The sequence below is a fragment of the Streptomyces sp. NPDC034084 genome, assembly GCF_055575535.1.
Genome location: NZ_JBVISK010000002.1, coordinates 226,751 through 284,421 on the forward strand (window position 1 = coordinate 226,751; position 57,671 = coordinate 284,421).

The 57,671-nt window shown below is 72.5% G+C and carries 34 protein-coding genes (2 of these 34 running past the window's edge); 11 read left to right on the plus strand and 23 right to left on the minus strand.

Going from position 1 to position 57,671, the window contains the following annotated elements; all coding sequences use genetic code 11:
• Window positions 1-1,313 carry the 3' portion of a glutamate-1-semialdehyde 2,1-aminomutase gene (locus ACZ51I_RS06520; protein WP_468871968.1) on the plus strand. It extends 13 nt beyond the left edge of the window, so only the last 1,313 of its 1,326 coding nucleotides appear in the window; the start codon falls outside the window, past its left edge; its stop codon occupies window positions 1,311-1,313.
• A gap of 44 nt (window positions 1,314-1,357) precedes the next feature.
• On the opposite strand, the gene ACZ51I_RS06525 is transcribed toward ACZ51I_RS06520, so the two are convergent.
• Entirely contained in the window at window positions 1,358-2,017 is a 660-nt protein-coding gene (locus tag ACZ51I_RS06525) for a phosphatase PAP2 family protein (RefSeq protein ID WP_468871969.1), read from the minus strand.
• A gap of 196 nt (window positions 2,018-2,213) precedes the next feature.
• Between ACZ51I_RS06525 and ACZ51I_RS06530 the strand changes: the two genes are divergently transcribed.
• Entirely contained in the window at window positions 2,214-2,465 is a 252-nt protein-coding gene (locus tag ACZ51I_RS06530; protein ID WP_468871970.1) for an EF-hand domain-containing protein, read from the plus strand.
• 9 nt (window positions 2,466-2,474) lie between these two features.
• On the opposite strand, the gene ACZ51I_RS06535 is transcribed toward ACZ51I_RS06530, so the two are convergent.
• From ACZ51I_RS06535 to ACZ51I_RS06565, 7 genes are all read right to left on the minus strand, one after another.
• The gene (locus ACZ51I_RS06535) at window positions 2,475-4,079 is read right to left on the minus strand and encodes a glycoside hydrolase family 13 protein (RefSeq protein WP_468871972.1); all 1,605 of its coding nucleotides are present in this window, start codon (window positions 4,077-4,079) and stop codon (window positions 2,475-2,477) included.
• A 44-nt stretch (window positions 4,080-4,123) separates the two neighbouring features.
• Complete coding sequence (locus tag ACZ51I_RS06540) at window positions 4,124-4,999, minus strand: carbohydrate ABC transporter permease (RefSeq protein ID WP_468871974.1); 876 nt, start codon at window positions 4,997-4,999, stop codon at window positions 4,124-4,126.
• A gap of 16 nt (window positions 5,000-5,015) precedes the next feature.
• The gene (locus tag ACZ51I_RS06545; protein WP_468871976.1) at window positions 5,016-5,978 is read right to left on the minus strand and encodes a carbohydrate ABC transporter permease; all 963 of its coding nucleotides are present in this window, start codon (window positions 5,976-5,978) and stop codon (window positions 5,016-5,018) included.
• Window positions 5,979-6,055: 77 nt separating this feature from the next.
• Window positions 6,056-7,471, minus strand: a complete 1,416-nt coding sequence (locus ACZ51I_RS06550; RefSeq protein ID WP_468871978.1) for an ABC transporter substrate-binding protein — start codon at window positions 7,469-7,471, stop codon at window positions 6,056-6,058.
• Window positions 7,472-7,679: 208 nt separating this feature from the next.
• Window positions 7,680-11,966, minus strand: a complete 4,287-nt coding sequence (locus tag ACZ51I_RS06555) for a discoidin domain-containing protein (RefSeq protein ID WP_468871980.1) — start codon at window positions 11,964-11,966, stop codon at window positions 7,680-7,682.
• Window positions 11,967-12,167: 201 nt separating this feature from the next.
• Window positions 12,168-15,494 carry a CARDB domain-containing protein gene (locus tag ACZ51I_RS06560; RefSeq protein WP_468871982.1) on the minus strand — a complete coding sequence of 1,109 codons (3,327 nt, stop codon included), beginning with the start codon at window positions 15,492-15,494 and terminating at the stop codon, window positions 12,168-12,170.
• 225 nt (window positions 15,495-15,719) lie between these two features.
• Window positions 15,720-16,730 (minus strand): LacI family DNA-binding transcriptional regulator, encoded by a 1,011-nt coding sequence (locus ACZ51I_RS06565; RefSeq protein WP_468871983.1) that lies wholly within the window; start codon window positions 16,728-16,730, stop codon window positions 15,720-15,722.
• Between the two features lie 288 nt (window positions 16,731-17,018).
• Here ACZ51I_RS06565 and ACZ51I_RS06570 point away from each other — a divergent pair, with 288 nt between their 5' ends.
• On the plus strand, window positions 17,019-18,737 hold the full coding sequence (locus ACZ51I_RS06570; protein WP_468871984.1) for a PP2C family protein-serine/threonine phosphatase: 1,719 nt from the start codon (window positions 17,019-17,021) through the stop codon (window positions 18,735-18,737).
• 61 nt (window positions 18,738-18,798) lie between these two features.
• Here ACZ51I_RS06570 and ACZ51I_RS06575 read toward each other — a convergent pair whose 3' ends face one another.
• Window positions 18,799-19,023 carry a DUF6458 family protein gene (locus tag ACZ51I_RS06575; RefSeq protein WP_468871985.1) on the minus strand — a complete coding sequence of 75 codons (225 nt, stop codon included), beginning with the start codon at window positions 19,021-19,023 and terminating at the stop codon, window positions 18,799-18,801.
• 179 nt (window positions 19,024-19,202) lie between these two features.
• Here ACZ51I_RS06575 and ACZ51I_RS06580 point away from each other — a divergent pair, with 179 nt between their 5' ends.
• Window positions 19,203-20,252 carry a mechanosensitive ion channel family protein gene (locus ACZ51I_RS06580; protein ID WP_468871987.1) on the plus strand — a complete coding sequence of 350 codons (1,050 nt, stop codon included), beginning with the start codon at window positions 19,203-19,205 and terminating at the stop codon, window positions 20,250-20,252.
• A 21-nt stretch (window positions 20,253-20,273) separates the two neighbouring features.
• On the opposite strand, the gene ACZ51I_RS06585 is transcribed toward ACZ51I_RS06580, so the two are convergent.
• Window positions 20,274-21,155 (minus strand): diacylglycerol/lipid kinase family protein, encoded by an 882-nt coding sequence (locus ACZ51I_RS06585; RefSeq protein WP_468871988.1) that lies wholly within the window; start codon window positions 21,153-21,155, stop codon window positions 20,274-20,276.
• A 32-nt stretch (window positions 21,156-21,187) separates the two neighbouring features.
• Window positions 21,188-22,783: an FAD-binding oxidoreductase gene (locus ACZ51I_RS06590; protein ID WP_468871990.1), complete on the minus strand. Its 1,596-nt coding sequence runs from the start codon at window positions 22,781-22,783 to the stop codon at window positions 21,188-21,190.
• 75 nt (window positions 22,784-22,858) lie between these two features.
• On the opposite strand from ACZ51I_RS06590, the gene ACZ51I_RS06595 reads away from it, so the two are divergent.
• The 5 genes from ACZ51I_RS06595 to ACZ51I_RS06615 all read left to right on the plus strand — a co-directional run bounded on the left by ACZ51I_RS06595 (window position 22,859) and on the right by ACZ51I_RS06615 (window position 28,328).
• On the plus strand, window positions 22,859-23,458 hold the full coding sequence (locus ACZ51I_RS06595; RefSeq protein WP_468871991.1) for a TetR/AcrR family transcriptional regulator: 600 nt from the start codon (window positions 22,859-22,861) through the stop codon (window positions 23,456-23,458).
• Window positions 23,455-25,035 (plus strand): glycerol-3-phosphate dehydrogenase/oxidase, encoded by a 1,581-nt coding sequence (locus tag ACZ51I_RS06600; protein ID WP_468871992.1) that lies wholly within the window; start codon window positions 23,455-23,457, stop codon window positions 25,033-25,035. The genes ACZ51I_RS06595 and ACZ51I_RS06600 overlap by 4 nt, the downstream gene beginning before the upstream one ends.
• A 78-nt stretch (window positions 25,036-25,113) precedes the next feature.
• On the plus strand, window positions 25,114-25,917 hold the full coding sequence (locus ACZ51I_RS06605; protein ID WP_468871993.1) for a TIGR01458 family HAD-type hydrolase: 804 nt from the start codon (window positions 25,114-25,116) through the stop codon (window positions 25,915-25,917).
• A gap of 28 nt (window positions 25,918-25,945) precedes the next feature.
• Window positions 25,946-26,566, plus strand: coding sequence for a TetR/AcrR family transcriptional regulator (locus ACZ51I_RS06610; RefSeq protein WP_468871994.1), 621 nt, complete (start codon window positions 25,946-25,948; stop codon window positions 26,564-26,566).
• Between the two features lie 85 nt (window positions 26,567-26,651).
• Complete coding sequence (locus tag ACZ51I_RS06615; protein ID WP_468871996.1) at window positions 26,652-28,328, plus strand: acyl-CoA dehydrogenase family protein; 1,677 nt, start codon at window positions 26,652-26,654, stop codon at window positions 28,326-28,328.
• A gap of 76 nt (window positions 28,329-28,404) precedes the next feature.
• Here ACZ51I_RS06615 and ACZ51I_RS06620 read toward each other — a convergent pair whose 3' ends face one another.
• Window positions 28,405-30,519 (minus strand): SpoIIE family protein phosphatase, encoded by a 2,115-nt coding sequence (locus ACZ51I_RS06620; RefSeq protein WP_468871998.1) that lies wholly within the window; start codon window positions 30,517-30,519, stop codon window positions 28,405-28,407.
• A 224-nt stretch (window positions 30,520-30,743) separates the two neighbouring features.
• Between ACZ51I_RS06620 and ACZ51I_RS06625 the strand changes: the two genes are divergently transcribed.
• A complete protein-coding gene (locus ACZ51I_RS06625; RefSeq protein WP_468871999.1) occupies window positions 30,744-31,607 on the plus strand; it encodes an SCO6745 family protein in 864 nt (287 codons plus the stop codon).
• Window positions 31,608-31,727: 120 nt separating this feature from the next.
• Here the strand turns inward: ACZ51I_RS06625 and ACZ51I_RS06630 are convergent, their stop codons facing one another.
• From ACZ51I_RS06630 to ACZ51I_RS06680, 11 genes are all read right to left on the minus strand, one after another.
• Window positions 31,728-32,267 carry an NADPH-dependent FMN reductase gene (locus ACZ51I_RS06630; RefSeq protein WP_468872000.1) on the minus strand — a complete coding sequence of 180 codons (540 nt, stop codon included), beginning with the start codon at window positions 32,265-32,267 and terminating at the stop codon, window positions 31,728-31,730.
• Between the two features lie 34 nt (window positions 32,268-32,301).
• Window positions 32,302-33,150, minus strand: coding sequence for a thioesterase II family protein (locus tag ACZ51I_RS06635; protein WP_468872002.1), 849 nt, complete (start codon window positions 33,148-33,150; stop codon window positions 32,302-32,304).
• Window positions 33,144-33,779: an NADPH-dependent FMN reductase gene (locus ACZ51I_RS06640; RefSeq protein ID WP_468872003.1), complete on the minus strand. Its 636-nt coding sequence runs from the start codon at window positions 33,777-33,779 to the stop codon at window positions 33,144-33,146. The genes ACZ51I_RS06635 and ACZ51I_RS06640 overlap by 7 nt, the downstream gene beginning before the upstream one ends.
• Window positions 33,780-33,838: 59 nt before the next feature.
• Window positions 33,839-35,440 carry an MFS transporter gene (locus tag ACZ51I_RS06645; RefSeq protein ID WP_468872005.1) on the minus strand — a complete coding sequence of 534 codons (1,602 nt, stop codon included), beginning with the start codon at window positions 35,438-35,440 and terminating at the stop codon, window positions 33,839-33,841.
• A gap of 68 nt (window positions 35,441-35,508) precedes the next feature.
• Window positions 35,509-40,878: an SDR family NAD(P)-dependent oxidoreductase gene (locus ACZ51I_RS06650; protein ID WP_468872006.1), complete on the minus strand. Its 5,370-nt coding sequence runs from the start codon at window positions 40,876-40,878 to the stop codon at window positions 35,509-35,511.
• Window positions 40,879-40,899: 21 nt separating this feature from the next.
• Window positions 40,900-42,405 carry an ACP S-malonyltransferase gene (locus ACZ51I_RS06655; RefSeq protein ID WP_468872007.1) on the minus strand — a complete coding sequence of 502 codons (1,506 nt, stop codon included), beginning with the start codon at window positions 42,403-42,405 and terminating at the stop codon, window positions 40,900-40,902.
• A gap of 54 nt (window positions 42,406-42,459) precedes the next feature.
• Window positions 42,460-43,653 (minus strand): cytochrome P450, encoded by a 1,194-nt coding sequence (locus ACZ51I_RS06660; protein WP_468872008.1) that lies wholly within the window; start codon window positions 43,651-43,653, stop codon window positions 42,460-42,462.
• Window positions 43,650-45,371 (minus strand): thioester reductase domain-containing protein, encoded by a 1,722-nt coding sequence (locus ACZ51I_RS06665; protein WP_468872010.1) that lies wholly within the window; start codon window positions 45,369-45,371, stop codon window positions 43,650-43,652. The genes ACZ51I_RS06660 and ACZ51I_RS06665 overlap by 4 nt, the downstream gene beginning before the upstream one ends.
• On the minus strand, window positions 45,368-53,488 hold the full coding sequence (locus tag ACZ51I_RS06670; protein ID WP_468872011.1) for an amino acid adenylation domain-containing protein: 8,121 nt from the start codon (window positions 53,486-53,488) through the stop codon (window positions 45,368-45,370). Before ACZ51I_RS06670 ends, ACZ51I_RS06665 begins: the two co-directional genes overlap by 4 nt.
• Before the next feature lie 686 nt (window positions 53,489-54,174).
• Window positions 54,175-55,776: a M4 family metallopeptidase gene (locus tag ACZ51I_RS06675; RefSeq protein ID WP_468872012.1), complete on the minus strand. Its 1,602-nt coding sequence runs from the start codon at window positions 55,774-55,776 to the stop codon at window positions 54,175-54,177.
• A gap of 280 nt (window positions 55,777-56,056) precedes the next feature.
• Window positions 56,057-57,037 carry a LysR family transcriptional regulator gene (locus tag ACZ51I_RS06680; protein ID WP_468872014.1) on the minus strand — a complete coding sequence of 327 codons (981 nt, stop codon included), beginning with the start codon at window positions 57,035-57,037 and terminating at the stop codon, window positions 56,057-56,059.
• A gap of 602 nt (window positions 57,038-57,639) precedes the next feature.
• Between ACZ51I_RS06680 and ACZ51I_RS06685 the strand changes: the two genes are divergently transcribed.
• Window positions 57,640-57,671, plus strand: partial view of a cellulase family glycosylhydrolase gene (locus tag ACZ51I_RS06685; RefSeq protein ID WP_468872015.1) — the start only. 1,120 nt of this gene lie beyond the right edge of the window; 32 of the gene's 1,152 nt are visible here — the first part of the coding sequence; its start codon is at window positions 57,640-57,642; its stop codon lies beyond the right edge, outside the window.

Below are 57,671 nucleotides of genomic sequence, written 5' to 3' on the forward strand. Positions count from 1 at the left end.
AGTTCCGGCTGCCCAGGTCGCGGGCGGCGAACGAGCGCCTGCACGCCCTGGTCCCCGGGGGCGCGCACACCTACGCCAAGGGCGACGACCAGTACCCCGAGGACCTGGCCCCGGTCATCAGTCACGGCCGCGGCGCCCATGTCTGGGACGTCGACGGCAACCGCTACGTCGAGTACGGCTCCGGTCTGCGGTCGGTCAGCCTCGGCCACGCCCACCCCCGCGTGAACGAGGCGGTGCGGCGGGAGATCGACCGCGGCGGCAACTTCGTCCGGCCGTCCGTCGTGGAGGTCGAGGCCGCGGAACGCTTCCTGGCCACCGTGCCGACCGCCGAGATGGTGAAGTTCGCGAAGAACGGATCCGACGTCACCACCGCCGCGGTGCGTCTCGCCCGCGCGGTCACCGGGCGCCCGCGGGTGGCCGTCTGCGGCGACCAGCCGTTCTTCTCCGTCGACGACTGGTTCATCGGCACCACGCCGATGCCCGCGGGCATTCCCGCGTCGACCACCGAACTCACCGTGACCTTCCCGTACGGGGACCTCGCCGCCACGGAGGAATTGCTCACCCGGTACGAGGGCGAGGTCGCCTGCCTGATCCTCGAACCCGCCGGGCACTCCGAGCCTCCGCCCGGCTACCTCAGGGGCCTGCGCGAGCTGGCCGACCGCCACGGCTGCGTCCTGGTCTTCGACGAGATGATCACCGGCCTCCGCTGGTCGGAGGCCGGCGCCCAGGGGCTGTACGGGGTGGTGCCCGACCTCTCCACGTTCGGCAAGGCACTGGGCAACGGTTTCGCCGTCTCCGCGCTGGCCGGACGCCGCGAACTGATGGAGCGGGGCGGGCTGCGGCACTCCGGCGACCGGGTGTTCCTGCTGTCCACCACGCACGGTGCGGAGACGCACGCGCTGGCCGCGGCGATGGCGGTGCAGTCCACGTACGTCGAGGAGGGCATCACGGCCCGGCTGCACGCCCTGGGCGAGCGGCTGGCCGCCGGTGTCCGGGACGCCGCGGCCGGTATGGGCGTCGGCGACCACGTCGTGGTCCGGGGCCGGGCCAGCAACCTGGTGTTCGCGACCCTCGACGAGAACGGCCGGCCGTCGCAGGAGTACCGCACCCTGTTCCTGCGCCGGCTGCTCGCGGGCGGGGTGCTCGCGCCGTCGTTCGTGGTGAGCAGCGCGCTCGACGACGCCGACGTCGACCACACGGTGGACGTGGTGGCCCAGGCCTGCGCGGTGTACCGGAAGGCCCTGGACGCGGGCGACCCGACGCCGTGGCTGGGCGGGCGACCGGTGAAGCCGGTGTTCCGGCGCTTGGCGTGACGGCACAGCCCGTGGGGCTGGGCTGGGAGTGACGTGACGCGTGGTCAGCGTCGCCCGGGGCGAACCGCGTCGGCGATCCGGTCGACCAGCCACGCGGTCGCCGGTACCACCGCGAGCGCGGTGCACCACCCGCCGATCGCGTCCGTCGGGTAGTGCGCGCCCAGGACGACCTGTGCCCAGCCCATGACGGCGCCTGCGACCAGCGCCGCGGCCAGGACGCACGCGGTGCCGTCCGCCCTGCCCAGGCCGAGCCGGCCGGTCGCGAGCAGGGCCACCACGAGGGCGAGGGCGGTGAGGAAGGCGGTGTGTCCGCTCGGAAAGGACAGGTTGCCCTCGCCGTGGATGGTGCGTCCCACCAGGGGCTTGAGCAGCTTGGTCGTCCCCACGGCCAGGCCGACGCCGACGACGGCGAGCACCGCCGCGCGGGGACTCCGGAGCAGCAGGCAGAGCGTCACGGTGGCCAGGACCAGCGTCGCCGCGCCGAGGGGCTCCCCGAGGAAGTCCGTGGCCAGGGCGGCGGACCGCCACGGCGGCGCCGCACCGTCCGGCGCCGTCCAGATCCGGGCGTCCACCGCGCCAGGCTCGCCGTCGCCGGCGTACAGCACGCCGAGGACGAGGACCGTCAGCGCGGCGAGGAGGGCGATCGGCCCGAGCGAGGCGCGCAGCGACGCGTGGAGCACCGCGGGCGCCGGCCGGCCGGTCACCGGTCCCCCGGGCGCGCCACCCGCCCCGCCTGTGCGCAGATCGTCCGGCAGATACGCTCCACCTCCCCCTCCACCCGCCACCCTAGCCAACCGTCCGGCCGCGTCGAGCCGCCGTGGCAACCCCGGGGGCGGGCGGCGCGTCCTTCCCCGTACGACGCCGGCGACGCGCGCCCGGCCCCACCGGACAGGACACCTGATGAGCGACAAGGCCCGCATCCTCTTCGAGGCGCTCGACCTCGACCACGACGGCACACTGACCCGTACCGAGGTCATCCGTGCGCTGCGGGAGAAGGGGCCCACCCTGGCGGCGCGGGGGGTGATCCCGGTCTGGGGCGTCGGGGACGTCGACGACTCCGCGGCCCTCTTCGACGCGGCCGACCAGAACGGCGACCGCGTCCTCAGCCTCGAGGAGTTCGCCGCGGTGGTGGACCGCCGCTTCGGCTGGTGACCGGCCTGATCAGGCGCGGAGCCAGGCCGCCGTGTCCGGGGGGAGGGCGCCCCCGGGGCCGAGCGGGCCGCTGGCGAGAAGGAGTTCGTCGTGGGCGGGGAGGGCGACGGAGCCGCCGGAGAGGTTGACGACGCAGATCAGGCCGTGGGCGCGGGCGAAGGCGAGGACGCCGTCCTCGGCGGGGAGCCAGGTGAGGGGTCCGTCGCCGAAGCCGGGCACGGCGCGGCGCAGGGCGAGCGCCGTCCGGTAGAGGGTGAGCATGGAGTCGGGGTCTCCGCTCTGCCGGTCGACGGCGTAGCGGGCCCAGTCGGCGGGCTGCGGCAGCCACGGTTCCGTACCGGCGCCGAAGCCGTACGAAGGTGCCTCGGCCTCCCACGGGAGGGGGACCCGGCAGCCGTCGCGGCCCGGGTCGGTGCCGCCGGAGCGGAAGTACATGGGGTCCTGGACGCGGTCGAGGGGGATGTCGGCCTCGGGCAGGCCCAGCTCCTCGCCCTGGTAGAGGTAGACGGAGCCGGGCAGGGCGAGGGTGAGGAGGGCGGCGGCGCGGGCGCGCCGGGTGCCGAGCTCCAGGTCGGTGGGGGTGCCGAACCGCTTGGTGGCGAAGTCGAAGGCGGTGTCGGAGCGCCCGTAGCGGGTGGCGGTGCGGGTGACGTCGTGGTTGCAGAGGACCCAGGTGGCGGGGGCGTGGACGGGGGCGTGCTCGGCGAGGGTGTCGTCGATGGTGCGGCGGAGCCGCCCGGGCTCCCAGGGGCAGGCGAGGAAGTTGAAGTTGAAGGCGGTGTGGAGCTCGTCGGGGCGGAGGTAGCGGGCGAAGCGCTCGGCGTCGGGGAGCCAGACCTCGCCGACGAAGACACCTCCGTAGGCGTCGGCGATCGCACGCCAGGAGCGGTAGACGTCGTGGATGTCGTCCTGGTCGATGTACGGGTGGGGGTCGACGCCCTCCGTGAAGTCCCGGAGTTCCGGGTCCTTGGTGAGGAGGGCGGCGGAGTCGATGCGGACGCCGGCGACGCCGCGCTCGAACCAGAAGCGGAGGACGTCCTCGTGCTCGCGGTGGACGTCGGGGTGGGACCAGTTGAGGTCGGGTTGTTCGGGGGTGAAGAGGTGCAGGTACCACTCGCCGTCGGGGACGCGGGTCCAGGTGTCGCCGGAGAACTGGGAGGGCCAGTCGTTGGGCGGGAGTTCGCCGTTCTCGCCGCGGCCGGGGCGGAAGTGGAAGCGGGCCCGCTCGGGGCTGCCGGGGCCCGCGGCGAGTGCGGCCCTGAACCAGGCGTGCTGGTCGGATACGTGGTTGGGGACGATGTCGACGATGACGCGCAGCCCGAGTTCCGCCGCTTCGGCGATGAGCTTCTCGGCCTCGTCGAGGGTGCCGAAGGCGGGGTCGATGGCGCGGTAATCGGCGACGTCGTATCCGCCGTCGACCATCGGTGAGGCGTACCAGGGGGTGAACCAGACGGCGTCGACGCCGAGTTCGGCGAGGTGGGGCAGTCGTGCCCGGACGCCCGCGAGGTCCCCGGTGCCGTCCCCGTCCCCGTCGGCGAAACTGCGGGGGTATACCTGGTAGATGACGGCGTCGCGCCACCAGTCGGTGGTGCGGGTCGGGTCGGTGGCTGCCACGTGACGGTCCTTTCGGGCAGGGGTGTGCGGTCGGGTGAGGGGGGTCAGCCCTTGAGGCCGCCGGCGGTGAGGCCGCTCATGATGTTCCGCTGGAAGATCAGGAAGACGATGAGCGTGGGCAGCGAGGCGATGGTGAGGGCGGCGATGAGCACGTTGACCGGGACCCCGTTGGAGAGCGAGTAGATGCCCACGTTGAGGGTCTGCTTGGTCGGGTCGGGGAGCGTCAGCATCGGCCAGAGGAAGTCCTTCCAGACGCCGACCACGGCGAAGATCGACACGACGCCGAGGATGGGCCGGGAGATCGGCAGGACGATCGACCGGAGGATCCGCAGGGGGCCGGCGCCGTCCATGGAGGCGGCGTCGAGGAGTTCCCCGGGGATGGAGTCGAAGAACCGCTTCAGCAGGAAGATGTTGAAGGCGTTGGTGACGGAGGGCAGCCAGATCGCCCAGGGGCTGTTGAGCAGGTTGCGTTCCACGAGCGGCACGTCGAGCACGGTGAGGTACTGGGGCACGACGAGGACGGTCGCCGGGATCATCAGGGTGGCGAGCATCATGCCGAGGACGGCCCTGCCGAGCACGGGGCGCAGTTTGGAGAGCGAGTAGGCGGCGGCGACGTCCAGGACGAGCTGGAAGGCGAGGGCGCCGAAGGCGTAGTAGAGGGTGTTGAGGAGGAGGGTGGCGAGGTCCATGACCTCCCAGGCCCGGGTGTAGTTGTCCGGGGCGAAGGTGCCGGGGACGAGCGTGGGCGGGGTCCGGATGACCTCCTGGGCGTCCTTGAAGCCGCTGGAGGCCAGCCAGTAGAGAGGGCCGAGGAAGACCAGGGTGAAGAGGACGAGGACGAGGGCGAGGACGATCCGGTAGGCGGTCCTGCCGCCGGGCCGGGTGAGCCGTGCCGGTGCGATGAGCGTGCGTGTGGACATGTGTGTCTCCCCGGTCCTACTCGTCCTCGGCGCGGCTGAGCTTCACGTACGCCGCCGAGAACCCGGCGAGGAGTACGAGCAGGAGCAGGCCGAGGGCGGCCGCGGCGCCGTAGTCGTTGAAGCTGAAGGCGTACTGGTAGATGAGGTACACGACGGTGGTGGTGGACCCTTCGGGTCCGGCGCCGCCGGTGAGCAGGAACGGCTCGACGAAGACCTGCATGGTCGCGATGACCTGCATGAGCAGCATGAGCGAGAGGACGAGCCGGGTCTGCGGGATGGTGACGTGCCAGATCTTGCGGAGGAGGCCGGCGCCGTCGAGTTCGGCCGCCTCGTACAGCTCGCCGGGGACGGACTGGAGGGCGGCGAGGTAGATCAGGGTCGCGCCGCCCATGTTCATCCAGGTGGAGGCGATGACGACGGCGAGCATGGAGATGTCCGGGTCCTGGAGCCACTGCTGTTCGGGCAGGCCCAGGAAGCGGAAGAGTTCGTTGAGGAGGCCGTAGCCGGGGTCGTACAGGTACTTGAAGAGGAGGACGGCGGCGACCGGGGGCAGCATCACCGGCAGGTAGACGAGGAGCCGGAGGTAGCCCTGGCCGTGCCGGAACTCGTTGATGACGAGGGCGGCGGCGAAGGGGACGGCGAAGCCGAGGACGAGCGCCAGGACGGTGAAGAGGAGGGTGTTGCCCCATGCCTGCCAGAAGGCCGGGTCGTCCGCGATCGTCCGGAAGTTGTCCAGGCCGACCCAGGTGGTGTGGCCCCTCTCGGTCTTCTGGAAGGCGAGGAGGAACTCGCGGACCATCGGGTACCAGGAGAAGACCGCGAAGCAGAGGACGGCGCCGATGAGGAAGCCGTGGGCGGTCAGGTTGCGCCGCAGGGCCCTGACGAAGTGGCCGGTCGGCGGGCCGGGCGCCGCTGGGCCGGGCGGAGAGGGGCGGTGGTCCGTCGCCGCCGTGTGCGCGATCGTGGGGGTGGCCGGCATCGTCGCTCCTTGGTGCTGGGGTGCCGCTGCTGAGGGTGCCGGCGGCGGGGCGGGCCCGGCCGCCCCGGCCGGTGGGGTCACTGGTGGGCGAGGACCTGGTTGACCTGGGTCTCGGCGGTGGCGAGGAGCTTGTCGATGTCGGCGTCCTCGTTGGTGAGGAGGCCGGACATCACGTTGTCCAGGACCTTGTAGACCTCCTGGGCCTTCGGCGGCTCGGCCTTGCCGGGGACCGGGTTGTCCATGAAGGACTTGAAGTTGGCGACGGGCATCGTCGCGTTCCGGACGCGGAGGGCGTCGTCCTCGGCCTTCGACTCGTTCAGCCAGAAGTTGGGCTGCGGGACACCGACGGGGAGGCCGTCGGCCTTGGAGCGGGCCCAGTCGAACTGGCCCTTGCCGACGGTGAGGTTCTTGAAGTTGAGCCAGGCGACGGCGGCCTTGATCTTGTCGGGTGAGCTGCCCTTCTTGATCATGTAGTTGTTGCCGCCGGCGAGGGTGTTCCTGCCGCCGGGGATAGGTCCCATGCCGAAGTTCTCGTACTTCGCGCCGAGTTGCTGGACCATGTACGCGATGTCGTCGGGGGCGGCGAGGAACATGCCGAGCTTGTCGGTGGCGATCTGCTTCTGGAGGTCGCCCCACTTCAGCAGTTGGGTCTTGCCCATGCTGTCGTCCTCCCAGCGCATGGCGTGGAGGTTCATGGCGACCTGCCTGCCGAGCTCGGTGTTGAAGGCGGCCTTCCGGCCGCTCGCGTCGACGACGTCCCCGCCGAGGCTGTACATCTGGGCGGTGAAGTGCCAGCCGCCGGTGTTACCGGCGCTGTACTCGCCGAAGCCCGCGACGCCGTTGCCGAGGGCCGCTATCTTCTTGGCGGCCGCGCGGACCTCCTCCCAGGTGCGCGGCGGCCTGTCGGGGTCGAGGCCGGCGTCCTTGAAGAGCTTGCGGTTGACGAGCAGGCCCATCGTGTAGTTGCTGGTGGGCAGGCCGTACAGCTTGCCGTCGTGCCGCAGCGAGCCGAGGACGTCGGGGTCGATGTCCTTGAGGAGCGGCACGGACGTGTCGTTGACGTAGGCGCTGATGTCGGCGGCGCCGTCCTCGGAGAGGACCTGCGGCAGGTCGGTGAAGTAGGTGTAGAAGACGTCCGGTTGCGACTTGGCCTTGAGCATCGCGGTGAAGCGCGGGGGCTCCAGGCACTGCCCGGGGGTGGAGCGGCCCTCGATGGTGACGTTCGGGTACGTCTTGTTGAACTCGGCGACGTCCGCCTTCCACTCCCTGAGCTCGGCGGCCTTCGCGGTCGGCGGCATGCAGTCGATGGTGAGCGTGACCTTGGTCGCGGGATCGAGCGGTGCGGCGGGGTCAGAGGACCCGTTCGTCTCGGCTCCGCCGGTGCCGTTGTCGCTGCTGCTGGTGCCGCAGGCGGCGAGGGCGGTCAGCGTCAGGGCGGAGACGAGGGCGACTGCGGCGGGGCGGCGGGTACGGCGGAGCCGGGCACTTCTCATGAGTGGTCCCCTTCGGGCATCGGCGTGGAGGTCACCCCAACTCGGGTGCGTGGGTGGGGTGCGCCACACTCAACCACCCCCTACAAGTGAACGCAAGATATCGCGCTGATTTCGTAAATGCTCGACAGTCAAGCGCAACCAAGCATGCACAGGAGGCCGGCGCAAACCGTCCGAAGCGGTTCGCGCCGGCCTCGCCCGGCCGGTGCTGCTAGGGGTTGATGTTGATCTTGAAGGTGGAGGTGGTGTTGCGGATGTCCACGGCGTTTCCGCTCATCCGCAGCCCGTTGAAGGTGACTTCGCCCACGGCCGGACCCTGGCCCGACTCCGGCTGCTCGTTGGCCCACAGGCCGAAGCCGGACTTCGCGTCGAAGGCGTCACCACTCCTGCGTGCCCCCGTGACGGAGACGTCGCTGAAGACGGTGTCCTTGATCGGGAACTGCGGCTGCCCGCCGACGTAGTTCGTCTGGAACATCACCCCGCTGTACGTGGGGTCGACGATGTCGACGTGATGGACCCTGATCCCCTGGAAGACCTTCGAGGCGGAGAAGACCCAGATGCCGGGGAAGGTCTGGGAACCCCAGAAGTGCCCGCCGGCCCGCACGATCGAGACGTTCTCGAAGGTCGTCGGCCCGGTTCCGAATCCGTTCATCGGATAGCCGAAGTCCAGCGAGGAGATGGTGATGCCGGAGTAGACCAGGGTGTCGGCGATGTGGATGTTCCGGAAGGTGTTGTCGTAACCGCCGTAGACGGCCACGCCCGCCGCCCGCCAGGTGAGCGTACTGGTCAGGTTCTCGTAGACGTTGTTCTTCATGTCCGCGCCGCCCGCGTCGATCGCCGAGAACAGCGCGAAGCTGTCGTCGCCGGTCGCGCGTGCGTCGTTGTTGGTCACCCGGTTGTCCGTCGACCCGTTGGTCATGTTGACGCCGTCGGCGAAGAGGTTCCGGATCCGCGAGTTCCTGATCGTCATCCGGTCGGTGTTGGCACCCCAGTAGAGGCAGACCATGTGCTCGTTCCAGATGTCGTCGATGACGATGTCCGACACGTTCGAGAAGTCGAAGACCTTGCCCGGTCCGTCGATCCGCGAGGTGTAGTTGCCGAAGTACGCGAAGCCCTTGAAGAGCGAGCCCTTCGCGGAGGCTTCGGCCCGGAAGCCGACGTCGGTGTTGTCCTGCGTCGAGGGCGCGTGGAACGTGGTGTACCAGGGCCCAGCGCCGACCACCTTCACCGCCTTGCCGTACACCTGGAACTTGCTCGACGTCTGGTAGTCCCCCGGCGGCAGGTACACGCCCACCAGGGTGCCCGTGGTGTCCATCCGGACCCGGTCGAGCGCGTTCTGCACGTCCTGGTGGGTGAAGCCCGCCGGGACCGCGTACGCGGCCGGGTCGGGGTTCGCCACCGCGGCGACCTGCTCCAGGTTCACGAAGTCGATCGCGTACGTGGAGGTGTTCGCGGCGTCCTTCTGGAGCCGGATCCGGCTGCCGGCCGGCACGGTCTCGCCGAGCATCAGGCGTGCCTCGTCGTAGATGTGCCGCGGGGCGCCGTCCCCGGGCGAGTTCCCGGGCGCCGTCTCGTTGCCGTACAGCCAGGCGTACTTCGACGTGAGCGGCAGGGCCTTCTTGAGGACCCCGTCGACATAGACGTCGATCGTCGAGCTGATGCCCCCGCCGCCCGGGGCGTCCGGCAGGGAGAAGCGGGTGACCAGGGTGTTGGTGGGGGCCCTGGTGGTGAACTCGACGTACTCCCCCGTCGCGTCCAGGTTCACCGCCCTGCGGCCGGACGCCTCGCCCGCGATGTCGCCGACCGTGCGGTTGGGCCCGACGACGGTCGCGCCGCCGCCTGCGGTGCCGTCCTCCGCCTCGTACATGTCGTACGGCATGTCCGCGCCGCGCCCGACGAAGAGGGGCTGGGCGGCGGTGTTGTTCCGCCGCTTCACCGGCAGCTCGTTGGTGTCGTCGGCGAGGACCGTGCGGACGGTGTACGAGCCGTCGGCCGCCGTCCACGGCCCGAGGCTCACCACCGTCTGCGCCCCGGCCGCGAGGGCCCCGCTGTACGAGCCGCTGAGGGTCTTCACCGTGCCGCCCTGCTCGTTCAGCAGGGTGAGCGTCACCTCGTGGGTGCCGGCGGCGGTGGCGACCGTGCCCTGGTTGCGGACCGCGACCTTGAAGGTGACGGTGTCGCCCGCCGAAGGGCTGGAGGGCGAGGTGGTCACCGAGGCGGCGACCTGGTCCGAGCTGTCCACCGGGCGCACCACGAGCGCGGTGGGACTGGTGTAGGTGTTGTCGGTCTCGTTCTGCTCGACGACCGCGTCCGCCTCGTCGGCAACGGCGCTCAGTTCGTACGAGCCGGCGTCACGGGCCCCGATCGCGGCCGTGACCGTGGTCTGGGCCCCGGCGGCGAGCACGCCCACCGCGGCCGTGGCGACCTTGGTGCCGCCGAGGCGCACCGCGAGGCCGCTGGCCGGGGCGGCTGCGGTGCCGTCGTTGCGGACGGTGGCGCTGACGCTGATCGGGTCCGACTCGACGGGCGAGACGGGCGAGACGGTCAGCCCGGTGACCCGCAGGTCCGGGTTGGGTGCCGGGACGCCGATCACCTGGAACTCGGCGATCTGGCCGGCCGGGGCGCCGGTGTTGGCGGTGATGCGGAGCTGGACGTCGGCCACCCGGGCCGTGACCGGGATCGTCACCTGGTTGCCGCTGCCGGGGTCGAAGGCGTAACTCCTGGCGGCGACGAGGCTCGTGAAGCCGGTGGCGTCCTGTGCGCGGCCGAGGACCTCGATCGTCTGGGAGCGGGCTCCCCAGGCGGTGTCGGGGTTCAGCTTCAGGACGAGCCGGTCGAGGTCGGCGCCGGCGCCGAGCTTCACGGTGAGGGTGTTCGGGTAGCTGCCGCCGGCGCCCTCCCAGTAGGTCGCCGTGCTGTTGTCGTTGGCGTTGGCGGCGGCGAAGGTGTGGACCGTGGAGGAGGCGCTGATCGCCTTGCCGACGGCGAGGTTGGAGCCGGTGCCGCCGCTGCCGTCGCGGGTGACGCTGTTGCTGCTACCGGACTGGTTGCCGGCCGCGTCCTTGGCCCGTACGTGGTAGGTGACGGTCGCGGAGGCGGGCTGGGTGTCGGTGAAGGTGGTGACGTTTCCGGCGACGGTTCCGCGCGGGGTGTTGTTCGCGAAGATCTCGTAGCCGGTGACGCCCGTGTTGTCGGCGGAGGCCGTCCAGGTGAGGCGGATCTGGCCGGAGACGGGCTCGGTGTAGGCCAGGTTCGCCGGTGTGGTCGGCGCCTGGGTGTCGCCGGCGTCGCCGAGCCGGGTGACGGTGTTGGAGTCCGCGGACTGGTTGCCGGCCGCGTCCCGGGCCCTGATCTTGTAGGACACCGTCTGGTTCGCCGGCCGGGTGTCGGTGAAGGTGGTGACGTTCCCCGCGACGCCGGTGAGCAGCGTGCCGTTGGCGTAGACGTCGTAGCCGGTGACGCCGGTGTCGTCGGTGGCCGCGGTCCAGGTGAGGCGGATCTGGCCGGAGGCCGGCTCGGTGTAGGCCAGGTTCGCCGGTGCGGTCGGCGCCCGGGTGTCGCCGCTCGTCGGTCCGTACACCTCCAGCTCGGAGACCTGGGCCGCGTCCTGGACGCTGTTGGCGGTGACGAGGACGCGGACGTAGCGGGTGGTGGTGGCTCCGAAGGTGAGCGTCGCGCTGCGCCCGCTCGCCGCGTCGAAGGTGTGGGCCTGGGCGGCGGTCAGGTCGGTGAAGGACGTGCCGTCGGTGCTGCCCTGGATCTTGAGGGTCTGGCTGCGGCTCTCCCAGCCCTCGGGCAGGCGCAGCACGACCCGGTCGACGCGCAGGGCGGCCCCGAGGTCGGCCTGGAGCCACTGCGGGAAGGAACCGCCCGCGCTCTCCCAGTAGGTGGCGCGGTTGCCGTCGCCCGCGTTGGCCGCCGTGTAGGTCTGGGTGTGGCTGCCGGCGGTGAAGGTCTTGCCGGCGGCGAGGTTCGGGGAGGTGCCGTCGGCGCCGTGCACTTCCAGCTCGGAGAGCTGGGCGGCCTGCCAGCCGGTGTTGGCGGTGATGTCGATCCGTATGAAACGGGCCTGGGCGGCGGGGAAGGAGATGGTGACGGTGTTCCCGGCGCCGGGGGTGAAGGCGTAGGTCGCCGAGGACTTCAGGGTGGTGAAGCCGGTGGCGTCGGCGCTGCCCTGCACGGAGAGCGTCTGGTTGCGGCTCTCCCAGGCCGCGGGGAGCTTGAGCACGACCTCGTCGACGCGGGTGGCGGTGCCGAGGTCGGCCTGCACCCACTGCGGGAAGGCGGAGCCGGAACTCTGCCAGTACGTTCCCTGGTTGCCGTCGGTGATGTTCGCGGCCCCGTACTCGGCGTGCGCGGTGCTCGCCGCGGCGGCGTCGCCCAGGGCCAGGTTGGGGCCTCCTGCCGCTTCGGCGGTCATCAGGGGACCGCCCAGCGCCAGGAGGCTCGTCGCGATCAGGGCGCTCAGGCACCGTGATCTCCAGTTGCGGATGCTCATCTCTCCTCGTCTCACTCACATGGATGCGTCCAGAAAACGCGCTCGAATGTTGATTCTTTGCGCGGGATGCTCAGAGAGTTCCAGAGGAACGTCGGACCGTCTACTGCTGGAGCGGGGCGGGTTGAGGAGGCGTCAGGAGCGGTGCGCGGGCATGCCGGAGCGGCGGTCCGCCGGCTGCGGACCGCCGCTCCCCGGGCCGTGTCAGCCGCGGTTCACCACGAACTGCGAGCCGGGTTCGACGAGGACGTCCCCCTCTGCCGTGTTCGCGAAGGTCACCCGGGTCAGGGTGGCACTGCCGCGGGCCCCGCCCATCGCGAGGATCCCGGAGCCGTTGACCGTTCCGTCGATGCGGACATCGCTGATCCGCACGTCCGGCAGCGCCCCGCCGCCCGTCTTGAACTGGATGCCGTCATAGGTCGAGTCGAGGATCTCGGTGTCCCGGATGGTGACCGCCGGGATGTCCTGGCCCTGTGCGAAGAGGGTGATGGCTCCGAACTCCTGGTCCTCGTTCCAGAAGGCTCCGCCCGTGCGGTGCAGGGCGTTGCCGGCGATCAGGGTCTGCCCGGAGAAGGGCAGCGGGTCGTGGTCGGTGGCCAGCATGATCCCCGGGTAGTTCATGGTGTCGGCGATCACGTTGTTCTCGATGGTGTTGCCGTACCCGCCGTAGACCGCGATGCCGTTGGCCCGCCAGGGCAGCTGGATGGTGTTGTTGCGGAAGTGGTTGTCGTGGCCGATGTCGACCGAGGTGTCCTTGACGTACTTGCTGGACCAGACGGCCAGGGCGTCGTCTCCGGTGTTGCGGAAGGAGGAGTCGTAGACGGTGGAGTTGCGGGTGCCGTTGGCGAAGTTGATGCCGTCGGCGTAGGTGTTCCGGATGCGCATGCCGCTGAACTCCACGCCGTCGCCCGGCCCCCACAGTTCGGGGATGTTGGAGTAGTCGCGGCCGACCCAGACGCCCACGTTGGCGTGCTCGATCCAGACGTTGGTGATCTTCGTGCCCCGGCCGAAGCGGCCGTTGAGTCCGACCCCGCCCTCGGCGTTGCCGTCGCCGCCCCGGATGGTGCCGGAGCCGAAGATGGCGATGTCCGAGATCTGGGTGTTGTGGTCGATGTCGAAGCCGAAGTTCCCCTCGTGCGGGTGGTTGATGCCGCCTGCCTGGTGCGGCGGGGTCAGGGTGTAGAGCTGCGAGTGCCACATGCCCGCGCCGCGGATGGTGACGTCCCGGATGCCCACCTGGTTGTACTGCCCCCGGTTCAGCGGGTCGTCGGTGAGGATCTTCTGCTCCTGGCGCCACTGTCCGGCGGGGATCCAGACGCAGCCGATCTCGCCCTTCTGGTCGGCGGTGACGGCTCGCTGGAGGGCGTCGGTGTCGTCGAGGCCGTCGTTGGGCACCGCCCCGTACGCGGTGATGGAGACGCAGCCGTCCGGCTGGGCGGAGGGCGGGGCCACCTGCTCCAGGTCGATCAGGTCGAGCACGTAGAAGGATGCCCGGTCGTCGCTGTCGCGCTGGAGCCGGAAGCGGGTGCCCGGCGGGTAGGACCGGGTGAGCAGGGTGTGCGACTCGTCGAAGAGCCGGCGGGCGTCACCGCCGGGCCGGTTGGTCAGCCCCTCCGGGTCGTCGGTGGTGCCGTACAGCCAGGAGTGCCGGGAGGAGAGGGCCAGCTTCCGGACGAAGACGCCGTTCGCGTAGAGGCTGAGGGTGGCCTCCGCTCCCCCGCCGGTCGCCGCGTCCGGGATCGCGTTGCGGACGGTGAGGGCGTTGGCCTGGTTGACCGAGGTGAACTCGACGTACTGCCCGTCCGCGTCGAGCCGGACGGATCGGCGGCCCGAGGACTCGGTGGCGAAGTTGGTGTGGCCGAAGGTGCGCAGCCGGTCGGCGGTGAGCAGGGTGCCCTGGTAGCGGGCGTCCTCCGCCTCGTACTCCGTGTACGGGACGGCGGCGCCGCGCCCGACGACGAGGGAGCGGCCGAAGACGTTGTTGTTCTCGTCGGTCTCGGTGAGCGTGCCGGTGGCGTCGGCGGTGGCGGTGAGGGTGACGCCGCCGCTGGTGGCGGTCCAGGTGCCGGAGACCGGGACGGACACGGTCTGGCCCGCGGCCACGGTGCCGGTCGTGCCGTCGAGGGTGGTGGCGCCGGCGGTCAGCCGGGTGACCGTGCCGGCGGGCACGGCGGTGGTGCCGCGGTTGTGGACGGCGACGGTGAAGGAGACGGGCGCGCCGACCGCCGGGGCCGAGGGGTTGGCGGTGATGCCGGTGACCATGAGGTCGGGGCCGGGGCTCTGCCCCACGGTCAGCTTCGAGGCCGCGGTCCGGCTGTTGTTGGAGTCGTCGAGTTCGGCGACCGCGTTCGCCGGATCGGCGGCGGCGGAGACGGTGTACGCGCCCACGGAGCGGCGCCCGACGGGTACGGCGACCGTGGTGGAGGCTCCGGCCGGGAGGGAGGCGACCGGGGCGGTGCCGGCGACGGCGCCCTCGACGCTGACGTTCACCGAGGAGGCGGGGGCCGTGGCGGTTCCGGTGTTGCGGACGGTCGCCCGGACGGTGACCTCGTCGGTCTCGCTGGGCGCGGCCGGGGTCCAGGTGAGGTCGGTGACGACGAGGTCGGGGGCGGGGGCGGGGGTGCCGAGGACCTGGAGCTCGGCGACCTGGGCGCCGGGGGCCCCGGTGTTGGAGTGGAAGGTGAGCCGGACGTCGGCGTAGCGGCCGGTGACCGGGACGGTCACGGTGTTCTGCCCGGAGGACGGGCTGAAGGCGTGGTCGGCGCGCGGGGCGAGCGGGGTGAAGGCGGTGGCGCCGGAGGGACGGCCCTGGATCTCGAAGGACTGGGTGCGCGGCCCCCAGGCCTGGTCGGGGTTGAGCTTGACGACGACGCCCGCGAGGTCGGCGTCCGCTCCGAGCTTCACGGTGAGGCTCGCGGGGAAGCCGGCGGACTCCCAGTAGGTGGCGGTGGAGCCGTCGTTGGCGTGGGCTGCCTGGTAGTTCTGGGTGACGGAGGTCGCCTCGACGGCCTTGCCCCGGGCCAGGTCGGTGCCGCCGGCCGGCGGCTCGGGGGTGCCCGGATCGCCGTAGACCTCGACGGCGGAGAGCTGGGCGGCGTTCCAGCCGGTGTTGGCGGTGATCTGGACGCGTACGTACCGGACCTGGCTGCCGTTCAGGACGAGGGAGACCGCGTTCGCGGCGGCCGGGTCGAAGCGGCGGGCCTGGGCGCCGGCCAGGGTCGTGAAGGCGCTGCCGTCGGTGGAGCCGAGGACCGCGAGGGTCTGGTCGCGGGCCTCCCAGCCGGTCGGCAGCTTGAGGACGACGCGGTCGACGCGGGCGGTCGCTCCGAGGTCGATCTGCGCCCACTGCGGGAAGGCGCCCGCCGGGCCCTCCCAGTAGCTGGCCTGACTGCCGTCGGTGAGGTGGCCCGCCGGGTAGCCGCCGAGGGCGCCGGAGGCCGTGGCCGGTCTCCCGCGCGCGAGGTCGGTGTCCGCCGCCGCGGCGGCCTGCGCGGGGGCGGGCAGCAGCCCGAGGGCGAACAGGGCTGTCATCAGCAGCCCTGTCACCAGTCGTCGTCCGTACACAGCGACTCGCAATCTTTTGAGTGATTCAGTCAATGTTTTGCGGATTCTGGTGGCACAGGTTTCTACTTGATGACGGCCGTGTCAACGGAACGGACAGAGAAACGACAAAGGCACCGCTTCCGGAGCCGTCGGAGCGACGGCGGGAAACGGTGCCTTTGTCCTGCGCGGAGGAAGCGGTACGGGCGCTTCGCGCTAGCGGGCCGTCGGCGGGGCGGTGGAGCCGCGCACGACGAGCTCGGGCTCGAAGAGCAGCTCGCCCGGGTGCGAGTGGACCCCCTGGATCTGGGAGCAGAGGAGCTCGACTGCGGCCCGCCCCATGGCCTCGATGGGCTGGCGGACGGTCGACAGCGGCGGCTCGGTGCAGTTCATGAAGGCCGAGTCGTCGAAGCCGACGACCGACACGTCGTCGGGGACCACGAGCCCGCGGCGGCGCGCGGCCCGGATGGCCCCGAGGGCGAGTGGGTCGCTGGCGCAGATGATGCCCGTGACACCGCGCTCCAGCAGGCCGTTGGCGGCGGCCTGGCCGCCTTCGAGGGAGAAGATCGAGCGGACCACGTGCGCGTCGGGCAGCGGGGTGCCGGCCGCCTCGGCCGCGACGCGCGCGGCCCGGAGCTTGCGGCCGGAGGGCACGTGGTCGGCGGGGCCGAGGAGCAGGCCGATCTTCTCGTGTCCGAGGGAGGCCAGGTGGCGCCAGGCCTGCTCGACGGCGACGGCGTCGTCGCACGAGACGCAGGGGAAGTCGAGCCCCTCGATGGAGGCGTTGATGAGGACGACTGGGATGTTGCGCTCGGCGAGCTGGTGGTAATGGTCATGCGGGGCGTCGGCCTGTGCGAAGAGCCCGCCGGCGAAGACGACGCCGGACACCTGCTGCTGGAGCAGCAGGTCCACGTAGTCGGCCTCGGAGACGCCGCCCTTGGTCTGGGTGCAGAGCACGGGAGTGAGCCCCTGCTGGGCGAGGGCGCCTCCGATGACCTCGGCGAAGGCCGGGAAAATGGGGTTCTGCAGTTCGGGCAGGACGAGTCCGACGAGGCGGGCGCGCTCGCCCCGGAGCTGGGTGGGCCGCTCGTAGCCGAGCACGTCCAGGGCGGTGAGCACCGACTGGCGTGTGGCCTCGGAGACCCCCGGCTTGCCGTTGAGGACGCGGCTGACCGTCGCCTCGCTGACCCCCACCTTTTTCGCCACCTGAGCAAGTCGTCGCGTCATACACGCAAGGCTAGCGCAAACAACGCAAGAGAATGACAGTCTGTTGCAGTTCCTGCGCAAGCTCACTATGCGACCTCCGGATGGACCGGTGCGCGGGGGCGGCGGCTCACTCCCCCGGTTCCACGCCGGAGCGAAAGGGCCCGAAGCCGGACCGGACCCTCCTCCGTCCGCGTGACGGCGCGCCGGGTGCCGCATGAACGGTTCGGGGGTGGGCAGCGGCCACCATGGCTGCCCGGGGAGGGCCACCGCGGCGTCGGCACGAGCCGTTCGACGAATGGAGAGGCGACCATGGGTTTCCCGCTGCCGGACAACATCGACGCGCTCAAGGACATGATCGGCCGGGAGATCTCGTCCCTGCGTGCCGCGGTGCGCCGGACGGCGGCGGGCCCGACGACCGCTCCCATGGGCACGGAGGTCACCGCCCCGGTGCAGAGCCTCGCCTCGGACGCCCCGGGCACGCGCGAGGCCCCCGCCCCCTGCGAGTGCGGGACGCACGATCCCGGCGCCGTGGGGCTGTGCGCGGCGCTCCCGGCGATCCCCGCCTCCGCCGCGCTGCTCGAGCCGGTCCGCGACGAGACCGGCGCCGTTCGGGACTTCCGGCTTGTCGCCGGCAACCGGGTGCAATCGGCCGACTGGCTGGAGACGCCCGACCAGCAGGTCGGGCAACGGCTCCTCGAAGCACGCCCGGGAGCCGCGCAGAGCGGTCTGCTCGCCTCGCTCGTCGACCTCGCGGAGAACGGGGGCTCTCTGCGGGGACGGGTCGTCGACTACACCGAGCAGCGCCTCGGCCGGCTCCACCGCGCCTCGCTGCTGTACTCGGCGGCCCCCTGCGGGGAGCAGCTGCTCCTGACCTGGCGCCCCGTGCGCAGCCAGACGGAGCTGCTGACGATCGACGCGCAGTACCTGGCGTCGCTCGGCTGGGGCAACTGGGACCTGCTTTCCGGGAAGGTGACCTGGTCGGAGGGGTTGAGCCGGATCTTCCACGCGGAGATCGGGATGCCGTGGACCCTTGAGCAGCTGTGCGACGCCCTGCTGCCGGACGACCTGACCGCGTTCTCGGAGTTCCTCACCTCGGTACTCGCGGGCGAGGAGCCCGCGTGGACCCGGATCCGGTTCGTCGTGGTCGGTGAGCTGCGCACGCTCGACCTCCTCGGCCGCCCGGTCGCCGGTACGGACGGCCGGCCCTGGGCCGTGAACCTGGTGGCGCGTGACCTCACGCCGCAGATCCGCAGCCGCCGCCGGCTGGCCGAGACGGAGCGCGAGACGGACCGGCTGCGGCGGCAGGCGGAAGCGGAGCGCCGGGTCGCGGACGCCTTGCGCGAGGCGCTGCTCCCGACGCACTCGGAGGCGCTGGCCGCCGTCGGCCTGACGGTGGCCGCGTCGTACCGGCCGGCCGAACCGGACGCGGCGGTGGGCGGCGACTGGTACAAGTGCCGGCTGCTGCCGGACGGCCGGGTGCTGATCGCGATGGGTGACGCCTCAGGGCACGGCCTGGAGGCGGTGGCGCGCATGGCCCAGCAGCGGCACGCTCTGGCCGGTCTGGCGCAGACGGGGGCGTCGGCGGGTGAGATCACGACCTGGCTGAACGAGCTGGTGTGCAGCGACCCGGCCGGCCAGACGGCGACCGTCGTCGCCGGCCACCTCGACGACGCCCATGTCCTGCACTGGGCCGACGCGGGCCACCCCGCTCCGCTGCTGCTGCGGGACGGACGCGCCGAACCCCTGGTCACCACTCACCGGGGTCCGCTGCTCGGGGCCCTCCCCGGGTACGCGTACGAGACCTCCTCGACTCCGCTGCGGCAGGGTGACCTGCTCCTGCTGTACACCGACGGCATGGTGGAGCGGCGTGGCGAGGACGTGACCAAGGGCATCGAGCGTCTCGCCGACGCGATGACCCGTGCCCCCGACCCCACCCCCGAGCCGCTCGTCGAGTTCCTCCTGGCCGACCCCGAACTGGCCGGGCAGGGGGAGGACGACGCCTGCATGCTCGCGATCCGCGTGGACTGACGTGGCGGTCTCCCGGGACCGCCAGCCGCGCGGGAGCGCCGCCGTCGCCTCGGGCGGGACCTCAGAGCAGGTCCCGGCGGTCGTCCTCGGTCACCGTCGGGGCGACCGGGGGGACGACCATCCGGCGGCGGCGCAGGATGCTCGTGTACACGGCGGTGCCGATGATGCCCACGGCCATCAGGATGAGCCCCACCAGGTCGAGGTTGACCCCGTCGAGCTCCCAGTCGGTCGCGAAGGTGAAGATGGCTCCTACGGCGATCAGGATGATGCAGACTCCGAGACCCATGTTTCCTCCCTTGTCGGGTCGGACGGGCCTCGGGTACCCCGCTCCGGCGTTCTCATCCCCCCGAGGACGACAGCGCGTCGGCGGGGGGCCGCCCGCGCTCCGGTGGCGGCCGTGTTTGCCGGGCGGGCCGGCGGTGAGGCGAGAGGGACGATCACGTTCCGTTCGTCGACTGGGGAGTCATGGAAAGCGTTGTTCGACTGGCGATCGTCCTCGGCGGCTCGGTGGTGGTGGCTCTGGCCGCCGGCCGGGCGGCGGACATGCTCGCGCGGTACGCGGACGCCCGCCGCCCCGGCACACCGCTGTGGGGACTGCTGAGGCGGTGCCGTACGCCGCTGCACGTCGTCCTGCTGAGCGCGCTGTTCCGGTGGTCGTACCGCGCGACGGAGTGGCCGCCGCTCCTGGACCGCTCCGCGGCGCTCGACCACATACTTCTGCTGTGCCTGATCGGCGGCGGTGCCTGGCTGGCCGTGCGCTTCGTCTCGGCCGTCGTGGAGTCCTCGTACGCGCGGTACGCGGGGCGGACGCGTGACGCGGCACGGCTGCGTCGCGTCCGTACCCAGGTCACGCTGCTGACCCGGGTGGTGTCGGTGGCCGTGGGCGTCATCGCCGCCGCCTTCGCGCTCGTCACGTTCCCCTCGTTCCGGGGGCTCGGGACGTCGCTGCTCGCCTCGGCGGGCATCATCGGCATCGTGGCCGGTGTCGCGGCGCAGTCGACCCTCGGGAACCTCTTCGCCGGCTTCCAGATCGCCTTCGGCGACATGGTCCGCATCGGCGACACGGTGGTCGTCGACGGGGAGTGGGGCACCGTGGAGGAGGTGACCCTCACCTTCCTCACCGTCCGGACCTGGGACGAGCGCCGGGTCACCCTGCCCGTCTCGTACTTCACCTCCCGCCCGTTCGAGAACTGGTCGCGCGGCGGCAACGAGCTGACCGGGACGGTGTTCGTGCACTGTGACCACTCCACGCCCGTCGAGCTGATGCGCGCCCATCTGCGCGCGTTTCTCGACACCTGCCCCGGCTGGGACGGCCGGGCCTGGGACCTCGCCGTCACCGACACCTCGCCGACCGGCATCACCGTGCGCGCCCTGGTGACCGCGAAGGACGCCGACGACCTGTGGTCCACCCGGGTCGCCGTCCGGGAGGAGCTCGTCGCCTGGCTGACGCGGGAGCACCCCGAGGCGCTCCCCCGCATCGTCACGGCCCAGATGGACGAGGCGACACGGTCCTGAACGGCGGCCGTCCTCGACCGGTCAGGCGAGGACGCGCAGAGCGGCGGGCCGCACCCTGAGGGTCACCGGGAGGGTGGCGTCGACCTCGCCGTCCGCGCCGTACGGCAGGGGGCGGTCCGCTTCGATGCGGATCTCCCTGCCGCGCAGGATCTCGACCTCGGGGCGCCGCACGTGCGCGCCCGTCTTCAGCTCGTTCATCATGGCGAAGAAGAGGCGTTTCGGCGCCTCCTTGATGACGACGACGTCGAGCAGTCCGTCGTCGACGCGCGCGTCCGGCGCGACCTTCCTCCCGAAGCCGTAGAAGCCGGAGTTGGCCACGACGACCGTGTAACCGGTGCGCTCGTGGCGCACCCCGTCGATCGTCAGCCGGTACGCCGCGGGCCTCCAGGCGAGCACCGCGCGCAGACCGCCCGCGTAGTACGACGCCGCGCCCCGCAGCACCCGGGAGGCGTTGGCGTGGCGGTTGGCCACGGCGTCCACGCCCGCGTACACGCTTCCGAGGACGCGGACCCGCGCGTGGACGGCGGATTCCACCTCGATCGTGTCGACGGCGCGCGGCTCGCCGTGGAGCAGGGTCTCGGCGAGCCGCGAGGGCTCGGTGGGCAGCCCCAGGGCGCGGGCGAAGTCGTTTCCCCGGCCCGCGGGGACCAGGCCGAAGACCGTGTCGGTGCCGCTGAGCGCGCCGCCGACGCAGCCGGCCATGCCGTCACCGCCGACGGCGAGCACGACGTGCCCCCGGGCGCCGGCGTCCCGGGCGAGCTCGCGCGCGTGGTCCAGGCTGCGGCTGTAGACGGTGTCGAGTTCCGCCCCCGCCTCCCGGAGCAGCCGGGCCAGCGGGAGCAGGCCCGCCGTGCCGCTGGAGCCCCCGGCGGTGGGGTTGACGACGGCGGTGAACTGTCGCATGGATCTGGCCTCCGGGCGGCGGGAGTAAGGGTTCAGCGGACGGGGACGAGAACACCGGGGCTGAGCACCCCGGCCGGGTCGACCTCGGCCTTGACGGCCTGGAGCATGCGGATGCCGAGGGGGCCGATCTCGCGGGCGTACCAGTCGCGGTGGTCGGTGCCGACGCCGTGGTGGTGGCTGATGGTGCCACCCGCCGCCAGGATCGCGTCGTTGGCCGCCCGCTTCACCGGCGCCCAGTGCGCGACCGGGTCCTCGCCCTGCGCGGAGACGACGGTGAAGTAGAGGGAGGCGCCGTTCTCGTAGGTGTGCGAGATGTGGCACATGACGAGCGGTGGCGTGCCGGCCTCGGTGAGGGTGCCGGTCAGCGCGTCACGTACCGCCGCGTACAGGCCGGGGATCGCGGACCAGAAGGCCGCCGTCTCCAGCGTCTCGGCGAAGGCTCCGGCGTCGAGCAGCGCGTCCCGCAGATAGGGCGCGTCGTACCGGCCGTGCTCCCAGCGGTCGCCGGGCTCCTCGCCGAGGAACTCGCCGTCGCAGGCGAGCAGGACCTCGCGGGCGGCGGCCCGCCGGGCGGCCGTCTCCTCCTCGGTGCCCTCGAAGCCGACGACGGCCATGCAGCCCGGGTTCTGCGGGAGTTCGCTGCCGCCGATGGCGTCCGGCTGCGCGAGGCCGATGAAGGTCTCCGTCTCGTCCGAGAGGCGCAGCACGGTGGGCCGCGGGCCGTCCTGGGCGAGGCGGCGCAGCGCCGCCGTACCGGCCTCGAAGGAGGTGAAGCGCCAGCCCTCGTAGATCCGCTTCGCGGGCAGCGGGCGGATGCGTACGGTCACCGCCGTGATCACGCCGAGGGTGCCTTCGGAGCCGAGGACGAGCTGGCGCAGGTCGGGGCCGGCCGCCGAGCGGGGGGCCCGGCCCGTCTCCAGGGTGCCTTCGGGGGTGGCGACGGTCAGGCCGAGGACCATCTCGTCGAAGCGGCCGTATCCGGCCGATGCCTGGCCGCTGGAGCGGGCCGCGGCGAAGCCGCCGACGGTGGCCCATTCGAAGGACTGCGGGAAGTGTCCGAGGGTCCAGCCCCGCTCGTTGAGCAGGGCCTCGCACCGGGGGCCGCGCAGACCCGGCTGGAGGGTCGCGGTGCGGGACACCTCGTCGACGGCGAGCAGCTGGTCGAGGCGGCGCAGGTCGAGTGCGACGAACGGCCGCTTCGTGGTGGGCGCGAGGCCGCCGACGACGGAGGTCCCGCCGCCGAAGGGCACGGCGGCGACGCCGTGCTCGGCGCAGGCGCGCAGCACGGCGAGGACCTCGTCGTGGTCGGCCGGGAGGAGGACGGCGGCGGGGATGTCGTCGACCTCGCCGGCGCGGATGCGCAGGAGGTCGGGGGTCGACTTGCCGCGGGTGTGCCGGATGCGGCTCTCGGCGTCATCGCGCAGGCCGTCGGGCGCGGCGAGGGCCGTGCGCAGGGCGGTGCGGGCCTCGTCGGTCAGGGCGGGGGCGGGCGGTTCGATGTCGGCGAGGTCGGCGGGGCCGCTCTCGCGCGGGGTGACGCCGAGCAGGTCCCGCAGCAGACCGGTCACCGACTCGGGCAGGGGCGACGCCTTGGCCGGGTCGCCCCAGCCGCTCCACAACATGTCCACTTCGAAGGGGTTCCTTACGGTCTGTTTCACGGACGACGCTGCCACTCGGCCTGCGCTGGCATTACACTGTGACAGATGACGCCCATTCGTCACAACCATGTGGACGCAGATCCCGTGCTCGACGCCGCCCGCGACTGCGTGCTCGCCGTCGGCGTACGCCGAACCACCCTCACCGACGTCGCCCGGCGCGCGGGCGTGTCCCGGATGACGCTCTACCGGCGCTGGCCCGACGTGCGCAGCCTGGTGGGCGACCTGATGACCCGTGAGTGGATCGCCGTCGCCGCCGGCGCCATGCCGGGCCCCGACGACGACCGGCCCGAACGGGAGCGGATCGTCGACGGACTCGTCGGGGGCGCCGCGGCCTTCCGGGCCCATCCGCTGTTCCACAAGATCCTCGACGTCGACCCCGAACTGCTGCTGCCGTACATCCTCGACCGCCGGGGCGCCAGCCAGGACGCCCTCCTCGGGCTCCTCCACACGGCGCTCGAGGACGGCCACGAGGACGGCTCCGTACGCCGCGTCCGGCCGGACCTGCAGGCCAGGTCACTGCTGCTCGTCGTCCAGTCATTCACGCTCTCGCTGCGCACCATGACCGACGAGACCGATCCCGAACTGAGCGAAGCCGCCTTCCTCGGCGAGCTGCGCACCCTGCTGGAGAGGACCCTCACCCCGTGACCCCCAGGAGCAGCACCACCGACGGCCCCGCCCTGCCCGGCTCCTCGCTCGACGCCCGGCGGCGCCTGCGCGAACTGGAGCGGCTCGCCGAAGCGGACACTGTCGACGTATTGGTCGTCGGGCTCGGTGCCACCGGAGCCGGAGCCGCGCTCGACGCCGCCACCCGCGGGCTCACCGTCGCCGCGATCGACGCCCACGACCTCGCCTTCGGCACCTCCCGGTGGAGTTCCAAGCTGGTCCACGGCGGCCTGCGCTACCTCGCCTCCGGACAGCTCGACGTCGCCCACGAGAGCGCCGTCGAGCGCGGCATCCTCATGGAGCGCACCGCCCCCCACCTCGTCCGCGCCCAGCCCTTCGTCCTCCCCCTCACCCCGCTCGTCAGCCGCGGGCAGGCCGCCCTCGCCCGCGCCGGATTCCTCGCGGGCGACCTGCTGCGCCTCGGCGCGCGCACCTCGCGCGGCACGCTGCCGCGGCCCCGCACGCTGTCCACGGTCGAAACCCGGCACCTCGCGCCGGCGCTCCGGTCGACCGGCCTGCGCGGCGGACTGCTCTCCTGGGACGGCAGGCTCTCCGACGACGCCCGTCTGGTGACCGCGATCGCCCGCACCGCGGCCGCCTACGGGGCCCGCGTCCTCACCCGCGTCCGGGCCCTGGAACTCCACGGCGACGGCGCGCTGGTCCGCGACGAGCTCACCGGCCAGGAGCTGCGCGTCCGCGCCCGTACCGTCATCAACGCGACCGGCGTCTGGGCGGGCGGTCTCGTCCACGACGTACGGCTCCGGCCCTCGCGCGGCACCCACCTCGTGCTGCGCTCCGAGGACCTGGGCAGGCTCGCCGCCGGGCTGCACATCCCGATCCCCGGCGAGACGAACCGCTTCGTCCTGGTCCTGCCGCAGGGCGACGGACGCGTGTACGTCGGCCTCACCGACGAACCCGTCGACGGCGACGTCCCCGACGTGCCGGAAGTCCCCGAGACCGACATCGGCTTCCTCCTGGACGTGCTGGGCTCCGCGCTCGACGTCGCCGTCCACCGAGCCGACGTGATCGGGGCGTTCGCGGGCCTGCGGCCGCTGCTGGACACCCGGGACGCGGAGGGCCGCACCGCCGACATCTCGCGCAAGCACGCCGTTCTCACCTCTCCCGAGGGCGTCGTCACCGTGGTCGGCGGCAAGCTGACCACCTACCGCCGCATGGCCCAGGACGCCGTCGACGCCGCCGCGTCCGCGAGCGGCCTGACCGCCGGACCGTGCCGGACGGCCTCCGTGCCCCTGGTCGGCGCGGCCCGGCCGCGGTCCCTCGCCGGGCCGGCCGTCCCGGCCCGGCTCGTCCACCGCTACGGCTCGGAGGCTCCGGCCGTACACGCCCTCGGGGCCGAGGACCCCTCCCTCGCCGCGCCCGTCGTGCCGGGCCACCCCGTCACGGGCGCCGAACTGGTGTGGGCCGTCCGCCACGAGGGCGCCCTCGACGTCTCCGATCTCCTCGACCGGCGCACCCGCATCGGCCTGGTCCCGGAGGACCGCTCTGCGGCCGAGGGCGCGGCCCGCGAGGCCCTCGCCCGTATCCACCAGAGGCGGTGACGAGCGGCGCCGTCGGCGTGCCTGTCCGCCCGCGTCGCACCGGCCGTTCGCCGGGATCCCTGGGTTACGGTCGGCCCCATGGAGCGAATCCGAGCGGTCCTGGTGGACATCGACGGCGTCCTCACCGTCTCCTGGAAGGCCCTGCCGGGAGCGGTGGCGGCCATGGAGCAGCTGCGCGACGCGGGTCTCCGCGTCGCGCTGGTCACCAACAACACCTCCCGCACCAGGGCCGCCATCGCGTCACGTCTGGCGGACCTCGGCTTCCCCGTCGACGCCGGGGACGTCCTGACCGCCCCCGCGGCCACGGCGGCACATCTGCGCGAGCGGTACCCCGGCGCGCGCTGTCTCCTGCTGAACAGCGGTGACGTGCGGGAGGACCTCCAGGGCGTCACCCTCGTGGACGAGGGAGACGCGGATGTGGTCGTACTCGGCGGCGCGGGCCCCGAGTTCGGCTACGAGGCCCTCAACCGGGTCTTCCGGCAACTCCGGCGCGGGGCCCGGCTGGTGGCCATGCACCGCAACCTGTACTGGCGCACCGAGGACGGCCTCGACCTGGACACCGGAGCCTTCATCGAAGGGCTCGAGAAGGCCGCCCGAACGGAGGCGGAGGTGACGGGCAAGCCGTCACCCGCCTTCTTCACGAGCGCCCTCGCCCACCTCCGCGCCGACGCCCCTGAGGCTCTGATGGTCGGCGACGACATCGAGTCCGACGTGCTGGCCGCACAGCGGTCCGGCATCACCGGCGTGCTGGTGAAGACGGGCAAGTACCTCCCCGAGACGCACCACGCCGCCTCCGGCACGCCCGACCACGTCCTCGACTCCTTCGCGGACCTTCCCGGCCTGCTCTCCCTCGGCGCGACAGGTCGCACAGGTCTGGAATGAAGAACTGAATGGTGGTTCACTTCTTCGTATGGCCTATCGCAAGACTCCCGCGGAGCTCGAGCGTCTCCGCGCCGCCCGTGAGCGCCTGATCGACCAGGCCACCCATGTGGTGGCGGAGGTGGGGTGGGCCAACGCCTCCGTGACCGCGGTCGCCGCCGCGGCGGGCATCTCGGCCGGCTCCGTCTACCAGCACTTCCCCTCCAAGGCGGCGCTCGCCGTGGAGGTCTTCCGGCGCGCCTCGGGGCGGGAGGTGGAGGTACTGGGCGAGGTGCTCCGGGGCCCCGGCGACCCGGTGGAGCGACTGGCCCACGGGGTGCGGGTCTTCGCCCGGCGCGCCCTGGAGGGCGGCGGTCTGGCGTACGCGCTGCTCGCGGCACCCGCCGAGCCCGCGCTCGGGGCCGAGCGGCTGGAGTTCCGTCGCCGCTACCGCGAGCTGTTCGCCGAGGTGGTCCGCGAGGGCATGGCGGCCGGGCTGCTGCCCGCCCAGGACGCGGACATCACCGCCGCCGCACTGACCGGCGCCGTCGGCGAGGTGCTCGTCGACCCCCTGGGCACGCCCCCTTCCGGCTCCGCCGACGCGCTGCTCACCGAACTGACCGCCGTGGCGCTGCGCTGCGCGGGCGCGGGCGTCGCCGAACCGCCCCACTGAAGCGGCGGCATCCCGCCCACCGAAGCGTCGCCGACCCGCCCCACCGAAGCGCCGCCGCCCCGCCCCACGACCTGGAGGACCGTCCATGACCGCCACCACCGGCGTCCCGCCGCTGCGCAGCAACCCCACCGCGCAGACCCACGAGGTGACCAACCAGGTCCCGCCGCTCGTCGGCCACGACGTCGCCGACGACTCCGTCCTGCTCGAAGGCGTACGCCGCGAGGGCGCCGCCTGGTACGTCGACGACCTGCACCGCATCGGCCGCCTCGCCGGCAGCGAGGAGGTCCAGCGGTGGGCCGACGAGGCCAACCGCCACGAACCCGAGCTCCGTACCCACGACCGCTACGGCAACCGTGTCGACGAGGTCGACTTCCACCCCTCGTACCACGCCCTGATGGACGTGGCGATCGGCGAAGGCCTCGGCGGCGCGCCCTGGGCGGACAGCAGGCCCGGCGCCCATGTCGCGCGCGCGGCCGGCTTCATGGTGTGGAGCACGGCGGAGGCGGGCCACGGCTGCCCGGTCTCCATGACGTACGCCGTCGTTCCTGCCCTGCGCAGCGCCCCCGACCTGGCCGGGGAGTACGAGCCGCTGCTCACCAGCCGCGTCTACGACCCCGGGCTGCGCGCCCCGGCCGGCAAGCGCGGGCTGCTCGCCGGGATGGGCATGACGGAGAAGCAGGGCGGTACCGACGTCCGCGCCAACACCACCGCCGCGGTCGCCGCCGCGGACGGCACCTGGCGGCTGCGCGGCCACAAGTGGTTCACCAGCGCCCCGATGAACGACCTCTTCCTCGTCCTGGCCCAGGCGCCCGGCGGTCTCTCCTGTTTCCTGGTGCCGCGGGTGCTCCCCGACGGCAGCCGCAACACCTTCCGTATCCAGCGGCTGAAGGACAAGCTCGGCAACCGCAGCAACGCCAGCAGCGAACCGGAGTTCGACGACACCGTGGCCTGGCTCGTCGGCCCCGAGGGGCACGGCGTGCGGACCATCATCGAGATGGTCACCATGACCCGTCTCGACTGCGTCCTCGGGTCCGCCTCCGGGACCCGGGCCGCGCTCGCGCAGGCCGCGCACCACATCCGCCACCGCTCGGTGCTCGGCGCCAAGCTCATCGACCAGCCGCTCATGCGGAACGTCATCGCCGACCTCGGTCTCGAGTCGGAGGCCGCGACCACGCTGGCCCTCCGGCTCGCCGGCGCGGCCGACCGCGCCCAGCGGGGCGACGGCGGCGAGCGGGCGTTCCTGCGGCTGGCCACGGCCGTCGGCAAGTACTGGGTCTGCAAGCGCCAGCCCGCCGCCGTCGCCGAAGCCCTGGAGTGCCTGGGCGGCAACGGGTACGACGAGGCGTCGGGCATGCCGCGCCTGTACCGCGAGGCCCCCCTGAACGGCATCTGGGAGGGCTCGGGCAACGTCAACGCCCTTGACGTCCTCCGTGCGCTGGCCCGCGAACCGGAGTCGCTCCACGCGTTCCGTACGGAGGTGGAGGCCGCCGCGGGCGCCGACGCGCGACTGGACGCCGCCTGGCGGGAGCTGCGCGGCGAACTGCTCCTCACGGAGGACGCGCAGCTGCGCGCCCGCCGTCTGGTCGAGCGCATGGCCCTCGTCCTGCAGGGCTCCCTGCTCGTACGGCACGCGCCTCACGCGGTGGCCGACGCGTTCTGCGGCTCCCGGCTGGCCGGCGACCAGGGCCTCGCCTTCGGCACCCTGCCCTCCCGGACCGATCTCGGCGGGATCATCGACCGCCTCCCGGGCGCCGGGGGCTGAGGCCGCCCCGGGGGCGCCGCACCGGCGGGCCCTCGGGAGGGCCGACTCGTCCCGTCCGCCCTCCCGAGGCCCCGCCTCATCCGCCCAGGGCCACTTCGACCCACACCGTCTTGCCGTCCCCGACATAGCGCACGCCCCAGTTCTCGGCGAGCGTCGCGCAGATGTACAGACCGCGTCCGCCCTCGTCCACGGCCTTGGCGTGACGCAGGTGCGGGGCGCTCTGGGCGCTGTCCTGGACTTCGCAGGTCAGCGTCGTGGCGCCCCTGATGAGCCGCAGGGTGATCGGCCCCGCACCGTACCGGATCGCGTTGGTGACCAGCTCGCTGACGATCAGCTCGACGGTGAACGGATCGACGGGCAGCGCCCAGGTCCGGAGGCGTTCCGCCGCCTTCCCGCGGGCGGCGCCGACGGCGGACAGTTCCGCCGGGACGTCCCACTGCGCCACGTCCTCCGCCGGCAGACGGCGGGTCCGGGCGATGAGGAGGACGTGGTCCGGGGCGAGGAGCCGCCGCACGTCGTCCGCCATCTCCTCCGGGTCACGCTCGGGGCGGGCCAGTGCCGCGGCCAGGCTGCCGGTCTCCGGGAGTCTCTCGCCCTCGGCCGAGGAGGCGAGGCAGATCGTGCTGCCGGCGGGCAGAACGAGTTCGGCGCTGGCGAACGGCGGTCCGTCCGCACCGAGCAGCGGCCCCTCGCCGACGAATTCGTGCACCAGGGACCCGTCCTGACGGACCACCGCACAGAGGGAGCCGCCGGCGCGTGCGAGGTCCAGTCTGCCGCTGACGGGGTCGTACACGGCGAACGTGCAGCTCGCGGTGGGCTCGTCGGTCTCGTCCCCGTCCCCCTGTTCCCGGGCCAGCCGTACGGTGACGGAGTGCAGCCGTGCGAGGAGCTCGTGCGGATCGAGGTCGAGCGTCGCCAGGCTGTACACGGCGGTCCGCAGCCGACCCATCGTGGCCACCGCGCTGAGTCCCGGATCCTCGACCCGGCCGACGACCAGGGCCACGCGTGCGCTCGGCAGCGGGAAGAAGTCGAACCACGCCCCCGCTCCCGCGCCGCCGGAGCGGGGGCGCTGCACGATCTCGGCGGCGCGCTGCGTCTGCCGACCCTGCCGGCGGGGCCGGCTCTCCAGGGCGGTCATGACGATGTGTTCACGGGTGAACCGGAACGCGTTCTCCAGGCAGGTCGCCGTGTGCGTGGCGATCCCCTGGGCCGGCTCCAGGTCCTCGTCCGTGTACGCGTCCGCCCCGGCCGCCCGCTGGAACTCCACGGCCCCGAGCAGCCGGCCGTGCGCGAGGAGCGGCGCCACCAGCCGGACCGCGCCCTCGGATCCCCGGCCGCCGACCAGCACGGGCGCGTTCGGCATCGGCTCGCCGAACAGACCCGGCAGCAGCACCGATCCGACCGCGGGCAGCCCTCGGCCCATGCCCGCGGTGGCGGCGCACCGCAGGAGCGCGGCCCCCTCGTCGCCCTGAGCGCCGGGCACGGTGCCAGGCAGAAGCGAGTCCGTCAGGGCCACCAGGACGCGGTCCGCGAAGGCCGGCACGGTGACGTCGATGAGTTCCTGGGCCGTACGCTCCACGTCGAGGGTGCGCCCGATCCTCGCGCGGGCGTCGTTCAGCAGGCGGAGGCGTTCCCGGGTCCGCTCGCGGTCCGTCACGTCCATGGCGGTGCCGACGAGGCCGAGCGGGCCTCCCTCACCCCCGCCGAGGCGGTATACGGACACGGAGAAGACCCGTTCCCGGTCCGGGGCGGCGGGCACACGGCCCCGCACCAGGCGGTTGCGCATCGGCCGCCCCGAGACGAGGACCTCGCGCAGCTCGCTCTCCACGAGGGCGACACCGGTCTGCGCGTACGCCTCCGTCGCCGTCCTGCCGAGGATGTCCTCTTCGCGAACCCCGCGGAGACCGACCGCCGCACGGTTGACCCGCACCACACGGAGGTCGGAGTCGAGGACGTGCAGGCCCACTTCGGACTGGCTGAAGACGGCTTCGAGCACGGCTTCCTCCAGGTCGCCACCCCCGGGCCGGTCCTCCCATACGCCCCAGAGCGTTTCGGAGGAGCCGTGGCTCGATGGGCCGGCACGCCAGGAGTGGTCAGCGGGTGCGGCGCCGGCGATGTCGAAGACGTTCCGGCCGACCGCCTGCGTCGCCGACTGCCCGAAGAGCTCCGAGGCGCGCTCGCTCCAGCTCACGACCTGTCCTCGACGGTCCAGCGTGAACAAGGGGGGAAGTCCTCGGGACATGGGTACCTGCCTGTCATGGCTGTGCGGTCCACCCTCCACCCCGCGCTGCCGCGGCACGATCGGGCTTGCTCCGAACGGGGGACGCCCGGCCCGGTGACGAGCGCCGCGGCGAGCCGGAACGGGTCGGCCTTTGTGGCCTCCTGCCGGGTCGTGCGACGCGTAGCGTGGGGGGCATGACGGCGATATCCCCCCGCGAGGCCCGGCGCTGCTTCAACGCTCACCACCCCCTCCACGCGGCGTACTACTTCTCGTCCGAGCACGACGCGACCTACGCGGAACTCGGCCTGGAGAACGGTCCGATGGCGTATCTGGCCGGGCGGGCCGCTCCCTTCGGGGCGGTCGGCTCCGGCGTGGTCACGGCCGCCTTCTACAACTTCCACCCGGCGCTCGTCGCACGGCACGTTCCCCGTGTCTGGGACGTCGCCTCCCCGGCCGCCGTCCTGGAGGCCCGGCTGCGGATCACGGACGCGTACCTCGCACGGCTCCTCGGACGGGAGGCACTGCACTCCCCCGAGATGGCGGAGGCCGCCGAGCTGGCCCTCCGGGCGGCCGGGGGCTGCCGTCGGCCCGGCCGTCCGCTGTACTCGGCCAACGCCGACCTGCCGGTCCCGGACGCGCCGCACCTGGCTCTGTGGCACGCCACGACCCTGCTGCGTGAGCACCGCGGGGACGGTCACGTCATCGCGCTCGCCGCGGCGGGGCTCGACGGGCTGGAGGCCCTGGTGTCCCACACGGCCACCGGGACGAACTGGCGGCCCGGGTACCTGCAGTCCGCGCGGGGCTGGTCGCCGGAGGAGTGGGCGGCGGCCCGGGAGCGGCTGGCGGAGCGCGGGATTCTCGGCGCCGACGGTGAGCTGACCGAGCGGGGGGCGGAGCTGCGCCGTGCCGTCGAGGCCGAGACCGACCGTCTCGACGTCGCTCCCTATGAACGGTTGGGGGCTGAAGGCACCCGGCGGCTCACCGAGTTGGCGGGCGCTTTCTCCAGGACGGTGCTGGAGGGCGGGGGGCTGCCGCTCAAGGACATCGGCAAGCGCTGAGGCCATCCGGACGGGGCACGGTCCGGTCCGGCCCGGTCCGGACCGGCCGGCCCAGAAAACCGCCTCCGGACCCGGCGCGGCGCCGGCCGGTCCCGGCCCACGCGGCCGGGACCGCTCCCCTCACTCCCCCGCGCGCTCCTTCGCCGCCCGGGCCATCGCCGCGAGCAGGTCCTGCAGGGCGGCCCGGGTCTCCTCGTGGTGGACCCGGCCGTCCGCGACCTTGGCGCTCGCGAGCGGGATGGGGAGCGATTCCGGGAGGATGTGCGCGCCCATCACCTCCAGGGTCTCCCTGACCCACGCCTGGGCCCTGTCGCCCCCGGTCATCGACGGCGACGCGGTGACCACGGCGACGGGCTTGTCCACCAGTTCACCGCCGCCGACCACCCACTCCAGGGCGTTCTTCAGGACACCGGAGGTGCCGTGCGCGTACTCGGGGCTGGAGATGAGCACCGCGTCGGCGGACTCCAGCAGCGCGCGGAAGGCCAGGACCGCGGGCGGCGGGCACTCGGCCTCCACGTCCTGGTTGAAGAAGGGCAGTTCTCCCAGCCCCTCGTAGACCGTCATCGACACCGGCGGCAGACACAATTCGGCAGCCGTGCGCACCACCGCCGTGTTCAGCGAGGTGGCGCGCAGGCTCCCGGAGAAGGCGACGAATTTCATCTGTTCCTTTCCTGCTTTCAAGACTCTCCTGCTTTCAGGCTTTGCCGAGCGCGCGGTCGCGGATCGAGGTCTGCCCCCGCTCCGTCCGGCGCGCCGCCGCCACCGCGGCGGTGATGCGCCGGGCGACCGAGCGGCGGTGATCCGACAGATAGAAATGCCCGCCCTCGAACATGTTCAGGCCCAGGAAGCGCTCCGTCCGGCCCGCCCAGGCGGCCAGCCGCTCCCTTCCGACCACGGGATCGCCGTCACCGCCGAACGCCGAGACGGGAGTCGGCAGCGGTGCGGCGTCGACGTCCGGCTGCCAGGTGTCGACGAGAGCGAAGTCGTTGCGGAAGGTGGGCCCGAAGTGGCGCCAGGTCGCCTCCTCGTCCAGGACCGCGGCCGGTGTGCCGCCCACCGACCGGAGCCATTCCCTCAGCTCGCCGTCGGTGAGCAGGTGGCGTGCGCGCGGCGTCGTCGAGCCGTGGGCGTGCTGCGGCGCGGCGCCGCAGGCGGAGACGCCCAGCCAGACGGGAAGGGGGCGCCCCTCGGCCGCCAGGCGCCGCGTCAGTTCGTAGGCGACGAGGGAGCCCATGCTGTGCCCGAAGAAGGCGAAGGGGCGGTCCGTCCAGGGCAGGATCTCCCGGGAGAAGAAGGCCGCCAACTCGTCGCTGTTGTCGATCAGGGGGGTGTCGCTCAGTCGTCCCCGGCCGGGGGCGTCGAGCACGCACACCTCCCAGTCGGCCGGGAACTCGTCCTCCCAGTTCCTGTAGAGGAGGTGCGAGCCTCCGGCGTGGTGGAAGAGGAAGAGCCGCAGCGCGGCCCCCGGCACGGGCCGCGGGCAGGTCACGGCGCCGTGGGTCAGCGGTCGTCCGGCCGGCCGTGCGGCCGTCGGCGTCACCACGCGCGTCCTCGGTTCCCCGCCGGCGACAGGACCTCGGCGCCGGCGGTGTCCCGTGCCGCCGACGCGAGGACGGTCATCCGGGCGAAGTCCACCACCTGGGCCGCCATGGTCTCCAGCTGCCGCTGGAGGTGCGCATCGGTGCACGCGCCGTCCGCCCCGAAGCCGGCCGTCGCGGTGTTCACGACGACGCCGAGGGGGGTGGGCCAGCCGCGCAGCGCATGGGTGACGTCGCGGAGCGCGGCCAGCGTGGACGCACCCCCCTGCCAGCCCTGGGAGACGGCGAGGCTGCCGACGGCCCGCCCGCTGAAGTACGGGCGGGTGTCGTCGCGCAGCTCCTCGACGTGATCGAGGGCGTTCTTCACGAGTCCCGAGACGCTGCCGTGGTAGGCCGGGCTCGCGAGGACGAGGCCGTCGGCGGCGGCTATCTCGGAGACCAGCCGGAGCGCCCGCGCCGAGCGCAGCTCGTCCCGTGGGTCGTACAGGGGCATCACCAGCTCGGCGCCGCCGATGAGCGACACCTCCGCCCCTTGTCGCTCGGCCGCGGTCAGTACGGCGCGGAGTGCCCGCTCGGCCGTCGAGTCCGGCCGGGGCGAACCCCCGATTCCGACCACCTTCACGGTCTGCTGCATAGGGATTCGCCCCAATTCCTCTCGCCGGTCCTGCGGGTGTGCGTGTGCGGACGCCGTGATCAGGCGGTGGCCGTATCGGGCGCCGCCGCCATGGGCTGGCTCTGCGCGCTCTCGTGCAGGTCACGGCGGCGGATGGTGACGAAGGCGATGGCCGCGCCCACGGCGGCGACCACGGCACAGACGACCATGACGTCGGCGAGGGCGCCGACGAAGGCCGACCGGGCCGCCGCCGTCACCTGTGTCAGTACGGAGGCGTTCACCGCGTCGGCGAGGCCCGACGTGCCACCCGTGGCGACCTGCCGGCCCACGGCCTCGGCGTCCGCGCCGAGGCCGGTGCCCGTGGCCGAGGAGGCGAAGGCGTCGACCACCTTGTGGTGGAAGAGCGCGCCGAAGGCCGCGACGCCGACGGCGACGCCGACCTGCTGGAAGGTCTCCCCCATGCCCGAGGCCATGCCGGCCTTCTCGGGCCGCACCACGCCGATGGTGACGGCGGCACGCGGGGGGTTGAACAGGCCCATGCCGATGCCCGTGACGATCATGCTGGGCAGCATCGCCGTCCACGAGTCGTCGGGGCCGACGAGCACCATGAGGCCCATGCCGAGGGCGATGAAGCCGATGGACAGGCCGATGAGTACGCCGGGTGCCGCCTTGGCGAGGAGGCCTCCGGTGACCCCGGAGACGATGAACAGGGTGATCATCATCGGCATGAAACGCAGTCCGGTCTCCCAGGGCGAGTACCCCAAGACGTTCTGCACGTAGGAGATCTGCAGGAAGACGGCGGCGAGGCTGGTCGCGTTGGACAGCAGCGTGGCCAGGCAGACTCCGGTGAAGGTGGGCGTGCGCATCAGGGAGAGGTCGAACATGGCCCGTTCGCCGCGTGCCTTCTCCAGGACGACGAAGACCACGAGCAGGAGGACGCCGCCCGCGAACGCCCCGAGAATGGGCGCGCTGGTCCAGCCGGAGGACTCCCCGCGCAGGAATCCGAGCACCAGGAGGCTGAGGCCGAGGCCGAAGCTCAGCATGCCGAGCCAGTCGACGCCGTGCGCGGCCGGTTCCTTCGACTCCCTCAGGCGCAGGGCTCCCACGATCAGGGCCACGACGCCGATGGGTACGTTGATCAGGAAGATCCAGCGCCAGCTGAGCGCGTCGGTGAGGAAGCCGCCGATCAGCGGGCCGAAGGCCAGGGCGAGACCCGCGACGGCGCCGAAGATGCCGAACGCCTTCCCCCGGTCGGCCCCCCGGTACTCGTTGCCGATCAGGGCGGGCCCGACGGCGAACAGGACCGCGGCGCCGACGCCCTGGACGCCCCGGGCGATGTTGAGCGCCAGGACGTCCTGCGCCAGACCCGCCGCCAGCGAGGAGAGCGTGAAGAGGACCAGGCCCGCGCTGAAGACCCGCTTGCGGCCCAGCCGGTCGGCGAGCGAGCCGCCGGTCAGGAGGAAGGCCGCCAGGGTCAGGGTGTACGAATCGATCACCCACTGCAGGTCGGAGAAGTCCGCCCCCAGCGAGGTCCGCAGGTCCTGCAGGGCGACGTTGACGACGGTCACGTCGAGCATCAGCATGAACATCGCGACGCAGGCCAGCGCCAGGGTCCATGACCGGGCCCGGTCGGCCGGCGGCCCGCTCTCCGCCTGATTGCCGACTGCTGCTTCGGCTGACATCACGTTCTCCTCATTGCTCCGCGGCACTCGTGTGCCGCTCTTGTCGGTCTTCTTCGGACGCGTCGGGGTCACACGGGCTCTCCCGTGCGGCTCGCTGCCGGCCCGGAACGCCAGCTCCGGGTCCCGGGGTCGTACGAACCCTTCTCCGCCCCCTCGACTCCGGTCACCTGGACGAGGGCGCGGCCGTCCGGTCCTGCCACGGCACAGCGCTCCTCGCCGGTCGCGGGGTCGAACCAGTGCCGGAGAACAAGCCCGTCCGGCCATCCGGCGGCCAGCTCGCTGTCGTTGGCCGGGGTGTACAGGTCCACGGAGCCGAGCGCCGTGGGCACCATCACCGGTACGTCTCCCGGTCGCCTGCCGTCGAGCACGGAGGTACGCAGCAGGCAGTCGAGAGCGACGCTCGGCAGGATGAAGCGGGAGAACACGCCCCCGCCCGGCGGGAGGTCGAGCCGCAGGTCCGCCGAGCCGCCGTCGGCCTCCAGCCGGGGGCGGCGCAGCGCACCGAACACACCCCTCAACTCGACCGGTGTGCCCAGGAGTTCGTACGTGTTGGGGGCGTCGTGGCCGCCGGCCGGGACGGCCGGGACGCGCGGCCCGTCGGGGAGTGAGCGGGCCAGGTGCACCACCATGCGGGAGTGCTCGCGCTCGGGCACGGGGCCGGCCGCGGGCGAGGTGATCCGTACGCGGACCCGGTCGCCGTCGCGTGCGGCCGTCACACACAGGGTCCGCGGCCAGCGGTGCCGGGCGGCCCGGATGAACTGGGACAGGACGACGTCGGTGATGCGCCTCGGGACCATGCCGGGGGCCAGCTCGGCCGCGGCTTCGGCCGCCATCTCGAGGATGAAGGTGCCGGGTACGGTCGGCCGGCCGTCGACGAGGTGCTCCAGGAGGTACGGGTGCTCGTCGAGGCCGACGTCGAACGTCCACGCCGCCGACGCGCCGTCGTACCGCGCGGGGCCCGTCAGGAAGGCCCGCCGGGGGGCAGGTGACGGGGTGCGGCGCCTCTCCGGTGCGCTCTCGGCCGCGTCCTCGCAGGCCGCGCGGAATCCGGGCGCCCCGCGTTGCAGGGTCGCCCAGTCGGCGTCGCCGATCCAGGTGGTCGCGAGGCCGTGACTGCCGCGGCCGCGGAGCTCGGTACGGAAGAACTCCCGGCCCTGGACGTCCGTCAGCTGCCCGATCTCGCCCTGCCTGGCCAGGAAGGCGCCGCTCGGGGTGTCCGCCGAGGCCATGCCCGATTCGACCCACAGTCCGGAGGCGAGCGCGACCTCGTCCGAGCCCTCGGTCGCCCGCGCGTGGGCGGCGGCGAGCAGCAGGAACTCGTTGGCGGCGCCGTAGTCGGGCTCGCCGCGCAGTCCGGTGAACGCGGAGACGGAGCTGACGCTGCACCACAGTGCGGGGCGCCGGGTCCCGAGGGCGGCCCGCAGATGCGCGTAGCCGCGTACCTTCACGTCCCGCACGGCACGGAAGTCGTCGAGCTTCTTGCGGGCGATTCCGGCGGAGCGGGCCAGGCCGGCGCCGTGCACCAGGACGTCCACCCGGCCTTCCGCGGCCAGGATCTCGTCGATCACCGTGCGTACGGCGTCGGGGTCCAGGACGTCGCACTGGCGGTAGTGGACCCGCCCGGCCCCGCAGGAGAGTTGCAACTCCTGGAGCGTGCGGGTGCGTTCGAGCTGCTGGACCGCACGGTCGTAGCGGCGGCTCAGGGCGGCGGGGGTCTCGGTGGGATAGCGGACCATCAGTTCCCGCAGGGCGTCGGCGCGGGGCAGCCGGGCCAGGGCCGTCGCGGACGGGTCGGGTGCGGGGCCCGTGCCGAGCAGCCAGACGCCGCGCGGGGCGCGGCCGGCCACGAGTTCGTGGACCAGGTGGGCGGTGAGGCCGCGGGCGCCTCCGGTGGCCACGATCACCGGGTCGTCCGGCAGTCCGAGCCCCGTGTCGGCCTCCGGGGCGTCTACGGGCAGCAGCATCAGCTCGTGCCGTACACCGTCCATGTCGTAGGCGACGGGGATGTGGCGGTGTGCGGCCGATTCCACGGCCAGCCGCGCCAGGCCGGCCCGCGCGTCCGTGCCGTCGACGACCAGCGCGAAGACCAGACCGCCGGACAGTTCCTGGGACAGGCTGCGGACGAGACCGCCGAAGAGCCCCACGGCGGGGACGGGAGTCGCGCCGTCCACGGCGTCCAGGGCGAGGACCGCGAGGCAGCCGCCGCCGTCGAGCGCTTCTGCGCGGTGCTTCGCCGCCACGAAGGCCAGGTCGTGGAGGTCCAGGACGCGCTGGGGCACGTCCCAGCCGGACGTGCCGGCCCGCGATCCGGTGACGACGACGCGGAGCTGCCGGAACGGCCGGCCGTCGGTGGTCAGCAGCCGCTCCAGTTCCTCCGGCGCGTCGAGGTGGACCACCGGGAAGGGCAGGGTGGCGTCGCGTGGGGCGGTCCCGGGAGCGACGACGAGGCAGTCCGCCGGGATCCCGGCGTCCCTCAGGTCGCTCGGCCGGTCGGTCAGCACCAGGCTTCCGGCGGGCACCGCCGCCACCTCGGGGCGGACGGTCCGTACGGGGACGGGGCGCAGGGCGAGCGCGTGCCGCGCGAGGTGCCCGCTCAGGGAGCCGGCCGTCTCCTCCGTGCCCGCCACGGCGCCGGCGGCTTCCGGCGCGGGGGCCTCTTCGGCCGAGGGCCGGGGGGTCACCACGAGGGCGGGCGTGTGGTCGTCCTCCAGCGGCCGGACGACCGTCCGCCTCCGCGAGGAACGCAGAGCCTGGAGGACGGCCACGGCGCCTTCGGCACCTCGGTGGTTGCGTTCCCGCACGGGCTCGCGGTCCTCGGGCTCGACGGGCGTGTCCGCCGTGGCGAGCTCCACCCGGCCGAGGACGGTCATGCCGTGCTTCCGGGCGACGCTCAGCCGGGTCAGTACGAAACCGACGGCGGCCTCCGCGTTCTCCTTGCTTCCGTGGGTGGGCACATGCTCCGTCGTGGCGTTGACGCCGATGACCACGGCCAGGTCCATCTCTCCGTCCCGCAGGTAGCGGACGGCGGTGGCCAGGGCCGAGTTGGTGGAGTCCCGGCCCGCGTCGAGCGTCATGTTCGGCCCGTGCAGATCCAGCCGCTGCACCACCCGGGCCGCGATCACGTTGGGCATGAGACCCGGGTAGGCGTCCTCGTTGACGGGGCGGGACAGGGCGCGCACCGCGTCGTCCAGCGTCTGTGGCGGTATGCCCGCGGGGCCGGTGAGCTTGCCGATCAGGTCGTCGCGGTAGCAGCGCAGGTCGGAGCGGAGAGCGGCCCTGGTGGGTCCGGTGTGGCCGACGAGTACGCCGGTACGCGCGGTGAGTTCCTCGTCCTTGGTCCAGTCGCCCGCGAGGAGGTCCGCGCAGCGCAGGGCCATCAGCTGGCTGCGGTCCATCGCCGCGATCGCCGAGGGCGCGAGCCGGGCTTCCAGTGGCGAGGGCAGGGGGTAGGCGTCGCCGAAGGACGACGGCCAGTCGGCGGGGCCGCCCGCGAGCCAGCGCGCGACGCGCTCCTCGTCGGGGTCGCCCGGGAGGTGGGCGCCCTGGGCCACCACGACGACCGGGTCGTCCTCCGCCGGCTGCGAGGCGGAGGTCTCGCTGCGGGCCGGGGGCTTGTCCGTGAGGACGAGATGGCCGTTGGTGCCGCCGAACCCCATGGCCGACACTCCGACGGTGCGGCGGCGCCCGGAGGCGGCGGCCCACGGGACGTCGTCGACCGGGACGTGGACGCCGGTCGGGACCCCCTCGGGGAGCTCGGCGAACTGCTTCTGTGCCGGAATGACTTCGTGCCGCATGGCCAGGAGTGCGTGGATCGCCGAGACCGCTCCCGCCGCCCAGCCGGCGTGACCGACGAGCGACTTGTTGGACGTCATGGTCCACGTCTTGTCCGGGCCCGCGCTCTGGGTGAGCGCGCTCATCTCGGTGCGGTCGCCGGTCGGCGTGCCGGTGGCGTGCGCGACGATCCAGTCCACGTCCTCGGAGGTGACCTCGGCGGAGCGCCACGCCCGGTCGAGGGCGATCGTCTGGCCCGCGGCGTTGGGGGCGTAGATCGCCTTGCCCCGCCCGTCGGACGAGCCGCCGAAACCGGCGACGAAGCCGAGGACCGGATCGCCGTCGGCGAGGGCTCGGGCGTAGGTCTTCAGGGCGAGGATCGCGGCACCGTCGCTGAAGAGCACGCCGTCGGCGTCCCGGTCCAGGGCGCGGACCCGACCGGACCGGGACAGGCCGCGGAGCTTGGAGAACAGCACGAGGTTCTGCGCGCTCAGCGCGAAGGCCCCGCCGCACAGGGCCACGTCCGTCTCACCGGCGCGCAGCGCCCGCACCCCCAGATCGACGGTGTACAGGGAGGAGGAACAGGCGGTGTCCACCACGACGATCTCCGCCGAGTCCGGCAGATCGGGGGCGGCCATGCGGGCGATCCGGTACGGCAGCACGTCCTCGGGAGACTCGGAGGCCAGGGGGTAGAGCGCGCCGAAGGTGTCCGGCAGCTTCTCCCCCGCTCCGGCGAGGATGCCCCGCACCCCGGCCGAGACGAGGCTGTGCTCCAGGTGGTGGCTGCCGTCGGGGGTGAGGCCGACGGCGAACAACTGCCGGTCACCGGGCCGGACGGTGACCTTCTCGGTGGCGCCGAGCAGCGAGTGGCGCAGCCAGAGCGCCGTGTACTCGTCGCTGTCGAAGGCTCCGGACTCCAGTTCCTCCCGCAGGCGCGGGTGAGGTTCGAAGCCCGTCATGAATCCGGAGACGCGCGAGTAGGTCTTGTCCTCGGCGGTGGCGTCCGCGGACCAGAGGGTGTCCAGATCGAGCCGGTCGCCGGGTTCGCCGAACACCGGCTCGCCGTTCGTGAGCAGCTCCCAGAACTGCTCGGGGGTGCTCGCGCCCGGGAGGGCGAGTCCCATGCCCACGACGACGACCGCGTCGTCGGCGGGTGGCGTCCCGGTGGGCGCGCCGCCGACGAGCAGGGTCCTGCCGTCGACGGACGACGCGTCGGCGGACACCAGGAAGCCGACGAGTTGCGCGACGCCCTCGGCGCCGGACCTCTCCGCGTCCTCGGGGACCATGACGGCGTTGACGCGGACTCGCTCCGGGGTCCCGGCGGCGTGGTCGCGCACGAGGCCGGCCACCGCCTCCCGAGCCGGCGGGGCGGTGAGCACGTGCACGATCGCGCCGTCCCCCTGCTGCCCGAGGAGGGCGAGGGCCCCGGCGGTCGCCGTCTGCGCGTCGCGCGGTCCCGACTCGCCGGTCACGACGTTCACGAGCGCGTCGACGAGGCCGGGGCGGCGGCCGTCCGTGCCGAGCGCGGCCCGGACGCGGGCCGCGTCGTACGCGTCGCAGGTCACGACGCGCGCGCCGAGCCCGGTGAGCCGCTGCGCCACGGCCGTGCCGAGCGGGCGGCTGGCGCCGGTGACCAGGACGGTGCGGCCGGAGAGATCGAGGGACATGCTGGCTCCCGTATTCGTAGATCAGCGCGCGGACGGCCGGACGGCGGTGATGAGGTCGGCCAGGTCGGCCAGGGTCGGTTGCGCCACGAACCGGCCGTCCACGGCCGACTCCCCCAGCCCGAAGTGAGCCGACACCTTCCCGAGCATCTCCGCACGCTTCAGCGAATCGATCCCCAGATCCGCCTCCAGATCCGCGTCCCCCGTGATCACCTCCACCGGATACCCGAGCGCCGACGCGTACAACTCCCGCAACTCGTCCAGCACACCCGCCCCCGACGGAACGGGCGCGGCAGCCGTGCCCTGGACCTCGTCGATCAGCCCGGCCAAGTCGGCCAGGGTCGGCTGCGCCACGAACCGGCCGTCCACGGCCGACTCCCCCAGCCCGAAGTGAGCCGACACCTTCCCGAGCATCTCCGCACGCTTCAGCGAATCGATCCCCAGATCCGCCTCCAGATCCGCGTCCCCCGTGATCACCTCCACCGGATACCCGAGCGCCGACGCGTACAACTCCCGCAACTCGTCCAGCACACTCGCCCCCGACGGAACGGGCGCGGCAGCCGCGGACGTGTTTGCCGGAGCGGATTCCACGGTCGTGTGGGCTGGGCTGGTGTCGGTGCCTCGCGCGGTGGCCGTGTGACGGGTGTCGACCTCCGGCACGCTGCGCCGCACGAGCCCCGACAGTCCGGCCCTGCCGCACTCGACGAAGCGCTGCGCGCCGTCGGCGTGCAGCTCGCGGACGGCGTCCATGAACCGCACGGGCGTGGTGAGTTGCCGGACGAGCAGCGCCTTGAGGTCGGTGTCGTCCTGGAGGTAGCCGCCGGCCACCGGCGAGTACACCACTGCGCGCAGCGGATGCTGCCGGATGCCGGTGATCGCTTCGCCGAAGGCGTGCGCGGCGACGGCGAGCATCGGGCTGTGGAAGGGGAACGGCGCGTTCAGCCGTGTGGCCTGGACACCGAGCGCACCGGCCAGCCGGGCCACGACCCCGACAGCCTGGTCGGGCCCCGACACCACCGTCTGGCGCGGTGCGTTGGACACGGCGACGGCCAGCCCCCGGTCGCCGACTGCGCCGACCAGGTGGGCCGCGCGGGCGGCCGGAAGCTCCAGGGCCACCATGCCGCCCTCCGCCGGGCAGTGCGCCAGGAGGGCTTCCGAGCGGTGGCACACCAGCCGTGCCCCGTCGGCCGTGCTGAACGCTCCGGCGACCGTCAGCGCGGCGATCTCCCCCATGCTGTGCCCGACCACGACGTCCGGCGTGTCCTGCCGCTCCGCGATGCGGTGGCTGCCGACGGCCGCCGTGAACACGGCGAGTTGCAGGGCGAAGGAGTCCGCGCGCACCAGGTCCGCCGCTGCGGGCGCGTCGGGGTTCGTCAGCAGGTGCGAGACGCCGCCGCGCCCGAACTCGGCCGCGATCCGGTCGGCCGTGTCGAGGACCTCCCGGACCTCGGGCGAGGTGTCACCGGCGAAGAGCCCAGGGGTGTAACCCCCTTGGCCGGGCAGGAGGAAGACCGTTTCAACCGCCATCATGCGTCCTTTGCGTCCTTCGTGAAGTGAGTGACCTTGCGTGGATGCGCCGGGAGGTCACCAGGTGACGGGCAGCCCGCGGACTCCGTAGAGCACCATGTCGTGCCGGAACGGCAGGTCCTCCAGCGGCCGGCCGAGCTTGAGCGTGGGCAGGCGCTCGAAGAGGCCGGCGAACACGGTGCTGAGCTCGACGCGGGCGAGCGTCAGGCCGATGCACTTGTGGAAGCCGTGGCCGAACGCGACGTGCGCCTGGGGGTCCTTGCGGTGGATGTCGAAGCTGTCGGGCTCCTCGAAGACCGCCGCGTCGCGGTTGGCGGCGTTGATCATCACGAGGACGCCGTCCCCGGCCCGGATCTCCTGGCCTCCGACGGTGAGGTCCTCCGTGGCGGCCCGGGGCAGTCCCGCGTGGTTGATGGAGAGGTAGCGGAGCAGTTCCTCGATGGCCTGCGGGTACAGCGAGGGGTCCGCCTTGAGGTCGTCGAGCTGCTCGGGGTGTTCGAGCAGGGTGGCGGTCCCCAGCCCGATCATCTGGGCCATGGTGTCGTAGCCGGAGAGCATCAGGAGCGCGGCCAGGCCGACGAACTCGTCGTGGCTGAGCTTGCCCGCCTCCTCCTGGGCCACCAGCCGGCCGAGCATGTCGTCGGTCGGCCGCTGCTCGCGTGCGGTGACCACGCCGTCGAAGTAGGCCATGAGCTCGCGGGCGGCGCCTTCGGCCTGTTCGGGCGTGCTGCTGCGGTCGAGGATCGTGTCCGTGAGGGTCACGAAGATCCTGTGGTCCTCGTACGGGACGTCGAGGAGTTCGCACATCACGGTGGCGGCCATCGGCAGGGCCAGCTGCGTCACGAGGTCGGCGCTGTTCCCCTGCCGCACCAGGTCGTCGAGCAGGGTGTCGAGGATGGCCTTCATCCTCGGCCGCTTGGCCTCCATCTGGCTGATCAGGAACTCGCGGGTCACCAGGCGGCGCAGCCGGGTGTGGTCCGGTGCGTCCTGGTTGAGGAAGAAGCCGGGCGGGAGCGGGGTGTCGCCGGAGATGTAGGAGGGGTAGCCGGGTGTCTTCGGGTCCGAGCTGAACCGGGTGTCGGTGAGCACGGCCCGTACGTCCGCGTGGCGGGTCACCACCCAGACGGCCTCGCCTCGCGGGGTCTGCACCTGGAACACCGGCTGCTCCGCGCTGAGTTCGCGGTACTGGGGCGGCGGGTCCAGCGGGTGGCGGCGCGGCATGGGGAAGGCGGGTACGGCAGGAGCGGTCATAACGAGACTCCACACTGGGTCTGGGGGCGGGCGGCGCCACCGGGAGGGGCGGGCAGGAAGCCCGACGAGACGAAGTAGTCGAGGTAGAGGTCGAACAGCGCGCGGTCCACCGGTCGGCACTCGATGCCCGAACCGTCGAGCGCGGCACGCAGGTTGTCGGTGCGGAAGTCGGGCCTGCTGCCCAGGTAGCCCACTTCCTCGGCCGGCTGGTCCGCGCCGAACAGTGGGAGGTACACGGCGAGTTCGTTCTCCTCGCCGCGCTCGACGGCGGCGGCGAGCTCCCGGTACCAGTCCTGGTAGTCCAGGCGGCGCAGCGGATAGCCGTACGCCACGATCAGCTCGAAGATCTCGTTCATGCTGACGGACCGGGCGCTGGGGACGTTGAAGACGGCTTCCGGACGGCCTCCGGAGAGGGCGGTGTGCACCACGGTGGCCGCGCAGAAGTCGACCGGCACGAGATCCAGGAGCAGGTCGTAGTCCAGATAGGCGCCCAGTTGGACGCAGCCCTTGATCAGGTGGTTGATGAAGGTGTCGGGCGAGCAGGCGCCGGTGGTCTGTGAGCCCGTGATGGCACCGAGCCGGTACACATGGGTGGGCACGCCCCGGTCCCGGGCCTGGAGCATCAGGCCGTCCGCGACCCACTTCGACTGCCGGTAGCCGCCGACGACGTGCTCGGCCTCGGTGAGCCGGGTCTCCGGCCAGCTGCGCTCCCCCTCGTGTCCGGGGTACACGCCGATCGTGGAGACGAAGTGCACGGCCTTGACCCGCTTCCGGCAGGCGAGCCGCAGCACCTCCAGGGCGCCGAAGACGTTGACCGGCTTGATCTTGGCGTAGGGGACGATCCAGCTGGAGATCGCCGCGTTGTGGATGATCAGCTCCACCTCCGCGGCCAGCTCGTGGTACGTCCGCCGCGCCAGCCCGAGGTAGGGGCGTCCGGTGTCGCCGGGGACCCCGACGACGCGGTGCTCGTCCCCGTCGCGCAGCAGCCCGTACTCGGCGAGGTTCCCGCGGACCCGTTCGGCCGCCTGCTCCGGGCCGTCGGCGCGTACCAGGACGTGCACCGTAGCGGCCGAGCGGTCGAGGAGCTCCCGGAGCAGGAAGGCCCCGGTGTAGCCCGTACCGCCGGTGAGCAGGACCGTGCGGTACGGTCCCGTCGACGCCGGTACGGCCCCTTCCTCGGGCACGATGTCGGCCGGCAGTACGGCGTCGGCCGCCATGGCCTCGCTCGCGACGCCCCGGGGGTTGCCGGCCCCGGTCACCGTCGGGTCGGCCTGGGAGCTGACCATCCGGGCCAGCTGGGCGACCGTGGGGTCCTCGAACATCCGGCGCAGATCGAGCCGTACGTCGTAGATCTCCCGGACCTGGGCGGTCATCTGGAGCACCGTCAGGGAGTCGCCGCCCAGGTCGAAGAAGCTGGTCTCCACGCCGACCTTGGGCAGGCCGAGCAGGTCCTGCCAGATCCGGGCGAGCTGGGTCTCCACCGGGGTGCGGGGAGCGACGAAGGCGGTCTCGGGGGTCTCCTCGGCCGTCAGCGGAGGCAGGGCCTTGCGGTCCACCTTGCCGTTGGGGAGCTTCGGGAGTTCGGGCAGTACGACGAAGTGCGCGGGGACCATGGCGTCCGGGAGGTGCGTCCTCGCGTAGGCGCGCAGGGAGGAGCGCAGTCCGGCCGCCCAGGACGAGGTGAGCGGGTCGTTGGCGAGTGGTCGGGTGGGGCTCATGCCTTGTCCTCAGCGTCGTCGTGGGGAGGGACCGGCGTGCCGAACACCACGTCGAACGTGGACAGTCGGCCGTCCTGCGGCACCAGGACCGTGACCTGTCGCCGTTGCTCGGCGGCCAGGTCGAACAGCTCCTCCGGGTGGACCCCGGCTTCGTCGTCGAGCTCCCACAGCAGTCGTTCCACGTCCCAGGCGGTGGCCGTGCCGTCGGCCTCCTCCAGGGCGCGGACGGCGGCCGTGGTCCGCAGCAGCCTCCGGTTGGGGACGCCGGTCACGACGAGGCCCTCGGCGCTGCCGGTCAGTCGCTCCCGTACGCCGTCGATGCCGTGGTCGAGCGTGTCCCAGGTGAGACGGGGTTCGGATGCGCCGGGCGCCGGCCGGTCGCCGGTCAGCAGGGTCACGTCGTAGCGGAAGTGGGAGAGCTCGTTGTCCGCCCGGCCCCGCTTCAGCTCGACGCGGACTTCGGCGACACCGTCGAGTTCGCCGGCGAGCTGGTGGAAGAAGGCCGGGGAGAGGCAGAGTTCCCGTTCCTCGTGGAGGCGGCGGGAGATCGCGGAGCGGAGCTCCTCGACCGTCTGGAGCGGTCCGGCCCGGTGCAGGGTCACGGCCGTCTGGAACTCGGGCAGCATCTCGACCGAGCGGACGTCGCCGACGAAGACGGCGCCTCCCGGCCGTACGGCGCGCACCGCGTCGGTGAGCACGGTGCGCAGGTAGTCGGTGCCGGGGAAGTACTGCGCCACCGAGTTGATCACCACCGTGTCCAGGCTTCCCGGCGCCAGGCGTGCCAGGTACTCGGGGCCGGACCGCTCCAGGTGGACGTGGCCGGGGAGCGGACGTGCCAGGCTGCCGGCGGCGGCGGTGAGCGCGGCGGGCGAGACGTCCACGCCGTGGTACTCGCCGACCTCGTCGGCGAGGTTGCGGAGCACCAGTCCGACGCCGACGCCGATGTCGGCGAGCGCGGTGGGACGCAGGGCGCGGATCCGGTCGACCGTGTGTCCCAGCCACTCCCGCATCTCGGGGACGGGGATGGGTTCGCCGGTGTAGCTGCTGAGCCAGCCGGCGAACTCGGCTCCGTCCTCGGGGGCTTCGTCCGTGGCGGTGTAGGCGCTCTCCCAGACCTCGCCCCAGCGCCGGACGTGCGCGTCCTGCACCGAGGCGTCGGACAGGGAGTCCGCGGGAGAGACGTAGGCAACGAGTTCCGTGCCGTGGGCTCCCTCGATCGCGGTGACCGCGACCGCGTCGAGCTGTGCGTGGCGCGAGAGGACGCTCTCCACCTCGTCGGGTTCGACACGGTGGCCGAGGATCTTCACCTGGCGGTCGATGCGGCCCAGGAACTCCAGGCTGCCGTCGGCGCGCCGGCGCACGCGGTCACCGGTCCGGTAATACCGGCCGGCGCCCTCGGCGCCCGTGACGAACCGCTCGGCGGTGAGCTCCGGCCGTCCGATGTAGCCGGCGGCGACGCCGTCGCCGCCGATCCACAGTTCACCGGAGACGCCGACGGGGAGCGGCCGGCCGCGGCCGTCGACCACGCGCACCTCGGTGTTGGCGATCGGCGTGCCGATGGGGATGGTGCCGGCCGTCGCGTCCCGCGCGTCCAGTTCGTGCACCGTCGACCAGATGGTGGTCTCGGTGGGGCCGTACATGTTGCAGATCCGCACCCCTGGCAGGGCCTGGAGGAGGCGCTGCGCGAGGCCCGAGGGGAAGGCCTCGCCGCCGATCAGCAGGGCGCGCAGGCCCCGCAGGGCGTCCAGGGCCTCGGGTTCCGCCGCGACGGCGGTGAGGAGCGAGGGAGTGCCCTGCACGAGGGTGATCCGGTGGCGCTCGCAGAGTTCGGCGAAGGAGTGCGCTCCCTCGGCGACCTCGGTGGCGTGGGCGTCGCGGAGGCGGTCGACCCAGGTGAGGCTCTCGAGGACGGCCTCCGCCTCGACGCCGAAGTCGACGAGGCACGCGATCTCGTCCACGCCGGCGGCGGCCAGCGCACGGACGAGTTCGGCGCAGCTGTCGGGGGAACCGAACAGGCCGGAGGTCTCGAAGTACCGGTTGATCGCCATGTCGATCACGGCGTCGATCTGTTCCTCGGCGCCGAGTTCCGGAAGGTCCTGTCCGGTGGAGGCGAAGAGGGTGCGCCACAGCTCGGTGGAGCTGCGGAGGTAGTTCCGGAAGGGCTCCCGCGCCTGCTGCCTGGCCCGCTCCGTGTCGTCCGACATGAAGGTGTGCACCATCACGGTGACCTGGCCGGGACCCGGGTGCCCGGTGGCTTCCCTGGCCTGCCGGTACGCCTTGATCTTCTCCGCGAGGTCGTCGGGGCTCTGGCCGAAGAGGTGGGTGAGCAGGTTCGCCCCGGAGGCGCCGGCCTTCTCGAAGGTCTGTACGGTGCCGACGGAGGTGAGCCAGACGGGCGGCTCGTCCTGGACGGGCGCGGGGAAGATCCGTACGTCGACGAGTTCGCCGCTGCCGCCGACGCGCTGGACCGGCTCGCCGCGCCACAGCTTGCGGAACTCCTCTAGTTGCTCCGACATCCGCTCCTTGCGGACGGGGAAGTTCTCCGGCCGCAGTACGAAGTCGTTGGAGTTCCAGCCGGCGGCGAAGGCCAGGCCGACGCGGCCGTCCGAGAGGTTGTCGACGAGCGACCACTCCTCGGCGATGCGGACCGCGTCGTGCAGCGGGGAGACCACGCTGCCGCAGCGCAGGGCGATCCGGTCGGTGATCGTAGCCAGCGCGGCCGACATCACCGAGGGGTTGGGGTAGAGCCCGCCGAAGGCGTGGAAGTGCCGCTCGGGCGTCCACACGGCCTCGAAGCCGTGGGTGTCGGCGTAACGGGCCGCGTCGAGCACCAGCTGGTAGCCCTCACGGGGGGACACGCCCGCGGACGCGGCGAAGAAGAAGAGGCTGAAGCCGAGGGCCCGCTCCCTCGCCTCCGACCGCGGCACCAGATTGCCGATGACGCGCTCTCCGGCGACGACGACCTTGGCGCCGTGGGTGAGCGGCCAGAGCAGTTCGAGCACCGAGATGTCGAAGGAGACGCTGGTCACGGCGAGCACGACGTCGTCGCCGTCGCAGCCCACGCGCTCGTCCATGCCGGCGAAGAAGTTGACGGCGTTGCGGTGCCGCAGGGCGGTGCCCTTGGGTTTGCCGGTCGAGCCCGAGGTGTAGATCACGTACGCCGTGTCGTCACCGGAGACCTCGACCGCCGGCCGTGTCGCGGGCGAGCGCCCGATGGTCTTCGCGTCCGCGAGGACGTCCACCACGTGCGGCGCTGTGATCCCGTCGGGTGTACCGGGCCCCTTGACCAGGCAGCCGATGCCGGCGTCGGCGGCGATGTCCGTCAGGCGTCCGCTGGGGAACGACGGGTCCATCGGCACGTACGCGGCGCCGCTCTTGAGGACCGCGAGGAGCGCGACGACGAGGTCGGTCCCGCGCCGCAGGCTCACGCCGACCAGATCTCCCCGCCCGACGCCCAGGTCCCGCAGGTGGTGCGCGAGGCGGTTCGCCCGCGCGTCCAGCTCCGCGTAGCCCACCTCGTCGAAGCGGTGCGCCACCGCGATCGCGTCCGGGCGCGCCCCGGCCTGTCGCTCGAACTGCCCGTGCACGGTGTCCGAGGGGTCGTACGGGACGGTGGTGTCGTTCCACGCGGCGAGCTGGGCGTGCTCGGCCGGGGTCATGAGGTCGACGGAGCTGAGACGCTCCTCCGGCTGCCGGGCCACGGCCGCCAGGGCGCGCTCGTAGTAGCCGGAGAGACGTGAGCAGAACTCCTCGGGCAGGACGGCCAGGTCGCAGTCGAGCCAGAGCTGCAGCCGGCCCAGCTCGGGGTCGACCAGGAAGTTGACGGCGAGCGGGTAGTTGGTCTCCGCGACGCCCACCGTGACCGACATCAGCGCGTCCGCCGACCGGTGCCGGTCGCGGTGGAAGTCCATGAAGTTGACGTAGCTGTCGAGCCGGAGGCCCTCCCCCACGTCGTGCTGCATCTGCGCGAAGGGGTAGCGGCGGTGGGCCGCGGAGCGGCGCTCGTGGTCGAAGACCCGTCGCGCCGTGTCCAGGAGGGTCGCGGAGGAGACGTCCACGCGGAGCGGGAGCGTGTTGAGGAAGACGCCGATCGTCTCGTCGCCGCCCTCCTCCTCGAGACGGGCGTTGGCCACGACCCCGGTGAGCACTTCGTCGTCGCCGCTGACCAGGCGCAGGACGGCGAGGTGCGCGGTGGCCAGCAGGGATTTCAGCGGCAGTCCCTCGCGCCCGGCGAGGGCGCGCAGCGCCGCGGCCACCTCGCCGTCCACCGGCACGTCGTACCGGTGGTTGGCGGCCGGCCGTGAGCCGTCGGGGCGCTCCCGACCGCCGGCGCCGTGCGGCACCAGGCGGGTGGGTTCGGCGCCGCGCAGCAGTCCGGTCCAGTAGGCGCGCGCCTCCTCGTCGGCGAGGGCACGGCGCTCCGCGGCCACGAAGTCCCGGTAGGCGGAGCGGACCGGCGGCAGGCCGAGTTCCTCGCCGGCGAGGCGCGCCCGGTAGTGGTCGACCACCTCTTCCAGCATGCGCATGTCGCTCCACCCGTCGAGGACGACGTGGTGCTCGATCACCGAAAGCTCGAAGGCGTCCGGGCCGCAGGGGTGGGTCACGAACTTCAGCAGCGGCGCGACCTCGGGGTCGAAGCGGGTGAACTTGGCCCGTTCGACCCAGTCGGTCACGGCCCGCTGCCGGGCCTCCTCGTCCAGGTCACCGAGGTCCAGGCCGTTCCCCAGCGGGACCTCGACCCGGCTGTGCACGAGCTGGAGGGGCTCGGAGAACCGGGCCAGGTCGAAGGAGCAGCGCAGGGAGGGGTGCCGGGCGGCGAGGTCGTCGACCGCGGCCCGCAGGGCGTCGGGGTCGAGCCGGGTCGCCACTCGGACGCTGGTCACGACCCGGTAGACAGAGGAGTCCTCCGCGTAGGCCGCGTGGTAGAGCATGCCCGCCTGCATGGCGCTGAGCGGGTAGGCGTCGTCGAGCCCGTCCGGCAGCAGCAGCCGGTCCTCCGCGGACAGCAGCCCGAAGGGAGCGCGGTCGGCGGAGTCCTCGCGTCGCGCCAGGGGCCTGACTACGCGGGCGAGTTCGCGGATCGACGGCCCTTCGAAGAGGTCGGAGACCTCGAAGGTGTGGCCGCCCCGCTCGACCTGCGCACGCACCCGGATGGCGTGCATGGAGTCGCCGCCGAGCACGAAGAACGAGTCGTCGACGCCGATCTCGTCGGTGTCCAGGACGGAGCACCAGGCCTGGTGGAGCAGGGTCTCCACGGCGGTCTCGGGCGGCGCCACGGTGCGCACGGTCCGCGTCTGCGGCATCGGCAGCGCCTTGCGGTCCAGCTTGCCGTTGGACAGCAGGGGCAGGGCGTCGAGGGTGACGAAGTGGGCGGGGGCCATGTAGGCGGGCAGGCGCTCGCGCAGCCAGGCGAGGAGTCCCGCCGGTTCCGGCGCGTCCCCGTCGGGCACGACATGGGCGACGAGCCGGCGCTGGCCGTCCTCACCGAGCGGTGCCGTCACCACGGCCTGTGCGACGGCCGGGTGGGTGAGCAGCGCGGACTCGATCTCGCCGGGCTCGATGCGGAAGCCGTGCACCTTCACCTGGTGGTCGAGCCTGCCGCGGTAGAGGACGACCCCGTCCTCGCGGAGTACGGCGAGGTCTCCGGTCCGGTACAGCCTGCCGGGGCCGAAGGGGTTGTCGACGAAGCTCGCCGCGGTGAGTTCCGGGCGGTTGAGGTAGCCGGTCGCGACCTGGACGCCGCCGATGTGCAGCTCGCCGGCGATGCCGGGCGGCAGCGGGCGCCCTTCCCGGTCCAGCACGTACAGGCTGGTGTTGGCGACGGCCCGGCCGATGGGTACGGGCCGGCGGGCGTCCTCGGGGGTACATCGCCAGTACGTGACGTCGATGGAGGCCTCGGTCGGCCCGTAGAGGTTGTGCAGCTCGGGGCCCGCGCCGTACTGCTCGAAGAACCGGCCCACGGTCTCGGAGCGGAGGGCCTCGCCACTGCAGACGACGCGGCGCAGGTCCGGCAGGTCCCGGCCGGTGGGCTCCGCGAGGAAGAGGTCGAGCATCGAGGGGACGAAGTGCACGGTGGTGATCCGGTGCCTGCGGATGACGTCCGCGAGCGCCCGGGGGTCGCGCTGGGCGCCGGGGGCCGCCAGGTGGAGCACGGCACCGGTGAGCAGCGGCCAGAAGAACTCCCACACCGAGACGTCGAAGGTGAAGGGGGTCTTCTGCAGGACGCGGTCGTCCGCGCCGAGGCCGTACTCCTCCTGCATCCACAGGAGCCGGTTGACCACGCCGCGGTGCGGTACGGCGACGCCCTTGGGCCGGCCGGTGGAGCCCGAGGTGTAGATGACGTACGCGGTGTCCTCGGGGGTGGCCGTGGACGGCAGCGGGCCGGGGTCGGGAAGCGTGGGCAGGAGCGTGTCCACGGCGATGGTCTCGGCGCCGGTGCCGGCGAGCCGTGCGGCGAGGTCCGACCGGGTCAGGACGATCCGCGCCCCGGAGTCCTCGATCTGGAACGCCAGTCGTGCGTCGGGGAGTTCAGGGTCCAGGGGGACGTAGGCCGCCCCGGACATCAGCACCGCGAGCAGCTCCACCACGAGGTCGAGCGAGCGCTCGTCGCAGACGCCCACCACCTGGCCGGCCGCCGCCCCGTCGGCCCTGAGCCGGGCGGCGAGGGCCCGGGCCCGGCCGACGAGCTCGCGGTAGGTCAGCGAGCCGTCCTCCGTCGCGGCGGCGACGGCGTCGGGGGTCCGTGCGGCCTGTTCCCCGACGAGTTCGTGGAGCGGGCGGGTCAGGTCGAACTCCCGGGCCCGAGCGTCGGCTTGTGCTTCCACCCGGGCGCGCTCGGAGGCGGTCAGGACCTCGGCCTCCCCCAGGGACAGCTGATCGTCCGCCCGGACGAGGGTGTCGAGGAAGGCGGCGAACCGGTCGCGGTGGGCGACGACGGTCGCGGCGTCGTGCAGCTGGGGCTCGGGGTCGAACGACAGCAGGAGGTCCGCGCCGTCGGCGCCACCGAAGAACTCGATCGAGAGGTCGTGCACGGGCCCCGAGGATATTTGGCGAACCGTTCCGTCAACGGCGCCGAAGCGTAACCGGCCGTCGAACGAGACCACGTTCACGACCACGCCCGAGGGTTCTCCGGCGGCGCCGGTGCGCCTGAGCTCCCGCTGGAGTGCCTCGCCGCGGAACCGCTGGTGCGCGAGGACCTCGCTCGCCCGGGTGGAGACCTGCTGGACGAGTTCGCGGAACGGCATGCCGGAGCGTACGGACAGGCACAGCGGCAGCACGTTGGCGAGCATGCCGGGTGTGGTCAGGGCGGTGCGGGTGGTCCGGGCCCGTACGGGCAGACCGATGACGATGTCGTCCTGCTGGGTGATCCGGTGGAGGTACGCCGCCGTCGCCGCCAGGACGACGACCGACCAGGGGGTTCCGTACCTGGCGGCCATCCGGTCGATGCCCTCGACCCGCACCGGGGGCTGGAACCGCTCGGCCGGCCGGGACGTGCCGGCCGCCGTGTCGCTCAGGCTGATGCGGTCGGGCCACTCGGCGAGCTGCTCCAGCCAGTGGGCACGGTCGCTCTCGTGGGCCGGCGACGCCTGGTAGGCGGCTTCCTCGTCGAGCAGTTCGCGCAGCGTGCCCGCGCTCTTCTCACGGACCGCCGCCCCCTGGGCGAGTGCGGTGTAGATCTGCGCCATTCGGCGCCAGTAGAGAACCTGGCCGTATCCGTCCAGCACGATGTGGTGGTAGCGGAGATGGAAGAGGAAGTGATCCGGGGCCAGACGGAGCAGGGAGTGTGTGAACAGCGCGTCCTTCGCGAGGTCGACCGGAGTGGCCAGATCGGCCCGCACCCACTCCTCGGCGGCGCCGAAGGGGTCGTTCTCCTCGCTGAAGTCCCTGACGTTCAGGGGGGCGTCGACGTCGGTCGGCCACTGCCAGGGGTGGCCGTTTTCATCAGCAACGAACCGGACGCGTAACGCGTCGGTCTCGGCGACGGCCCGGCGGACCGCTTCGGCCAGGTGGGCCTCGTCCAGCGGGCCCAGGATCTCGACGTATCCCCCGCAGTTGTGGCGGGCGCCGCCGGTGTCCATCTGGTGGGCTATCCACACTTCGTGCTGCGCGGTGGACACACGTAAGCGCCCGGCAGAACTCTTCACGAGTCACTCCATCTTTCGGTTCCAAGAAGGCGCACGGCTCCCGCCCGACCCGGCAGACGACGGCATGGGAGGGGGCGGGCCCGGGGCGCACTGAGTGCTTGCGGCCTGTGGAGGCAGGGGCGGCACGGCCGCCCTCGGCGAGCCGCGAGGGCTCGGAGTGGGCCGCTAGATACGACGTCGAGCGAAGGACGCCGAACCGGGCCAGCTACGCGTGAACATACATATCCCCCGTATGTGCCGCCTGAACGGCACTTCCCCGTTGACCCGGCGCCTCGGACGCCGGGCGGAACGTCAGCTCCGGGACCCACCTTCTCGGGCGCCCCGCCACATGACTGGTTCCCAGCCAGCCATAGAGGACAGGCCATGTCAAGGCATTGCGGTCGCGAAGAGCCGCCGTACACCCACGGCGTTTACCCGGCCCTCAAGGGGACTTGACCATTCCACTACCAAAGAGCTGCCCTCAGAGGGAACCGCTTCGCCCGCTCGATCACGCCGTGAGCACGGGCTCGCACAGGGGGTGACGGTAAAGCTTGCGTCAAACGGCGCCGGCCGCGCGAGCGTCCCACGGCGTCCAAACCCCGTGCGGGTGACAGGCGTTCGGGCCCCGCCGTCGCGGCGGGGCCCGAGGTGGTGCGTGGATCAGATGGTGCGCCGGCGCGTCAGAGGACGTTGACCCCGGTCCAGGCGGCTGCCACCGTGGCGTACTCGGGGCTGGTGGCGCCGTAGAGGTCCTTCGCCGCGTTCAGGGTCGCGGTGCGGGCGCCCTTGTAGTCCGTGGTGGAGGTCATGTAGACGGTCAGCGCCCGGTACCAGATGGCGGCGGCCTTCTGGTTGCCGATGCCGGTGACGGTGGAGCCGTTGTACGTCGGGCTGGTGTACGTCACGCCGTTGATCGACTTGGTGCCGCTGCCCTCGCTGGCGAGGTAGAACCAGTGGTTGCCGACGCCCGAGGAGTTGTGCACGTCGAGCCGGGCGACGGACTTCGACCAGTAGTCGGCGGAGCGTCCGTCCAGGGAGGGCTTGTCCATGCGGCGCAGCCACGGCGGGGTGGACTGGTCGCTGAAGAGGTAGTCGGGCTTGTCGAGGGTGTTGTTGGCGTACCACTCCACCATCGTGCCGAAGATGTCGCTGGTGGCCTCGTTGAGGCCGCCGGACTCGCCGCTGTAGCGGAGGTTGGCGGTGGCGGAGGTGACGCCGTGGGTCATCTCGTGGCCCATGGTGTCGAGGTCGACCTGCTCGGGGTCGACGGTTCCGTTGCCGTCGCCGGTCATCATGCAGAAGCAGGTGTCCGACCACTGGGCGTTGTCCCAGTTGGTGCCGACGTGGACGAAGACGGTGGCGCCGCGGCCGTCGTTCTTGATGCCGTTGCGGCCGAAGGTGGTCTTGTAGTAGTCGTACGTCTTCGCGGTGTTGGCGTGCGCGTCGACGGCGGCGGTGGCGCGGTCGGTGGAGAACTTCCGGCCGTCGCCCCAGATGTTGTCGGCGTCGGTGAAGAGCGTGCCGGAGGAGCTGTTCAGGGACGAGGACGAGACGTTGCGCGCGTCCTTGGTGATGTGGCCGCGGACCGGGTCGATCAGGGCGTAGGTGCCGTTCGCCTGGAGGGTGGTGTCGAGGGTGATGTCGCCGGTGTACTCGGAGTGGCCGGTGCCCGTGGCCTCGCGCTCGGTGTCGTAGTTCTCGATCGCCGCGCCGGTGGTGGCGTCGGTGACGAAGACCTCGCCGTGCGGCTGACCCTTGTCGCCCAGACCCTGCACGGTGGTGCGCCAGGCCAGACGGGGAGTGCCGTCGGCGGCCCACACGATCAGCTCGGGAGTGGAACTGGCGTCGCGGACCAGCCCGGTCGAACGCTTCAGGGCGCCGGCCGCGGTGCCCTTGGCGGCGATCGCGGGGGTGACGGACGTGAGCGCCACCTTGCGGGCCTTGGCGTGGGTGGACCCCTTGAGCGAACCGTCGGCCTTCTGGTGGACGACGAAGTCGCCTCCGACGACGGGGAGGCCGCGGTAGGTCCGCTCGAAGCGGACGTGCTGGGTGCCGTCGGCGTCGATCACGACGTCCTTGACGTGGAGCGCCTGGCCCGCCCCGAAGCCGAAGGTGGCGGCGTGTCGGGAGACGTTGGCCTCGGCGCGGGATATCGCCGTGTCGCGGACGGAGGTTCCGTGCTGCACCGCGTCGGGCTGCGACCAGGCGGGGGCGGCCAGGGTGCCCGTGGTGATGACGGCGGCGGCGACCATCGTGGAGAGGGCAAGGAGGGGACGGGGCATGACGGGGTGTTCCTTCGCTCGTCGTGGGGGGTGACGACGTCCTGGGACGTTGACGCGAAGTGTTCACCAGGTGACATGTTCCTGACGTGATCCCAGGTGGGATACAACCACGGAGCTATAGGGGGGCGGCGCGGGGGACCCTCCGAGCGGCACACCGCGTAGGGCGGCCCACCGAGCGACACACCGCGTGGGGCGGCCCGCCGAGCGACACACCGCGTGGGGCGGGGCCGAGCGGCACACCGCGTGGGGCGATCCGTACCGGCCGCTGACCCGCGGTCGGTCAGCCGTCCGCGCCGAGCGCGAACTTCTCCCCGCCGTCCTCCCACCAGGCCAGGTATTGCGGCCGCTCCCGTACCAGCGCCAGATACGCCGCCGACAGGCGCTTCCCCACCGCCTCGGCGAGCTCGGCCGGAACCGTCTCCGTGTTCCAGGCCAGCTGCAGCCGCCGGTGGAACGGGACGTCCACGAGCGGCCGCTGCACGGTGCCCTGGGCGGGGACGTCTGCGCTCGGCCACACCCCGCAGACGGCGCGCCTGCCGGCCACCAGAATCTGCGCCACGGACAGGTCCGGCGTCACGTGCGCGATCCTCGGGGTGAATCCCGCCGACTGACAGGTGAGGTGGAGGTATGCGTGGACCCCGCTCTCGTCGGCCTCCGGCATGACCCACTCCTCGCCGCTCAGTTCACGCAGCCTGACCGTCTCCTGGCGTGCAAGCGGATGGTCCTCGGCGAGCAGTACGAAGACCGGCTCGCGCAACAGCGTGCGCGTCGCCACCGCCTCGCCCACGGGAACGGGGAAGCCGGGAAACTCCCCGTATACCGCTATGTCGCATTTCGACTGACTCAGTGCTTTCACCAGAGTGTGCACGGAACGGCGGGCGTCGATGGTGAGCCGGCTCTCCGGGACGAGTTCGAAGAGGGCGGATATCAGCAGGGACACCAGCGGGCCGGCGGTCCCGCCCGCCCGCAGTGGGGCGACCGTCCCCCGGTCCGCCTCAGCGGCCGATCGCGCGTGCTCGCGCAGCCGGTCGAAGCCGACCACGAGGTCCCGTGCGCAGCGCAGCACGTACTGACCGTGCTCGTTCGGCTTCACCCCCTCGGCGCTGCGGACGAAGAGCGGGCCGCCGAGCTCCTGCTCGATCCGTTTCAGCTGGGCGCTCGTGGCGGGCTGGGAGAGCTGCAGGCGTGCGGCGGCCTTGCGGATGCTGCCGGCCTCGGCGACGGTGAGCAGGACACGGAGGTGCCGGAACTCGAGGTGCATGTACATTCCCCGCTCAGGGCGGAGGGCCCCTTGCACCCCCCGTGACCAGCAGAACCAGCTGCCCGAGGGGCATGGTGACCAAGAGTCCGACGGACCTGTCGGGGCGGCAACCACGGGACGGCAAAATCTCCGCCCGGAGGCTCCTGATGAGCTGCGGGTGCCATGGCGGCGGCTGCGGCGGGCAACGCCGGTCGTCGACGACTCCGGCCGGGGCGACGTCCTGGGCGAGGCACCTTCCCGTGGAACGACCGCACCGGTCCGTACCCACCACCCCGACCCGCACCGGGGATACGGAATGGAGAATGCGAAAGTAGGCGAAGAGGAATTCAAGGGCAAGCGGTCGGGGCCAACTCGCCCGGTTCAGTCGAAGTTTATCTGTACTGAACCGACTAAACCGCTGTCTGGGGCCCGCATTGATGACACGCCTATTGACACAGGGCGAACAGGAGAGGCCTCCTAATGAGGGTCTTCGGTCGGCCGATCGGCGTGATCCAGACCTCACCGCCCCACGACGGCACTCTTGTCATCCCCTTCATCGCCCGCCGCGACGAGGCTGGTTGACATCGTTGTCCACCACGTCCCGACCCCCACAGAGGAGAACCATGAACAATCCGCGAAGCCGATGGCTCACGGC

Bases quoted from the DNA above. Each gene is read 5' to 3' on its own strand.
- ACZ51I_RS06560 (WP_468871982.1), bottom strand. From the start codon at position 15,494: ATGACAGCCCTGTTCGCCCTCGGGCTGCTGCCCGCCCCCGCGCAGGCC.
- ACZ51I_RS06580 (WP_468871987.1), top strand. From the start codon at position 19,203: ATGGAAAGCGTTGTTCGACTGGCGATCGTCCTCGGCGGCTCGGTGGTG.
- ACZ51I_RS06650 (WP_468872006.1), bottom strand. From the start codon at position 40,878: ATGTCCCTCGATCTCTCCGGCCGCACCGTCCTGGTCACCGGCGCCAGC.
- ACZ51I_RS06555 (WP_468871980.1), bottom strand. From the start codon at position 11,966: ATGAGCATCCGCAACTGGAGATCACGGTGCCTGAGCGCCCTGATCGCG.
- ACZ51I_RS06675 (WP_468872012.1), bottom strand. From the start codon at position 55,776: ATGCCCCGTCCCCTCCTTGCCCTCTCCACGATGGTCGCCGCCGCCGTC.
- ACZ51I_RS06530 (WP_468871970.1), top strand. From the start codon at position 2,214: ATGAGCGACAAGGCCCGCATCCTCTTCGAGGCGCTCGACCTCGACCAC.
- ACZ51I_RS06545 (WP_468871976.1), bottom strand. From the start codon at position 5,978: ATGCCGGCCACCCCCACGATCGCGCACACGGCGGCGACGGACCACCGC.
- ACZ51I_RS06575 (WP_468871985.1), bottom strand. From the start codon at position 19,023: ATGGGTCTCGGAGTCTGCATCATCCTGATCGCCGTAGGAGCCATCTTC.
- ACZ51I_RS06605 (WP_468871993.1), top strand. From the start codon at position 25,114: ATGGAGCGAATCCGAGCGGTCCTGGTGGACATCGACGGCGTCCTCACC.
- ACZ51I_RS06660 (WP_468872008.1), bottom strand. From the start codon at position 43,653: ATGACCGCTCCTGCCGTACCCGCCTTCCCCATGCCGCGCCGCCACCCG.
- ACZ51I_RS06630 (WP_468872000.1), bottom strand. From the start codon at position 32,267: ATGAAATTCGTCGCCTTCTCCGGGAGCCTGCGCGCCACCTCGCTGAAC.
- ACZ51I_RS06625 (WP_468871999.1), top strand. From the start codon at position 30,744: ATGACGGCGATATCCCCCCGCGAGGCCCGGCGCTGCTTCAACGCTCAC.
- ACZ51I_RS06615 (WP_468871996.1), top strand. From the start codon at position 26,652: ATGACCGCCACCACCGGCGTCCCGCCGCTGCGCAGCAACCCCACCGCG.
- ACZ51I_RS06645 (WP_468872005.1), bottom strand. From the start codon at position 35,440: ATGTCAGCCGAAGCAGCAGTCGGCAATCAGGCGGAGAGCGGGCCGCCG.
- ACZ51I_RS06595 (WP_468871991.1), top strand. From the start codon at position 22,859: ATGACGCCCATTCGTCACAACCATGTGGACGCAGATCCCGTGCTCGAC.
- ACZ51I_RS06640 (WP_468872003.1), bottom strand. From the start codon at position 33,779: ATGCAGCAGACCGTGAAGGTGGTCGGAATCGGGGGTTCGCCCCGGCCG.
- ACZ51I_RS06570 (WP_468871984.1), top strand. From the start codon at position 17,019: ATGGGTTTCCCGCTGCCGGACAACATCGACGCGCTCAAGGACATGATC.
- ACZ51I_RS06550 (WP_468871978.1), bottom strand. From the start codon at position 7,471: ATGAGAAGTGCCCGGCTCCGCCGTACCCGCCGCCCCGCCGCAGTCGCC.
- ACZ51I_RS06665 (WP_468872010.1), bottom strand. From the start codon at position 45,371: ATGAGCCCCACCCGACCACTCGCCAACGACCCGCTCACCTCGTCCTGG.
- ACZ51I_RS06680 (WP_468872014.1), bottom strand. From the start codon at position 57,037: ATGCACCTCGAGTTCCGGCACCTCCGTGTCCTGCTCACCGTCGCCGAG.
- ACZ51I_RS06540 (WP_468871974.1), bottom strand. From the start codon at position 4,999: ATGTCCACACGCACGCTCATCGCACCGGCACGGCTCACCCGGCCCGGC.
- ACZ51I_RS06585 (WP_468871988.1), bottom strand. From the start codon at position 21,155: ATGCGACAGTTCACCGCCGTCGTCAACCCCACCGCCGGGGGCTCCAGC.
- ACZ51I_RS06655 (WP_468872007.1), bottom strand. From the start codon at position 42,405: ATGATGGCGGTTGAAACGGTCTTCCTCCTGCCCGGCCAAGGGGGTTAC.
- ACZ51I_RS06565 (WP_468871983.1), bottom strand. From the start codon at position 16,730: ATGACGCGACGACTTGCTCAGGTGGCGAAAAAGGTGGGGGTCAGCGAG.
- ACZ51I_RS06610 (WP_468871994.1), top strand. From the start codon at position 25,946: ATGGCCTATCGCAAGACTCCCGCGGAGCTCGAGCGTCTCCGCGCCGCC.